Genomic DNA, 57,671 nt, shown 5'->3' with positions numbered 1-57,671 from the left:
ATGTGCAATTTTTGCTCCTTGGATTGCTACCCATGATTTTGTTAGCAATGATCTTGCTCATCGATTGCAGCCACCATCTATGTTACATTATTTTGGGACAGATGAATTGGGGCGTGACATTTTTAGTCGCCTCGTTTTTGGTGCGCGCATTACTCTTTATATTGTTTTTCTCACCACAATTATTGTGGGGCCTATAGGGTTGGTCATTGGGACTGTCTCTGGCTATATAGGGGGGTGGGTTGATACCGTTCTCATGCGCGTTGTTGATGTTTTTCTTGCTTTTCCAAGTTTGATTTTAGCACTTGCTTTTGCAGCAGCTTTAGGACCAGGTATTGAAAATGCATCCATTGCAATCTCAATTGCAGCATGGCCGCCGATAGCACGTTTAGCGCGTGCTGAAACTTTGACTATACGTTCATCTGATTATGTCTCAGCAGTTCGTTTGCAAGGTGCATCTACTTGGCGGATTATTTTGTTTCATGTTGCACCGATGTGTATTCCTTCAGTGGTTGTACGGTTAACATTGGCTATGTCTGGAATCATTTTAACGGCTGCTGGTCTTGGTTTTTTGGGGTTAGGGGCTCAACTCCCAAGCCCTGAATGGGGAGCGATGCTTTCAACAGGTCGTGAATTTATGATGACAAGTTGGTGGTTAGCGGCAATACCGGGTTGTGCAATACTTTTTACCAGTCTTGGCTTCAATCTTTTGGGTGATGGGCTTCGTGATATATTGGATCCACGCAATGGCTAAAAAATTATTAGAGATAGAAGATTTACGTATTTCTTTTCCTACAATGCGTGGTATTTCAGAAGTTGTGCGTGGCGTTAACTTATCTGTTGGAACAGAAAAGATTGGAATTGTTGGCGAATCTGGATCTGGAAAATCAATGACTGGGCGTGCGATACTAAAATTGAGTCCAAGAGCAGCAACTGTCAAAGCTAAAAAAATGTGCTTTGATGGGATCGATTTATTGGCTGCGAATGAATCTCAGATGCGAAATATTCGGGGTAAGCGAATTTCAATGATTTTACAGGATCCAAAATATTCACTTAATCCATTAATACGGATTGGTGAACAGATTATAGAGGCTTACCGTATTCATTACCGTGTTTCAAAAGCCGATGCACGCGAAAGGACAATTTCGATGTTGGAATCTGTTCATATTCGTAATCCTGAACATGTGATGCGATTATTTCCTCATGAAGTATCAGGTGGCATGGGACAGCGTGTGATGATTGCGATGATGCTCATTCCTAAACCTGATTTAATTATTGCCGATGAGCCAACTTCTGCACTCGATATTACAGTAAGGCGCCAAGTCTTATCAGTATTGGATGAACTTGTAACAAAAGCTGGAACAGGGCTTATTTTCATTAGTCATGATTTGAATATGATTGCTGATTTTTGTGATCGTGTTTTGGTTATGTATGCAGGTCGTGTACTAGAAGAGTTGCCTGCGTCTAATTTGTCTTGTGCTTGTCATCCCTATACTAAGGCTCTGCTAGCCAGTTTGCCACGGCTTGATCATCCTGTTGATGTTTTGGCTGTTCCTGAACGTGATCCTGATTGGCTGCATAATCCTACGATTGTTAATGGTGTTGAAGGAGTTTCCCCATGATCAATTGTGAGAATATTATTGATGTTTCTAATTTATCTGTAACCTTTGGGCATAGGCACAAGGCAGTAACGGTTGTTAAAAATGTCAACTTTCATATTAAACGTGGTGAAGCCTATGGTTTGATTGGTGAATCAGGATGTGGAAAATCAACCATTCTAAATACATTGATTGGGCTTATTTCAGACCATAGTGGATGTTTCGTTTTTGATGGAGAAGAAGTAGGAGAAAAAAGAAATAAGGATTTCTTACGTCGGATTCAAATAGTTTTTCAAGATCCTTACGCTTCGCTTCATCCAAGAAAAATGGTCTACACTGTTCTTTCTGAATCTCTCAAAATCCATGGTATGGATAATTCAAAAGAGCGGGTGTATGATGTTTTAAATTTCGTTGGTTTAGATTCTTCATTTCTTTACCGTTATCCGCATGAATTATCTGGAGGACAACGCCAGCGTATTGCTCTTGCACGGGCTTTAATTGTTGAACCTGAAGTTTTATTGCTTGATGAGCCGACATCTGCATTGGATGTTTCAGTACAGGCTGAAATTTTAAACTTGTTGAAATCGTTGCGAGAAGAAAAGAAGCTTACTTATTTGATGGTATCCCACGATCTTGCCGTTGTTGCGCACATCTGTGAACGTGTTGGAATTATGCATAAAGGGATTATTCTTGAGGAGCTCAGCAATGATGATTTACGCAATTTACGTGCACAACATAATTATACAAAGATGTTTTTTGAAGCAAGTATTGAACCTATTGTGCATAGAGAAAAAAGAGTATGAGAGATTTTACAGAAAAGAAATGGTTTCTTTTGCTGCAATGTAGAGTTCTTTCATTTTTTATTTTTATCTTAATATTAAAGATTTTTTGATTATATTATACGCATTAATGTGTAATATTGTAAATATAATTCATATATTATTTTACTTTTAATAATATTAATTATAAAATTATTTATAATTCTATTTATAGATGTGAATAAATATTTTGCAGTAATAATATAACTCAAAAAAATTGAATTTTCTATGGAATATGTTTTATTTTTACTGTGTTTGGTTTTTTGCTATTTTATGTTTTCTGATCTTATTTCTCTAAAAATGCTGTGCTCTGTTTCTTGAAAGAAGCGGAGAGTAAGGATTTTTACAGTCGTAAATAACAGTTATTGAAATTTTTTAGTTATTTTCTGTTATAAAGAGAGGACTTTTTAGAAAAAGACATTTGGATTTATAAATTGAAAAGGCAACCTATTCAGCCTATTGTGCTGCCTTTTCGTTAAGCTAAACAGATTTATTAAAGCGTACAAAATAGCAATACGCTTGTTTTTACAGCTTTTTCTTAAAATTGATAGCGTATTCTACCTGAAAACTTGCTCCTGATAGACCAGTTTTTTGAAGCTTTTGTTGATCTAACATCACCACGAAGCAAGACGCTTTGAGACAACTGTGCAGTGATACCAATCCACCTTCAAGCAAAGATCCCATAGGATCAAGGTTAAAGCTTCTGCCAATCTGGATGCTGCCATCATTACCAAAAGTTTTGATCAAGTTTACTTTTCCATAGAAAGACATGGGATGGTTATTTTCAGTGAAAACTGTTTTTTGTCAAACGTCCCCCAACACGGATCAACCATTGGGAAGGATTATTCATATCAATGGTAAAATTATCAGCATCTGTAAGGAGGATCAAACATCAAATATTGATAAGCAAGTTGTGCTTGAGGCTCAAAGGTTAAACCTTCCTTTTCGGTTGCAAATTGTTTGTCAATGGTGGTGGAAATGCTCAACATCTTAGCATTTTTCAATTTTGTGATTATTTCCAATGATAGCATTGGTGATATTGTCTTTTAGTATTCCATAAGACAAAAATGTATTAACGTATAGAGCATCGTTATGTTGTATAGTTCCGTAAGCTGTCAGTAACCATTATCCACTGTACTCTTCCTGGCATCTACTCTATCTTTCGGGATGAAAGACAGTTTTCTATAGGTGCCTAAAAGACCAAAACCTGTGATTGCGCTTTGTCCCTCACTTGCCACTAATGTCACACCGCCTTGTAGAGCGGCATAACAAATATCCGCGCCATAGCCATATTCGAGAGGACTACGCTTAGAGGATAAAGTTCCTATGCTTCCGTAAGTGTAGAGGAAGAAACTGGTTTGTTTTTCTTCTTCCTTTCCTAAGACTGATGTTCTCATATTGGCTAAAAGCACGTTTTGTTTAGCTATATCAGTTAATCCCGTGTAGAAGAGAGCATTTGGCATAACCAAATAGCTTGCCGTTTGTGGTACAGGGGTATGCACATTTGACTCCGGACCAGTATGAAAACCAGGAGTGGAACCAAGAAACTCGGGTTACAAACGGAAATCCCAGAAATTTTCCTTCTTTTCGTCAACCAAGTTTTGCTCAATATTAGCTTTTCCATGGCTTGACTCAGGTCCATAGGCACGCATTGTATACTTGTAGGGTAAATCATCTCTTGTGGTATGGCCATTTATCAGTTTGAAAGAATCTTCCTTTGCTTTCCCAGAAACGTGAATGAGTGAAAGACCATGCATATTAGAAGGAATGGAGTTATTTACTTTAACACATTGTTCTCTTCTAAGCGTCCAGTAACATAAACTGCTGTGGTTCCTGATACATCACCGTCAATGAGAAGCCTATCAGTTTTTTGATCAGCTATGGCAGTGCCATCACTCCATTCGGTGTTGAAATAAATTTTTGCATCTCCTGTTGCATTGTAGACTGCTGGGGTATCTGGTTTTCCAGATCCGATATGCAATGTATGAGAATGATCGTCTATTGGTCCATTAAAAACAATGGAGCTGTTGTTGAGATTTAGCACAGAAATATCAGAACGTGCTCTTTGAGCGATATCAAGCAGTTTGCCATCATCACCTTTTTCGTTTGTGCTGATCTTCAATGTGCATACCGTGTTGTTGCTCAGATCAAAGCGTCCTGTTCTGTCTTTAGCAATGTTTGCTTTGCTCTCTCGAGTGGAATGATCCACATTTAATGCGAAAGTACCATTGGAGATTGCCTTAACATCTTTACCATTCCACAACTTTTTATCTTCTTTTTATCTTCCCACAACTTTTTGTCCCCAAAAATACCATCTCCTAATAACACGTTGGCATGGATCTCTGAATTGTTAAGATTGACTGTGCCGATTGATGGAGTAGCATCATTTTCGATGTTTTTTTCAATAAAAGCTCCAACGAAAATTCCTGTGCCATTTTCAGCATGAAGCTTTGTATTGGTCAAATTGATTTCATTACTTTGGTATTTTTGTGGTTCCTCTAGAACCTCTAGATCAGAATTAGAGAAAGCTAGAAACTGCAAGCCAGCGATCCTTGCTGTTACAGAAACATTTGTGAGATCAATATGTCCCCCATATGTTACGATTAGTGCAACTTTTTTTGCTTCTATTTTATTTTCTACAGTACTTTGTGCTGCTTCAATATCACGATTAATCATCTTAATCGTAAGATTATTTCCTGCAAAGAGACCAACATCAAAATTTTGAATGGTTGTTTTACCCTTTAGTTCAATTAGACTATCAGGTTCCCCAACGTTTACACCAACGGTTTTTTTACTTTCACTACCGATTATTGTTAAATCTCCGCTAATGATTTTGCTTCCACCGTCTACGTAAAGACCTTCATCAACATTTTGAATGGTTGTTTTGCCCGTTAACGTAATTTTGCTACCAGAGTCACTTGTCCATACACCAGTGCGTAGTTCTTTGTTGAGGTCTGGATTGATTGTTTCACTATCGATTACTGGTAAATCTTCGCTTGTGATTTTACCACCATCAGCTGCTCCGAGACCGTTGAAGGTATTGTTAATTTTTGTATCGCCATGTAATTCAATTGTGCTGTTCATGCCAAGTGCATCGGTTCCCTTGTCATCCGTTGTAGTGCAACATTTGTGGCATCAATCCCGTCTACCGTTTTCTGCAAATAATGCCGTTTGTTTTCCGCTTACAGCTCCTCCTGTCCTTAGCAATTTGGGATTTTGGACCATCTGCATGGAGTCCATGACCATCAGATGATGTAAGTGTAGTTTTTTCATCTAAAGCAATAGTGCTGTCTTGCTTAGCGTAGACCCAATCAGTTTTTCCACTAAATGACCCTCCCGTTACCGTTATTACTGAGCTATCATTTGCAAGGATGCCTGTGTTTGCTTGTGTAACGCCCACGTTGTTCAAAGCTACGGTGCTTTTATCGGCATTTAGTCCCTTATCCATAAAGGCGTTATCTTTACCACTTGATATTGTTACGTTCTCCCGCTTATTTTTATCATTCTTGCTAGCGTTGAAAAGAGCACCAATTTGAGAAGCAGTAATGGAACCATCAGTCATCTTGATTGTAGCTCCATTTTGGATATCAAGACCGTTTACAACTTTTTCAATGGTTATTTTTCTATTTAACTCAACTTTACTATTATTGCTAGCCTTGATACCAGTGGTAGTTTTTTCGGATTCACTACCGATTATTGTTAAATTTCCGCTAACGATTTTGCTATCATTGGATGTATAAAAACCAATATCAACATTTTGAATGATTGTTTTTCCATTTAATTCAATCTTTCTATCAGAATCTTGGACTACTACACCAATACCTATACCGATTCCTTTTATCGTTAAATTTTCACTAACGATTTTACCATCTTTTTCTGCATAAAATCCGTTTTTAACTTTTTCAATGGTTGTTGTGCCTGTTAACTTAATTTCGCTACCAGAATCTTTCGATGTTACCCCAGTAAGGAATTTTTCAGCATCAGAAGAGACTATTTTAAAATCTTTGCCGTTGATTTTTCCACCGCCTGTTGCTTCAATTGCATCATAGGAATTTCCAGAGGCAGTTTTTTCTTCTCCATTTTCGACTTTAAGAATTTTGGCATATGTGTTGAAATGGGTGCTAAACAGCATGACAGCTACAGCAGCTGTACAGGATAAAAGAGCTTTTTTAGATATTGATATTTTCCTTAACTTATAAGCTCCATACATTCTTCCCCCTTTTACAAGAAGGGTATTAAATGAATGGTTGTTTTCAGGGTGACATAGATTAGTTTTATGTAAAATATAACAATAATTTTATATTAAAATATAAAATGTGACATTAATATTTATAATTAAATTCATTTTTTATTAATTATAAAATTTTAATATTATAATCTAATTATACATAAAAATATTTTTATTAATAATTTTTTTGTGTAATATTTATTGAAATATTTAAAATTACTTAAAAATTCTATAGTGATATCTTTCATTGTTTGTAAGCATCACTTTGTGCTAATCTTCATTCATTTATGATGAAAGAGAAAAAAAATAGAGAAGATGCTATAAGAAACTAGAAAAGAGAAAATGGGCAAGAGAGTAGCGGTATCTGCACAGCAATACACACGAAAAAGAAAGATTTTAGATGCTCTCGTTTCAGAATTAGAAGGGGAGGTTCTTTTTTGAGGAACTCTTAATAAATAGGGCTAGAAGTCTTAAAACGACCTGTGAGAGTCCTTTAAAAAAACCTTTGGGAAACATAAATTAGTACAAACCCTTGTGACAAATTATACAAAACCCGTCTGATAAGTTACACCGACAAACTACAAGTAAAATCCTTTGGAAAGCATTCTAAAAGAGAAAATGGTAGCGGAGGAGGGACTTGAACCCCCGACACAAGGATTATGATTCCTCTGCTCTAACCTACTGAGCTACTCCGCCAAAATGAACAAATATCATCAAAACTTATCTTCTGCGGATATAAGAGGTAGAATAGTGATATGTCAAGCATCGTTTTTTAGCTTTTCGCTTGTCATTCTACTTCATCCTCGATAAGGAATAAATGGAAATATATTTTTTATATGATGAGCAGGGTAAAACATAAAAATGATGCCACGTGTAGCTGTTTTAGGATGTGGTCATTGGGGTGGAAATCATATACGAACACTTCGAGGACTTGGGGCTTTAGCAGCAGTTTCTGATATAAATATTGAGCGTGCAGCAAGTTTTGCTTGCATGTATGGTGTTGAAGCCATTGCGCCTGAAGATCTTTTTGCTCAGGAAGATATTGATGCGTTAGTGTTAGCATTACCTCCACAATTTCATACAGAAAATGTTCTGCGTGCTGTTAAAAATGGCAAAGATGTTTTGGTTGAAAAACCAATAGCCTTGAATATAGCCGATGCTGAGCATCAAGTTCAGGTTGCTGGTGAATACGGACGAATTTTTATGGTAGGACATATTTTGCGCTTTCACCCCGCTTTTGAAAAAATATCTGAATTGGTTGAAAAGGGAGAACTGGGTGATGTGCGTTATATTTATTCTCACCGATTAGGTTTTGGAAAATTTCATACACAAAGCGATACTTTATGGGATCTTTCTCCTCATGACCTTTCAATGATTTTAGCTTTGACAGGATGTGAACCTTCTAAAGTTCACGGTGAGGGAGCTGCTGTCATTAATCAGCACTCTGATTTTGCCCATATTCATATGACTTTTCCAAATGGTATACGAAGCCATCTTTTCACTTCACGTCTTAGCCCTTATCGTGAAAGGCGTTTAACAATTGTTGGAACAAAGGCTATACTCGTTTTTAATGATATGGAACCATGGAACCGTAAATTGGCATTGCACCGTTTTGCAGTTTGGAAGGAGAATCAGGAGTGGAACTTTAACATTGATGAATTGAATTACATTGATGTTTGTGAAAATCTGCCACTTACTTGTGAATTGCAACATTTCCTTCATTGTATTAAAACGCGTCAACCACCTCGCACGAATGGCGATGATGCTATTGCTGTTTTACGGATTTTAACCGCTGCTAGTGTCAATTATCATAGATAAATGGAGATAATAAGTAGTATTTTTGCATTGTTGTGATTAATGGAGTTAATATGCAATTCATCGACCTTGGGGCGCAGCGTGCGCGCATTGAAGATAAAGTTAATGCTGCGATTGCCTATGTGGTCGCCAGTGGTAAGTATATTTTGGGGCCAAAAGTAACAGAGTTTGAAGAGCGGTTGGCAGATTATCTTGGCGTTAAACATGTGGTTGCATGTGCTAATGGAACTGATGCCTTGAAAATGCCTCTTATGGCTAAAAATATTGGTCCAGGTGATGCTGTTTTTTGTCCTAGTTTCACGTTTTCCGCAACTGCTGAAGTGGTTGCGTTGGTGGGGGCTGAACCTGTTTTTGTTGATGTTTCTCCTGATACATTCAATATTGATGTTGAAAAACTGTGTGAAGCAATAGAAATGGTAAAAAAAGAGGGACGTCTTAAACCAAAAGCAATTATTGCTGTTGATTTGTTTGGCCTTCCTGCTGATTATGTACAAATTTCTAAAATAGCGATAAAGGAAAATCTTTTTGTTATTGAAGATGCTGCTCAATCGATGGGAGGCAGAAGGGGTAATATTATGTGCGGAGCTTTTGGTGATGTGGCCGCGACAAGTTTTTATCCTGCAAAACCATTAGGGTGTTATGGCGATGGAGGTGCTATGATGACCAATGATGACAATTTAGCAGCACTTTTACGTTCTATTTTGTTTCATGGTAAAGGTGAAACGCAATATGATAATGTGCGTATCGGCATAAATTCGCGTCTAGACACAATTCAAGCTGCAATTTTGCTAGAAAAATTTGTCATCTTTGAAGATGAGATGGAAAAGCGTGTAGAGATTGCGCAATATTATTCCAATAGTTTAAGAGATATTGTTGCCGTTCCACAAGTGGAAGAGCGAGAGCGTTGTGCTTATGCACAATATACTATTAAGGTGAAAGAGCGGGATAAACTCAAAGAATATTTGCAGAAAAATTCTATTCCTACAATGGTTTATTATAAAACTCCATTGCACCAACAACTAGCTTATAAACATTTTCCTTATGTAAAAAATTCTCTTTCCGTTTCGGAATCTTTAAGTGATTGTGTTTTAAGTTTACCTATGCACCCTTATTTGACAAAAACTGATCAGGATATGATTATCCAGCGAATAAGAGATTTTTATCGCTTTTGAGAGAATGTTTCTGTTTTTAAAGCACTTGGTGGGCTTTATTTTGATTATATTTTGTGGGAGGTATTCTTTTGATTTTTTATTAAAAAATCAAAGTTAGCATGTATTCTGTTAAAAGAGAAGCTTACATGTAAAGAGCATGTTTTATGTTGTTTTCTCTCAATATGATAACGAATTGTTTGCGTTGGAGAAGATACAGGTAACGTTTATCAACCCAAATACTTACTTAAGTCATTTTAAAAAGATAACTTATGTAAAGGGTGTTTTTTTGCTGCAGGTTATTTTTTTGTGGATACGCGATGCCAGGTCATCTTTGCTTTTAGAATTTTGAAGCAATGTGTTGATAGGTGAAGATTTGCCTTCTTGAAGTGCTATTTGGGCAGCTAATGTTGCTGCTAGTTCCTTTGTTTCTTCACGCAGTTCATCTAGGAGTTGATGGCTTGTCGTGGGGTCAAGTTCATCGATTTCGATTTGTTTTAAACGTTGCTGATAATGTGCAATTTTTTCACGCATGGTTTTAATTTCCATTATAAAAGTGTTTGTGGTAACAGCACCTTGTTTGATCGCAATAAATTCTTTTGGGGAGGAAGAAGTGTCTTGTGTGGGAAGATATAATCGGTAAAGTTGTTCTGTTACTTGGCTAAGTTGTATTTTCTGTTGGGCATATTTTTTTTGCAAAGAGTCGTATTTTTGTTCGTTGTGCGCTAATTCTACAGCATGTTGAGCACAGAGAAAATCGTAGTTTGCTTGTATTTCAGTGTGTGATAACGGGATTTGTGTAGAAACAAATTTATGCGCAAAATAAATAGCTTTGCACCAAATGAGGGGGGCAAAAAGTATGAGTAATAAGGAAGTGGAGGCGACTCCAAGAATAAAAAACAGAAGAGATTGAATAAGCATAATTCCCCTTTTCAATAAGATTCCGTTCAAAATGGATTCCATGTCGGTGTAGGTGTTAGTTTTAAATATCCCACATTAATGCCAAGACGTGCACCAACTCCTGTACGTACTGGAATTAATAAGACATTGTTCCGTTTAAGAACGTGAAAACCAACACCAGCAATTAAATAGGCCGAACCTGAAATACCACCATAGCGCCCCCATAAATTATTTATATTATTAAGATCGTAAACTAAGATCATTAAACGAGAACCTTGTCCGCCAAAATCCCAGCCAACAGAGGGGCCTTGCCAAAAAACCTTATGCTGACCATAGATTTTGGTAAAAATTCGTCCTTCTCCATAGGTTAACCCAGCAAAAAAAGCACCAGAAGCTTCTTCCCCTAAAATATAGGCATTTGGATAACCATATTGTAAAAAGATATTTTGAACGGCTACTGCTATACCACCAGCAGTTTTTCCAAAAAAAGTATGACCAGAATCGATAATTTCTTGCAGCGAATAGTGAGGTTCGTTTTCTTTTAGTGTTCGCAGATGGGCATTGGCAGCGTTTATGATTACGAATAAAAGAAAGATTAAAGATACAATGGTTTTGTTCCAGCGTTTTAGAAGAGAGAGAGCCATAGAGTTTTTTCCTTTTATTAGTTACAAACAGAGAAATAATATTAGAATTTTTTTTCTATTCAAATAAAAAATAATTTGTAGAGTTATTTAAATTATTGAATTTATTTCTAAAAAAGACTCTAATGTAATTGTTAAAGTTTCTTATCTTTATGCATTGGATGTTAAGAATTTTGCTTTAAAATGAAGCTTATTTTAAATCTAGGAGTTTTCAAATAATTATGACGTTAGCTGTTTCTTTGAAGCCTATGGATCTTGCTGCTTTGCTTTGTAGTCGTATTTGCCATGACTTGATTTCACCTGTTGGCGCTATTCAAAATGCGATGGAGCTCTATGATGAAGGGGGAGCTGAAGAGGATGCTTTGCAATTGTTGCGTTGGTCTATTGCTAGTGCTTCAGCACGTCTACAATTTGCGCGATTGGCTTTTGGTTTTTCCGGAGCAGGTGGGGAAGAAATAGATACACGTTTTGCTGAACAGGTTGCTCAACAATATATGAAGGAAGAAAAAGCAACTTTAAAATGGCAAGTTCCTTCTCTGCTTTTGCCGAAAAATGAAGTTAAACTTTTGCTTAATTTATTATTGATTGCAAATGCAACAGCTTCTCGTGGGGGTGAAATTGTTGTTATGATTTTACAGAATGAAAATAAACGTTTTTTTCGATTCGAGATTTGCGGTAAAGTTTTACGTATACCTTCTCATTTTATTGCGTTATATAATGGCAATGTTCAAGAAGAACTTATCGATGCTCATGTTATTCAATTCTATTACACAGTTTTACTTGCTGAGATGACAGATATGAAGATAAACATCGCTGAAACTGATAGTTGTCTTACTTTGGAAGGTGTAAAAAATCTTTGAATAAGAAAGAAGTACTTAAGCTGTGTTGGAAGAAGATGGCTTAGACTGTCTCCATGAGTGACAAGATAATATCTGCAAACGAGGCTTTTAGATTTCTAAAATCTTAAGCACTCTCTATAGATAAGAGACTTTGCGTGTGGCGAGCCTCGGTATTACGAAAGAAAAAAGATCTCGGCCCGCTACACTCCGAGATTTTATAATGTGCATTTTCACTGCTTAAGCGGTTTTACGGACGTTTTCTTCAACTGGATCACGTAACACATAACCACGTCCCCAAACTGTATCAATATAGTTTACACGAGAAGAGACTGCTTCCAATTTCTTCCGTAGCTTACAGATAAAGACATCGATAATTTTAAGTTCTGGTTCATCCATTCCACCGTAGAGATGATTGAGAAACATTTCCTTGGTGAGTGTGGTACCTTTGCGCAGAGAGAGAAGCTCTAGCATTTGATACTCTTTACCAGTTAAATGAACAGGATGTCCAGCAACTTCGACTGTTTTTGCATCAAGGTTAACTGTAAGATCACCGGTAACAATGACGGATTGCGCATGTCCTTTTGAGCGACGAACAACCGCATGAATACGTGCAATCAACTCATCTTTATGGAACGGCTTCGTCATATAATCATCTGCACCAAAGCCAAAACCGCGTACCTTGTCTTCAATTGCATTCATTCCAGAAAGGATGAGGACAGGGGTTTTTATTTTTGCCAATCGCAGGGTCCGCAAGACGTCATAGCCTGACATATCAGGCAGATTCAAATCAAGCAAGATGATATCATAATCATAAAGTTTCCCTAAATCGACTCCTTCTTCACCTAGATCAGTGATATAGACATTAAAGTTTGCTGATTTTAGCATTAACTCAATGCTTTGAGTCATTGCTTTATCATCTTCAATTAATAATACGCGCATTTTAGATCCCTCACTTTGCCCCTTACGAATCAGAAGGAGCACTTTTATCTTATAACAGTCGGTAAAACCACTGTTGATAAAAAAATCATTAAATCAAACACTTATATACAAGTGCTTATGAATATTTCAGTAGTACGCGTAACAATCACCACCGAATCCCCCACTATCGATGATAGTGGTTAACAAAATATTTTTATTTTTGAAAGAGGTTCACAAAATTATTTCAGAAAAATCCAATATTTTTGAATTTGATAAAAAAATGCAGTGTTTTTCTACTAACTTTAATATTTAAAAAAACCTTTTAATAAATTTTTTTAAACTACTTTTTTACAATTTTAGTGTTTATTTGCTGAGCTTTAAACCTCCTTGCTCTACAGTGGGGACAAAGATAAAGAAATGATTATTTTTTCTTTAATGCAAATTCTATTCACTAATGATTTAGGGAAAGCCAAAATTATAACTTTAAGTTGAAAAATGGATTTTTCTTTGGAAAGAGTCTAACTGGAAGTTTATGTTAAAAGGTGAATGAGAATTTTGAGTTGGCGTAATCAAGGAGTAGTAAGTATGAAGTCACGGGCAAGTATGGTGAGATTGAAGATATTTCAAGTGCGTGGGAGGCGTCGTGAAATTGCACAGCTTGAGATGATGATCGCAGAATTTGAGCGAATGGTTCTAGAACTGGAAGCGCAAATTATTCATGAAGAACGTAAATCTGGAAACAATGATGTGCATCATTTTGCTTATTCTGCTTTTGCTCGTGCAGCACGGCAAAGACGGGATAATCTTGTAAACTCGATTCGTGATTTGCAACTTCAAAAAACAAATGCTGAAATTGCTCTCCATGAAGCCAATACGGAGTTGCAACGTGCCCAGCTCCTTGAAGCGCGGGAAAAGAAAGCAACAGCAGATGATGAGGGTATTTTAATTCAATCTAAATCAATGACTGGATAATAAAAGCTTAGCGTTTGAAGGGTAATTCTTTGAGATGCTTATGTGATGAAACATGAAAAAACAACCAAACTTTTATCAAGTTTGGTTGTTTTTAAGCCGTTATCGAATCATTATCAAAGGCGACTAATGCCTGTAATGTTGGATTCGGGTTGTTCGCAATCCAGCTAAACCGTGTTCATCGATCAAACTTTGCCATGAAAGAAACTCTTCTACGGTTAAAGTATAGCGTTGACACGCCTCATCAAGACTTAACAATCCACCTCTCACAGCTGCAACAACTTCAGCTTTACGACGGATCACCCAGCGCCTTGTTGTTTTTGGCGGTAGATCGGCGATTGTCAGTGGACTTCCATCTGGTCCAATAACGTATTTCATTTGTGTTTTTATCAAATTGGTCATTATATCCTCTACCTTTAGTCAAGGACTCGACTCGTTTGTAAAACAGGAAATTTAAAAAAGAGCTAAACACGTTGAAAGAAAAAATTAATAAAGTAAGCCAGCACGTGAAAATATGACACAAAGTGCGGTGCGTAGAACAGCCTCTTGCGATGTCTTGGTCAAAGTTTTAAAACAAAGAGTAAAAGTAATTCTCATTGTGCCTTATTTCTATCACTCTTTTTTGTTTGCAGCAGGTTTTAAGAAAGTAATGCATTGGTTGTAGAAAAGATAAAAAAGCAATATAAATATAAAAGAACAATGAATAGCGCACATAAGAACCTTAACGAATGGATGTCCATTAAATAGAGAATGAATACATGGTTTTGAACAGTCTTGATTTACCAGGACAACCTGAGAACTCCCGTATTGTTGTAGCGATGTCTGGGGGGGTTGATTCATCGGTTGTTGCAGGCCTTTTGAAAAAGGAAGGATATAATGTCATTGGGATTACGTTGCAGCTTTATGATCATGGGGCTGCGACACATCGGGTAGGGGCGTGTTGTGCTGGACAAGATATTGAAGATGCGCGCCGCGTGGCAGAGACATTGGGTATATCTCATTATGTTCTTGATTATGAAAAGCGATTTCGTGAAGCTGTGATTGATCCTTTTGCAGAAAGTTATGCACACGGGGAGACTCCTGTGCCATGTGTGGCGTGTAATCAGACTGTTAAGTTTGCTGATTTATTAGCAACTGCACGTGAATTAGGTGCAGATGCTTTAGCAACAGGCCATTATATTCGTTCGCGCCCTCATGGTGCGCATCGGGCACTCTTTCGTCCTCTCGATGCTGATCGCGATCAGAGTTATTTTCTGTTCGCAACGACACAAGAGCAGATTGATTATTTGCGTTTTCCACTTGGTGATCTTCCAAAAGCACGTGTTCGGGAAATAGCAGCGGAAATGGGCCTTGTTGTTGCCAATAAGCATGACAGTCAAGATATTTGTTTTGTTCCGCAAGGAAGATATTCTGATGTTATCACAAAATTGCGTCCAGAATCTGCTAATCCTGGAGTTATTATGCATATCGATGGGCAGGTTTTAGGAAAACATTCAGGAATTGTTAATTATACTGTTGGTCAACGTCGTGGGATTGGCGTGGCAACGGGTGAAGCGCTTTATGTGGTTTATCTCGATGTGGAAAATGCGCGCGTTATTGTTGGTCCACGTGAAATGTTGGAAACACATAAGCTCTTTTTGCGTGATATGAATTGGCTTGGTGATGAGAAATTAGATAATTTTCCTCTCGAGGGAATTGAGGTGGCTGTAAAAGTTCGTTCAACACGTCCTCCTCATCTTGCTCGTTTGCATTATCAAGAGGGTGTTTTTTCCGTTGACTTGTTGGAACGTGAAAATGCTGTGGCACCAGGGCAAGCTTGTGTTCTTTATGATAGAAATGACAATGAAGCACGTGTTCTTGGAGGAGGATTTGTAACCCATTCACAACGTGCAGCTGATACGGAAGACATGCTAAAACGTGTTTTGTGCAAGCTCGAAACAACACCTTCTGTGGCTTCTGAATTTAAAACAACCGCTTCTTATAAATAGAAGCGACACACATTATGGGATTGTTTTACAATTTAAAGTGTTATCATTTTTAGTAAAGCTTATAAAAATCGGTAAAATGAGTGAGTGCAATGCCTGATGCCTGTGGCAACATTGAGGCTATCGAAGCCGGGAGTCATGGGAATACGTAAGGTTTTTGATTTCTGTAGCACATGGGTTGGTAAGCTATCACCTTCTGTTCCCAAAATAATCGTTGTCCTTTTGGGTGTTTTTGTTTGCTTGAGAGTATTTGGAGCGGAGGGAGAAAGTGCATAAGGATGAAAATCCGTATCGTTTAAAGCTTCTAGAATGTGACGAATATCAGCGCCTTGCGTATAGAGTACTTTTAGAACTGCGCCAGCAGAAATTCTGATTGATTTGAGATAAAGTGGATCACATGAGGTTTTGTCAATGATAATACCATTGCTGGCAAAGACAGCTGCATTACGAAAAATGGGTCCCATATTATCGTGATTATAAATACCACATAAAATCAGAATCAAAGCTTTTTCTGGAAGATCTTGTAAAAATTTTTGCAACGATGGTAGTATTCTATGTTTGCCTATACCGAGTATACCACGGTGAATATGGAAGCCTACAATGTCATCCATGATTTTTTGCTGGACACAATAAATGGGACATGTTGGCTGTGTTTTTTCTAAAAGGGGCATAAGTCCAGGAGGGCGTTCTTTTACCATGAGCAGTGAGAGAGCAGAAAATTCTTTTGAATGCAGCAATGCTGATAATATTACTTTACCTTCAGCAATAAATTGTTGTTGTCTTCCAACAAGATCTTTTTCACGAATATTATTATAGTTTCTCAGACGTGGATCATCAGTTTTGTGGCTTGTTGTGCTATTCAAATGCATACGGGGCTTTTAGCGCTGTTTTTTCCAAATTGTTAGATGTTGAATATTTGCTTTATTTTTGGATGGAGACATTATTTTAAACTAAATAGTAGAATTTGTGTTGACAATATACAACCATAGGTATAGTATGAAAATACCGAGTACGGTACAATGTATTTTGTTCTCGTATCGGGTACAGAGCCTTAGGTCCCCGCTATTTCCTAAGGTCTGTATCCCCTTAATTCCTAAGGGAAAAGAATCTGGGTCCCCAATGCCCAGATTCTTTTTTAGGGAAGAGCTTTCTTTTTTTGTTCCTGAAAATGATTTTTAAGTTATTTTAGAAATACTGTTTCTTTGATACAGGCGAGGGTAGAGTGGTCGCAGTAGTTTGCTGAACGGCCTTTTTATGCTGTTTGCAATGATGTTACTATGTTGATTGATTTGATATCATAAAAAATTTGATAAATGGTGCGTAAGTGTGATGTAGTTGCGCAAGAATAACAGGTAATTTTGATCATCAGGCAGATGGGGTATAAGCAGCTTAAAAACTTTTAAAAAGTTGATAATGGGGATGGTGTGTTTGATTTCTCTTAACGGTGATTTGTTTCTTATTTGCATAATATCTGCATTATTATATCCTTTTTGTTATGTTGTATAATAGAGCCAGTTGCTGGAAATGATAATAGTGGGTTGTGAAGGTCCGCTTTAGTGTATTCTGTTGTACTATGGACGACATGACGAAAATAGCATTTATGGCTGAAGATGTTCTTGCTTGAAGATGTTCTTTCTTATTGAGTGAAGAAGAGGGTGTGGTTATGGAGGGAAAAATCAATTTACAAAGTTTAACTTTATACTCTATTTTTGTTTCTTGTATCGTTTTTGCTTTGAAATATTGGGCATATTATATCACTGGTTCGATTGCACTTTATTCTGATGCATTGGAATCAATCGTCAATATATTTGCTACATTGGCAGCATGGTGGGCTGTTAAAGTCAGTATGAAGCCGGCGGATCATAATCATCCTTTTGGACATCATAAGGCGGAATATTTTTCTGCGATTCTTGAAGGAATCTTGATTATTATTGCTGCAGTGATAATTTTAAAAGAAGCATGGATGGCTCTTTCAACCATTAAATTATTGCAGAAACCTGGAATATGGCTTGTTATTCATCTTGTTGCAAGTGTCATAAATTACCTGTGGGGTTGGCTTTTAATTCAGCAGGGGAGAATCCACCGCTCCCCGGCTCTTAAAGCTGATGGGATGCATTTCATAACAGATGTTTTTACTTCGCTTGCTATTTTAATTGGTTTGGTTGCTGGTTTTTTCGGTGGATGGAGTATTTTGGATCCGATTTTAGCGATAATTGTTGCCGTTAATATTCTTTTGCAGGGCTGGAAGCTCATTAACAGTGCTGTTCAAGGGTTAATGGATGTTGGCGTTGAATTGAATGAAACTATGCGGATTCGTGAACTTATTTCTGCAAATGCCCATGGTGCACTTGAAGTACATGACTTGCTTACGCGTGTTGCTGGGAGAATTACTTTTATAGAATTTCATTTGGTTGTGCCAGCAGCAATGTCAGTAGGGGAAGCACATAAAATTTGCGATAAAATTGAAGGTGTTCTGCAAAAAGAATTTGATAATGTGCGTACTTCCATTCATGTTGAGCCTGAAGATGAGGCGAAGTTGCCTCCAGGTACGACAATGATTCCTTTTATTTAAAATAACTTTCCCAATTATCTGTGAGTGCGTAAAATGTTGTGCTTCAGGATGACGATATAAGGCATCTTTATACATATTAAAAATACAATGTTTGTTTGTGTCTGATTTTGTTTTTTACATCAACCAAGCAAAGAATAAAGTTAAACTGAGTATTAAGGGAAAGACTTGCTCGGTGAGATTGGGAAGTGAAATACATAAGGGGTCAGCAGATGAAACTCACTCAAAAGAAATCGCTTTGCCATCAGACTGGTGGTTAAGAAACTGCTTCTTTTTTGTGTAAGGAGGAGACTGAATTGTTATTTTAAGAGATAGGAAGCAAAGATATTTTTAGTGTTTTGTTGTTTTTGTAACTTTGCTGCTGTCTTTACAAAATGTTTAAAGATTAATTATTTCGGTACACGCTATTTCATTTTTTTTATTGATAAGACTATAACGTTGCAGTTGGCAGCGCCATTTAGGACTTTCACCGTCAATGGCAAATAAATTGAAGCTTGCGGGTGGAGTATTGTAGCCAAAAGCTTGCGATGCAGAAGAAACACCAATAATAGGGATTTTTCCCCTTGTGCCTTTAATAGTATTTAATGTAGGCAGGTGGGTATGTCCATGAAGAACAAGTTCGCATCCATGGTTTTTGATAACGTTTAAAAAACGTTCAATACCCCATAATTTTTTATGCCAAGAGGTTGCATGATGAAAGGGAGGATGATGTATCATGACCACACGAAAAAGATGGCGCGCCCCAGCTTCGTTTAAAAGTTGCGATAAAATGTGCGCTTGCATTTTACCAAAATAGCCGGAAGCTTGAAAAGGTGGTGTAGCAATAGCTGAGGAAGCACCTATAATAGCAATATTTTTGCGAATGCGCATATAAGGAAAAGGAAGGAAAGGCTTTGGAGGGAAATCCCCTGTGATCCAAGGTTGAAAGAGAGTATAGGCTTTTTGAAATGCTCCACGGACATAAGCGTCATGATTGCCAAATATTAGAGAAATATTTTGCGGCTGTCCTTGGTTAAGTAACCAATTACGGGCTTGCTCAAATTCTTTATCGAGAGCGAGATTGACAAGATCACCAGAGATTACAAGATGGTCAGGATTTGTCTTTTTTAAGGACTCCATTAAAGTTTCTAGGACATTTTTTGCTATTTGGTCCTTACGTTTTTTTTGCCAATTAAGATAGCCGGTAAGGCGCTTCCCACAAAGTTCATAAAGGGAAGGTTGTGGTAGAGGTGAAAGATGCACATCTGATATATGGGCAAGATAAAACATAGATGTTAGCATAGCGTTGAAAACGATTTAGGCAATAAAAAAGAGTATAAGATAAACTGGTGCATTTTTGAGGTAGGTGAGGATTGTGAAATGAAACAATAATTTGTCGAAAATCCTAAGAAAAGCGTTTGAGAAAGTTGTACGTCATTGGTTCTTAAATGACAAACAGGTAGTGTAATACACCTTGCGATTATATGTATATCGTTTTGTAGGATATGCTGCATTTTAAAATTGTAGCGTAGATTCTTAAGACTTTTTAACGGCTTTCACGATACCACATGCTATTCAACAATAAAAAACAAGCAAGGAGTGCAAAGAAACCAGAAAAGATCGAAAAATAAAAGCTATTAATTAAACGGGTTTCTGTCGCTTCTTTTAGAACAATTGAACGAGCAAGGGGAGATGTTGCGTTTGTTTGTGATTGAATCAGCTTGAATGGAGGAAGCCTAATGCTTTCTTCTCCTTTGTCGTGTAACCGTGTGACATGCCCACCAGTGTGTTTACTGATGAGAGCTAGTTTTTCTTCCGTTGAAATTAAGTCCAACAATTCGAGATTATCAACCACCCCCACAGAAGAAAATGTTGTTAAATCGCCGTTTTTGATGGTAAAAATTCCTATTTCATCAGTATTAAGAGCTGCTGTAAAAACACCTTCTTTCTCTTGGGTAAGGGTAATATTTTCTTTTTTTCCAGAGGGAAAAGTTATTTCGGCTGGCTCTAGATGATCTTTGAGCGTTTGGCGACGAATTGTTAAACGCTGGTGGTCGCTGATAGCACTTAACTTTTCCTCTTCAAGTTCTGGTTCTTTCATCAGCCAATGGGCAATTCGGCGATAAAGAGCTGCATAAGGACCTCCACCTTCGAAACCTCGTGCCCAAAGCCAACTTTCATCGGAAAGCAACATGCCTATACGTCCTTTATCAACATGGGAAAGAAGTAAAAGGGGTTGTTCATCAGCTCCTTTCATGAGAGCTATACCGTTATTGATATTTTGAATTGCAACTTGCCGTAACCATTGCCCCCATTGAGAAGCCGGATAAGCGGGTGTTGCGAGGTCTCTTGTAACAGGATGACGTTTGCCTTCTTTGGTTAACTGAGGACGAAAAGGTTTTTGAATAATAACACCGTTGGGTAATGCAGGTAGAATGCTGATTAAAGGTGTTTTTGCAAGCGAGTTTTGTTGGGTAAATTCAGGTCCTGTTACCATCAGTAACGCACCACCCTTTTGTACGTACTGGGCGATATAATCATAATAGATTAATGGGAGAACAGCAGAATGTTGGTAGCCATCAAGGATAATAAGATCAAAATTATCAATCTCTTCAACAAAGAGCTTTTTTGTAGGAAATACCACAAGTGATAATTGGCTTAATGGTGTATTATCTGCTTTGTTGGGAGGACGTAAAATAGTAAAATGAACAAGATCAATATTGGAGTCACCTTTCAAAAGATCACGCCATGTTCGTTCACCATTATAAGGCGCACCTGAGATAAGAAGGACACGCAAATTTTCCCTGATTCCTTCGATAATAGCTATGGCACGATTGTTTTCAAAGCTTAATTCATCTTTGTGCGTGTCAGTGGTAACTTGGATAATATTTTTTTCAGCGTGGGGAAGGGTGATTTCAGTTTGAAAAGTGATACCAGGGGTTACAGAATAATGGCCAACTTCTTGTCCATTGACACTTACAGTAATATTTGCTTGCGTTGGTAGAGGTTTTTGGGGGTGGCCTTTATCTTCAACCAAGATGGAGAGCATTTGTGGTTTATTGATAAGGGCAAAGCGAGGGGGAGAAATAATTTTGATTTGGCGGTCAAATTCATCTGTTCTCCCTGTTATAAGAGCATTGATCGGCGCCTTATAGTGAAGGTCTGAAATATAAGGAATGTCATGCACTTGTCCATCGGTGATAAAAATTGTACCTGCATAACGAGATGGTGGGACGTCAGATAGAGCTTGTGTTAAAGCATGAAACAAATTCGTTGAGGGTGCATATTGGTTATCCGCAAGTTTTCCAGCATCAATAAAGCGTGATTCAAATTGTGGATAATGTGCCAATGCATTGGTTAATTGGGTGCGTGCTTCATCACTGTCGTTTATGCGTGTACCGAATGTTTGGCTTTTACTGTGATCAATGACAATGCCGACTATGCTTTTAAGCGGTTCGCGCTGTTCTTTTATGATCATTGGATTAAGCAAAGCAAGGATGAGAGAGCCCAATGCCAGGAGACGTAATAAAGATCCTTGACGTCGTATAACGAGGCCAATAATCACAAAAAGAGAAGCTACCCCTCCTAATAAGAGAATCCAAGAGAGAGGTAAAAAAGGCTGAAAAGTGAAGAATGATATCATTGTCTTCTTTCTCTTTTAAAGCGTTCTAAAAGTGCAGGGACATGAACTTGGTCAGCTTTATAGTTTCCTGTAAGTACGTAGATAACTATATTTAATCCTGCACGAAATGCCCATAGGCGTTGCATCGGATCATTGGGAATCAAAGGGTATTTCCATCTGCCTTTTTCGTCTAGTGCCCAAGCACCAGCAAAGTTATTCCCGGTAATCAGGAGAGAACTTACATTATCACCGGTAGAAAGAGAATTTTCGTTTTTTATATTGGTTGATGATGATTCAACCCATAAAGGTGAACCACGGTAGAGCCCTGGAAAATCTGGCATAATATAAAAAGAACGCGCAATCACATGATCCGTTGATGCTGGTTCAATGGCTGGAATGTTTAATCCCTTTAAGATAGTTCGTAATCTTTGTGTGGCTTGGGTGGCAGTGCCTTCAAGATTAAGGTTGCTATTTATCTGATCACGCGTATCAAATAAAATTGTGCCTCCATTTTTCATAAAACTATTTATTTTTTCAAGGCTCTTTTGTGTAGGGACAGGACTGTTTGCATCGATGGGCCAATAAATGAGAGGGTAGAAGGAGAGTTCATCTTTATCGAGATCAAGTGCCATCACAGAGCCGGGTGAAAGCATTGTACGCTCTGCTATAAATTGACTTAAGGATTCTAGACCACTCTTACTCGTTGCATCAATTTCATAGTTATGTGTTACAACATAAGCAAGATGCGTAGCACCCGCTGCTTTTACCATGCTTTCATTATGATCTTCTATGTTTTGGGCATAAACTGCTGGATCGTGTGAAAACAGAGCGATGAGACCTATTATAAGGGGGAGGAAAAGAAGCATATTGCTCCGGCGCTTGAGAAAAAAAGCGCCTCCCATCCATAAAATAAGAAAATTATCAAAAGCGAATAATAAGAGAGCTAACCCTAAAAGTGGACCAATAAAATGTTTCTCTTTTGTGTCATAAGATAAAGGGTTCTTGTTTAAGGAAGACAACGGTGATTGTTTCATCAAGTGTGATGAATGATTTAAGAGATTGAGTGCGTAAAAATTATTTTTTACGCCATAGAGTCCAGGTGGAGTACGATAGGAGGGAAGGGGTGGATCTTGGGAATTAAGGACTACTGGAACCACATAAGAAGGAGGCGTTTGTAATTGCCCATTTGCAGTTATTGTTTGCCAAGGATTTTGTATCGTTTCTTCTTTTTTGATGTGTATTGGATGTGTACTTTCATAGGCACTGAGTGTGATGAGTTTTTGCAACATTTGTGCAAAAAAGCCAGAAAGGGGGAGATTGGACCATGTGGGATCGGGGGAAATGTGAATAAGAATGAGAGTTCCTTTTCCACGTCTAGCCGCTGTAATAAGGGGCGTTCCATCAGAAAGACTGAGCCATGTTTTTTCAAAAAGATCTGTACTTGGTTCTGCTAGGACTTGGCGTGAGATAGTGACATCTTCTGGAAAAGGGAGATCAAAGAATAAGCTATTTTTGGCAAATGGCGCAAGTTTTTGTGGTTTCGTCCAGGACATAATACTTCCAAGTGAACGTTTGCCAGGACGAAGGGGCACTGGAAGGAGGCTATCATAGTGGTCTGTCGTACTCAGATTTTCTCCTGCAAAGCGGATCAGTGTTCCCCCTTTATTGACGAAGTCAGACAGTTCTTTTTCCGCTTCTTTTGACATGTTCACAATGTCACCCATAATGAAAACAGAAGGATTTTGTTTGAGTAAGTGATCAATATCCGTTGAAAGTTCTCTTCCGCCAGCTGTTATAAGCTGTGTGTGGTTTTGTAATGCTTTGATAATATAATAAAATGGAGAGAGTAAAGGTTGCACCATTTCATTTGTATTGGGTGAGAGAAGAGCAACACGGCTTACTCTGTTATGGCTGTCTACTAAGAAGGTTGCAGCAGCATGCGCTTGGTTGTTAATTTTTATCCAGGCAATATCATTGCGGAGTTCAAGGGGGACATTAAAAGGAACATGCGCCGTTGTTTTTCCCTCAAGGAAGTTTGTCGCAAATTGGTCGAGCAGTTGATTGTTTGAATCATAAAGGCTCAGTGTGGCTGGAGTCTCGCCATGTGTCGTTGAGCGGATGACGCGCGCTACCATGTTTCCATTGTTATTTTCTATGGCCGTTATGCCGATTAAATCAGAAATATCAGATAAATACCATAAGAATGTTTTCGGTTTTAGCTGTTCAATAAGAGCGAAAGCCTGATCATCTTCATTGGTTTGTAATCCATCACTTAAGTAAGCAATATCGAGAGGTATTCCTTTGGTTTTTTCAATCAGTTTTTTTAATGCGTGCACACGGTTGACAGGCCAAGGGTGGGGCTGCAACTGCAGTAAATGCTGTTTTATAGTTTTTGCAGGGAAGGGTCCTATATTAGAAGCGTCATTTTCAGCTGTCGCAATAAAGTAAATATCTTTTTGGTGTTTTTCTGCTTGTGCAAGAAGGGTTTCGACAACAGAAATACGTTTTTTCCATTCTCTCATAGATGCCCATCCATTATCGACAATAAGTGCAAGGGGTTGAGATCCAGAAAGTATAATGGGCTTTTGATTCCAAGTGGGGCGTGCCAAAGCGATAATAATGAGTGCTGCTATGGTTAACCGTAACAACAGTAACCACCAAGGTGTATGGCTGGTAGTTTCTTGCTGATTGGTTGGTTTTGGTAGAAAGCGCAAAGGAGGAAAGAGCTCTTTACGTGGAGATGGAGGGGTTGTCCGTAACAACCACCAAATGATTGGGAGGGATAAAAGCCCCAATAACAGCAAGGGAGCAGAAAAACTCAAAGCGACCTCCTACTATGAGGTAGAGAGACATCCATTTTGTTTGCAAGATGCAAAATGGTTTCTGTTAACGGCTGATCTGTTGTGCTTACGTGATAGATCCACCCTTGGCGTGAACAAAAGTTTGCTAATTTTTGTCGCCTTGCTTGATACAGTTCGCAATAGTGTTTACGAAGCTTTTCTGCTTTTCCAAAAATGTGCCTTTCTTTTGTCTCAGGATCAAAAAACTCTGTACGGCCTCTGTAGGGAAAGTTTTCTTCTGCGGGATCAGCTATTTCAATTAAATGAGCAGTGACCTGTTTTGTCGATAAAATGGTTAAATGTTGGATGATTTTTTCAGGATGATCAAGAAAGTCACTTATTATGATGGTTTGTGAGAAACGTGTAATAGTTGAAAAATTTGGAAGTGGATTTTCGCTTTGATGATTTGTCAAAGCCAGCGCCATGCGTTCTATGACGTTGGATGTAATCGTGGGGGGCATTACATTGGGGATAGCAATATATTCGCCACTGCGTGCCAGAATTGTTGCCAATGCGAGGGCAAGAATGATGGCATAATCTCCCTTAGAAATTTTGGAAAAGCGTGAACAGTAATGCATAGAGGCACTTTGATCAGGCCAAAGCCAAACTGTCTGCGCCCTTTGCCATTCGTGTTCGCGTAGGTAAGTCTGTTCATCACGTGCTGAGCGACGCCAGTCAATACGTGTGATTGATTCTCCTTCAACATAAGGGTGAAATTGCCAAAAATTTTCCCCGTTTCCCCTTTTACGTTGTCCATGCCACCCAGTTATCAGTGTATTGGCAATCCGATGTGCTTGGAGAAAAAAATGCTGCATTTTTGCAGCATCTTCATGCAACTTTCTAGCAAGTGACATTGGATTTTTTTTTGAAATTTTTTTGCCAATCGCCATTTCTAAAGAGCGTCTTTCACGAGATTGTTGATAATATCTTTTACGGTTATATCTTCAGCACGTGCAGAGAAATTGAGTGCCATGCGGTGTTGTAATACGGGGTAGGCCAGTGCTTCAACATCATCAAGGGAAGGAGCTAAACGCCCATAATAAAGCGCGCGGGCGCGGACACAAAGTGAAAGTGCTTGTGATGCTCGTGGGCCAGGACCCCAAGAAACATAATCATTCGCAAGAGTGTTTTCTTTATGAGGGCGGGCTGAACGGACAATCTTTAAAATAGCTTCTATGACATTTTCCGAAATTGGCATTTTACGAACGATATTTTGAATTTTTTGCAGTTTTTCCGTAGACAAAATCGGTTTTGCATTTTGCTGTTTCTCTCTCGTTGTGTCTAGAATGATCCGTCGTTCCGTAGTGAGATCAGGATAGTCAATATCAATTTGCATCAAAAAGCGATCCAGTTGTGCTTCAGGAAGTGGATAGGTTCCCTCCTGCTCAAGAGGGTTTTGGGTTGCAAGTACATGAAAAGGTTTTGGCAAATCATAACGGGTACCAGCAACGGTGACATGATATTCTTGCATGGCTTGCAAAAGAGCTGATTGCGTGCGAGGAGAAGCACGATTAATTTCATCGGCCATGAGAAGTTGGGTAAAAATAGGACCTTGAACGTAGCGGAAAGAACGCTTACCGTTTTTATCTGAATCCATAATTTCAGAACCTATAATATCCGATGGCATTAAGTCAGGGGTAAATTGGATACGTTTTTCATCCAGTCCCAATACTGTTCCTAAAGCTTCAACAAGACGGGTTTTAGCAAGTCCTGGAGCACCGACAAGAAGGGCATGTCCACCAGCAAAAATGGCTATTAAAGCGTATTCAATCACATGATTTTGCCCAAAAATAACTTTGTCAATTTCTTTTTGTAAAATACCCAAATCTTTATGTGTTGTATCAATATCATCAATGATTATTTGAGCTTCACTGTTGATAGTGGCCTTTTTAAGAGAATTGGATGACGGATCATGTTGACTCATATTTCTTCCTTAAGGCGTTTGTCGCAAAATCGATAATTTTCTCTGCATGATAATGAATATTTTATAATTTGTAACAGAAAATGAGAAGAAAAGAAGTATAATATATTGTTTTTTTTAGTATTAGTACACAGAGAAAGCAATCCATTTCGAACAAACAGGCGTGCTGTGTAAGGAATGTATAAGACATATTGTTTTCATGAGGATATCTGTTTCAAGGAAAAGCAGACGATTTTTTGAAAGGTTAAAGAGTGAGCATAACACAAAGTTTCAAACAGGTTGAGTGGTTGCAACAGAATGATCTCCAAACACTTCTTCGCGTTCTATCTTTGGATGGTGAAGAGGCACGTGTTGTGGGCGGTGCAGTGCGTAATCAGTTGTTAGGGCAGCCTATTTGTGATATTGATATTGCTACAACCTGTTTGCCACAACAGGTTATCGTGCGTGCAGAAGAAGCAGGATTTAAAACTGTTCCTACAGGTGTTGCATTTGGTACAGTGACGGTGGTTTCTCGATCCTGTTCTTATGAGGTGACAACGCTTCGCTCTGATATTGAAACGGATGGTCGTCATGCAAAAGTGGTATTCGGTCGTGATTGGCAAAAAGATGCTGAACGGCGTGATTTTACCATGAATGCACTTTATTGTGATGCTGCTGGTCGCCTTTATGATGATGTAGGGGGCTTGAATGATATTGCCAGCCAAACAGTACGCTTTATTGGGATTGCAGAGAATCGTATTCGAGAAGATTATTTACGTATTTTGCGGTTTTTTCGCTTTTTTGCTTGGTATGGAGCAGGACGACCCGATACGCAAGGATTGAAAGCATGTGTTGGTTTAAGAGATGGTCTGCAAAAACTTTCATCTGAGCGTATTTGGGGAGAGATGAAAAAACTTCTCGCTGCTTTGGACCCAACACGTGCTCTTTTATGGATGTGCCAAAGTGGAATTTTGGTACGCATTTTTCCTGAAACAGAAAAATGGGGTATTGATGCGATACACTCATTGGTAAAAACAGAACAGGCTTTTGGTTGGAAAGCCGATCCGTTGTTACGGCTAGAAAGTCTTCTGCCTCCTGATCCTGTACGTCTTCATGAAATGGCGCAGCGCTTGCGTTTATCTCATAAGGAAACAGTACGGTTAAAGGAATGGGCAAAGTTGGAAATGATTAGCCAAAACTGTTCAGATCATTTTGTGCAAAAACTGATTTATTTTTATGGACGACAACCAGTCTTAGATCAATTATCTTTGTCCGTGGCTGCATCACATGTTGATGCACTGGAGCGAAGCGGGACTTCACAAAAAGCAGAACATTACGTTAGGCTTTATCAGCTTGCCCAACAATGGCAGATTCCTACTTTTCCTGTTAATGGCAAGGATTTGATGAAGAAAGGTTTGACGAAAGGCGTGCTTTTAGGAGAAAAGCTCAAAGAGCTGGAAAAGATATGGATTGAAAGCGGATTTCTGATAGATCGTAATGGATTATTAGGAAAAATTAATTTATAATGCCAATTTCGTAAATACACTTTTTTACTCTTTAATAGAGTTTATTGTTTGTTTTTAGCAATGTCATTTTATAATCGTTTAAGCCTTAGTAGTGGAAATGATGCGATGACGTATTATACGGTCCACGAGCTTTGGAGCTTATTCTAAAAGGATATTTAAATTGGTATTATAAGCTGTGAAAAACGTGGTGATTGCATTCTTTTGAGAACCGTTGATCTTGTACAGTGCATTTAGCGTTTCTATTAATTAGTTTGAATGAGTTCTTTACCTATGGTGCTTTTACTTGTCCAATTGCTTTTCTGAATATTGAATACCTTAGTGAACTTTTTATTTTTTCATAAAGTTTTTCTTTTTCCATTAGAACCAATTTGGCGAAGTGCCTCTCCTATCGTTATAGCCACACTCATGGCGAGGTTTAGAGAGCGTGCGTGTGGCTGCATGGGAATTTTCAATGTCTCATCAACGGCTTCATGGACGTAATCTGGAACCCCTGCCGATTCACGACCAAAAAGTAAAACATCATTTTGCTGATAGCACATCTGCGTATAGCATGTTTCTGCTTTTGTGCTTAAAAGCAAAAGACGACGGTTAAAATATTTCATGGTGTGCATAAAATGTTGCCAATCAATGTGTCGTTCTAGTGAGGCATATTCGAGATAATCCATACCAGCTCGTTTGAGGTTGCGATCTGATAAGTTAAAGCCTGCTGGTTCAATAATGTGCACGTGTAAACCAAAACAAGCGCTAAGACGCAAAATTGTTCCAGTATTACCAGCAATATCGGGTTGAAAAAGAGCAATGTGAAGTGTCATAAGCCTCAACTCTCATTTAGCTCTATGGAGTATGGTTTTTCCTTGATGATTTGTAAAGGCGCTCTGTAGCTTATTTGAAAAATATAATTAAGGAACATGTGGTTTTTCCGTTTAGCTGTTATTCATTTTCGATGTCAGGGAAAAAGTTATGCATTCAGGCTTGTTATGAGGTGAGAAGAACATGAGCAGTAAAAATAGGAGCATGGCTAATTCATTCTCAATACTGATTTGAATGATTACAGGAATATGCCCTCTTTAGAGAATGTGTAGGACTTTCCTTTCTCACGAAGTTTAGCCGTATGTGCTTGAGGCTTAGAAGCGTGAGAACTTGATTGTCGATAAGGGTGGCTGGTGAGGTTATCTGATTATAAAATTGATTTTATCGTTTTTTTCCCATTATCAACCACTGCATAATCATTATGGATGAGGAACTAAAGCAGAATGAATGTGGAATTTCCACATTCCCAGCAGAGGTAATATCTGTGTTAATCGTTTCCTATACACAAAGACTCTGGTCTTGCGTAAATTGATCAGATTTGAAAATGTCGGAATATTGCTTGAGCCAAAAGGATTTCTGGTTTTCACTATGAGTTACGTAGCAATAGCAGATAATATATTTGATTGTATTCCTTATTAAGGCTTGAGTGTGTTGAAGGCAGAAAGCATGGGGAAGGTTACACTATTGTTTATTGAAATTGCGTTTAGTGGGGGGAGAAAGAAGAGAATAAACCGCGCAAATAGCAGAAAGTCTTTTTTTGGGGATATTTTTCATGGTTTAGGAAGCTGAATGATTAGGAATTGTGTGATAATTAAGGGTATGGTAAAAAAATATTTTAGAGAATAAGTTTTTTAGTTAAAGCAATGGGTGAGCAAACGAGGCGGGATTTCCTGTTTTTGGTAACAGGTGTTACAGGGGCAGCTGGGATTAGTGGGGTGGTGTGGCCTTTTATCCGTCAGCTGCGTCCTGATGAATCGGTTTTGGCATCTTCTTCTGTTGAGGTTGATCTTTCTTCGATTGAAGAAGGTATGTCGGTAACAGTCAAATGGCGTGGACAGCCTGTTGTTATTCGCAACCGTACTGCAAAAGAAATTTTTGAAGCTCGTGCTACAGAGTTACATCTTCTTAGAGATCGTCAGGCGCGTAACCCTAATCTTGAAGAGGAAGAAGAAGCGACAGATTTTGCGCGCTCAGCAGGCGAGGGGCATGAAAATTGGCTTATTATCATTAATCTTTGTACGCATCTAGGCTGTGTAACACTTGGCCAATCAGGTAAATTTGGGGGGTGGTTGTGCCCATGTCATGGGTCTGTTTATGATACAGCCGGAAGAGTACGTTCAGGACCAGCCAACTACAATTTAGCTATTCCTCCTTATCGATTTCTTTCTGATACTTTGCTGAAAATAGGCTAGAATAGGATAAAGCGATGACAAAATTCCCCCCTTATTCTCCCAAAAGTGCTTTTGCACGTTGGTTTGATAAACGTTTGCCTCTGCCTCGTTTTTTTTACAATATGTTTGTTGTTTTTCCTGTTCCACGTAATCTTAATTATTTTTATACATTTGGCGGTATTTTGACCGTTATGCTTTTATCACAGCTTTTGACTGGTATTGTCTTGGCATTGCATTACGTGCCAGATGTTCATTTGGCTTTTGAAACGAGTGAACGGTTTAGGCGTGAGGGGCAATTTGGTTGGCTCTTTCGTCCATGGCATTCTGTAGGATCTTCGTTCTTTTTTATTGCTGCTTATATCCATTTAGCGCGCGGCCTTTATTATGGTTCTTATAAAAATATGCGTGAAATGGTTTGGGTTACGGGAATTTTCATCTATATCATCATGATGGCAATAGCATTTTTTGGTTATGTGCTGGTTTGGGGGATGATGTCTGTTTCTGCGGCTTCAGTGGTTGCTGGACTTTTAAAAGCTATTCCTTTGGTGGGGAGGTGGTTGCATGCGACACTTCTTGGTGGTTATAGTGTAGGACAACCGACGTTGAACCGTTTTTATGTTTTCCATTATTTTTTGTCATTTGTTTTGCTTTTTCTTGTGGTTCTTCATATTTGGGCACTCCACCAAGTTGGACAGGGGAATCCAACCGGTCTTGCAATACAATCAGATAAAGAAACTGTTCCTTTTGTGCCCTATGCGCTTATCAAAGATATTTTTGCCATTATCGTTTTTCTAATCTTCTTTTCTTGGTTTTTGTTTTATATGCCTGATTATATGGGGCAGGCTGAAAATTATAACGTTGCTGATCCTTTAAAAGCGCCTCTTCGTGTGGTCCCGGAATGGTATTTTTTACCTTTTTATGCAATGCTGCGTGCTATAATTTTTGATATTGGTGCTCTTTCATCAACTTTTATGGGTGTTGTTATCTTAGCTGGTTCGGTTTTCGTGTTGATTTTCGTTCCATGGTTAGACCACTCTAAAATATGTTCCGCAAGATACCGACCTGTTTATAAAATTTTCTTTTGGGTATTCATTGCCGATGTTGTTTTTCTTGGTTGGCTGGGTTCAAGAGAAATCAGTGACAGCATTCTTTCATGGACACAATGGGCTACGGCTTATTATTTTATATTCTTTCTGATTATTTTGCCGATCCTATCTACTTTTGAAAAGGGGTGTTCTCTTCCTTCTTCAATTACTGAAGAGATGAAACAGAAAAAAAATAAACTATGGTAAATACTTTTATTGGATTAATTGTTATAGCAGTGATAGGCTTTCCTTTTCAGAGTGTTGCCAGCAATGTCTCTGATAGAGAGGGAAAGTTCGTTTCTTTTCCCTTACATGTTCCTAAAAAACAGAAATGGAGCTTTTCAGGGCCATTTGGGGGGTATGATAAGGCACAGTTGCGGCGTGGATTAAAGGTTTATAAACAGGTTTGTTCCAATTGCCATGGGTTAAAATATGTCGCTTTTCGCAATTTAAATGCTCTTGGTTATGATCAGGAACAGATTAAGGCTTTTGCTGGGCAATATGAAGTGAGCGATGGTCCTAATCGAGAAGGGAAATTTTTTAAACGCGCTGGTGTTGCAACAGACACTTTTCCTTCTCCTTTTGCTAATGAAGAAGAAGCACGGTTTATTCATAATGGTGCTTATCCTCCAGATTTATCATTGATAGCCCGTGCGCGCACTGTAACTTTGCCGTTTCCTGCTCTTATTTCTGATATCTTGACTCATTATGACACTGCTGGTCCAGATTATATTACAGCTCTTTTAACAGGATATCAGAAAGCGCCGGAAGGCTCAAAGATTGCTGAGGGCTATTGGTACAATCCTTATTTTATTGCCACTGATACTTTAGCTATGCCTCCTCCTTTGCGTGATGGTGTTATTTCCTATGAGGATGGAATTCCAGAAACAGTTGAACAGTATGCGCGCGATGTCTCTGCTTTTTTGATGTGGGCTGCTGATCCTCACATGGAAATTCGTAAAAAAACCGGTTTTCGTGTTATTTTATTTCTCATTATTTTGGGAGGGCTGGTTTATATTTTAAAATCCCGTATCTGGCAAGGTTTAGAGGAGAAATTTGAGAAGAAAACTAAAAACTGAAAAAGAGAAAAGACCAAGGGGATTGGTCTTGAGAGAGTATAAGGAACAAATCCGATGGTGATGCATTGAGACTTTGTCAAGTAAAAGCAAAGTAAAAACGGAGATGTTAAAATGAAAAAAATTATATGTACTACTCTTATGTCAGTTTTAATGGCGTCTAGTACTTATGCTCAGTCTTTTGCAGTACCTTCTGAACCTGAAATGATTTCTTCTACTGGTATTGTACAGGTGCGTTCAGATATGTCTGTGCGTTATGTTACGCCTTTAGAAACGGATTTTGTTGCGTCAAGCCTTATTGGTGCAAATGTCTACAATATAGAAAATGAAAATATTGGTGAAGTGAAAGATATTCTGCTGCGAGAAAAGAGTATTGCCGGCATTGTTGTTGCTATTGGTGGGATTCTTGGTATAGGGGAGAGTTATGTGGTTGTTTCTCCAGAAACAATTCAGATGACAAATGATTATGGTAAGTGGAAGCTTATTACAAATGCGACAAAGGATTCTTTAAAGGAAGCTCCAACATTTAAATATGAAGGACGTTGGACACGTTAATTTCATATTTCCATTTTCTACGGATAGAACAGTTGCCGTCATAATATAATATTATGGTGGCGCTGTTTTTTTGTGTAAGGCATTGTTTGAGGTTTTTTGCAACAGTTTTATGTAAGAAACAGTTTCAGTTTTTAAAGATATCAAAGGTGAGTTTAGGGTCAGTCTTAATGATTTTGATGAGATAGGAAAATTCTTTAAAGATTGTGATTTTTTTAGAAGTGAAAACATTTTGGATGTCGAGTGTAGCTAAAACAATACTTCACAGAGAAGACTTGATCTTTAGTATAGTATAGGGGATGAAAATAATATCTCTTATATTTATCTAAAGATCTCTCAGCTTTAAAAAGATTAATAAATAAAGAGATTATTTCAAAAGGGATAAGATGTGGAAATGAATTGGATATTAGGTATTATGCTTAAACAACATGATATCACCATCTTGTACAATGTATTCTTTCCCTTCATCACGGGCTTTTCCCGCTTCTTTTGCACTACTTTCTCCACCTAGAGCAATATAATCGTCATAGCTGATGGTTTGAGCACGGATAAAGCCACGTTCAAAATCTGAGTGGATAATACCGGCTGCTTGAGGAGCTTTCGTGCCACGTGTAATTGTCCATGCGCGTGTTTCTTTAGGGCCACAGGTGAAATAGGTAATGAGATCAAGCAAAGAGTAGCCAGCGCGAATGAGACGATTAAGACTCGGTTCAAAGAGTTCTAAGGCATGAAGATATTCTGAGGCTTCTGCATCATTAAGCTGGATGATTTCAGCTTCAATGGAAGCAGAAATGATAATGCTTTGAGTGTTTTGCTCTGTTGCCATTTTTTCAACTGTTTGGGTAAAGCTATTTCCATGAGCAGCATCATTTTCGTTTACATTGCAGACGTAAAGTACGGGTTTGGAAGTTAAAAGATTCAAACTCTCAAGGACGCAGCGTTCATCAGAAGAGATATCTTTGAGTAATAACCGGACGGGACTTCCTTTCTGTAATAAATTTAATGCGGCTTCCATAATGGGAAGAGTTTCTAGAGCTTCTTTATCTTTTCCGGTTGCACGTTTACGAGTTTGTACGATTCGTCGCTCAAGACTTTCAAGATCTGCAAGCATAAGCTCCGTTTCAACAGTTGTGGCATCAGAGACAGGATCAATGCGTCCTTCTACATGGGTGATATCTTCATCTTGAAAACAGCGTAAAACGTGAATAATGGCATCGACTTCACGGATGTTAGCTAAAAACTTATTGCCTAAACCTTCGCCTTTTGAAGCACCACGTACAAGTCCGGCAATATCAACAAAACTGATGCGTGTAGGAATGATTTCTTTTGAACCAGCGATAGATGCAATTTTTTCCATTCGCAAATCTGGAACAGCGACTTCGCCGGTATTGGGTTCAATTGTACAAAAAGGATAATTGGCAGCTTGTGCTGTAGCTGTTTTTGTTAATGCATTAAAAAGGGTTGATTTACCGACATTAGGGAGACCAACGATACCACATTTAAAACCCATGAGTGTCTTCTTTTCTATTGATTTATAGTCGAGATAAAGCTTCTTTAGCGTTTTTATAGCATATTTTGCGGAGAGTTATAGTCTCCTGTTGCTCTCAGTAAGAAAAAAGTCTATGTTTTTGGAAATGGTTTCCTTTTTTTAGTTATATTTAAAAATCTTCATCGTAATGGTAAGGGAATTTTAAATTAGCGTTAACAGTGCGCTAAGTTTTTCATAGTATGCAAGCTTACATAAAGAATTAATCGGAGAAAATATAAGAGTGTTATCTCGTCGTGCTTTTTTAATTGCAGCACCTTTAGCTTTGGTTGGATGTGCTACGCGTCAGTCGGGCATGTCGTTTGGTCCTTCTCAACAAGCCCGGTACGTTCCCTCAGAAATACAGGCCTTATATGGTCCTGTAATGAATGAGCCTTATTTCTTGCCTGCTGTTGATCTTACAACAATTGAGCCAAAATTTTGGCGTCAAAAGGTAATTTATTATACATCTTATCCACCTGGAACATTGGTGATAGATACGCAGGAATGTTTTCTTTACCTTATTGGTGAAAATGGACAAGCTTTGCGTTACGGTATTGGAGTTGGTAAGGAAGGGTTAGCATTTGAAGGTGAGGGGGTTGTACAACGCAAGCGCCGATGGCCAAGTTGGGTTCCCACGGCAGCAATGATGGCACGGGAACCAGAACGTTATGGACATTTGGGAAAAGGAATGCCTCCAGGGCCTGATAATCCATTGGGAGCACGAGCACTTTATCTTTTTAAAAATGGACAGGACACACTTTTCCGGATTCATGGTTCACATGAATCGTGGTCGATTGGCTATGCTATTTCAAGCGGATGTATTCGTTTGCTCAATCAAGATATCATTGATCTTTATGATCGTGTTCCCATTGGTTCGCGTGTGGTTGTCTTGCAAAATGATAAGAGTGCAACACCTAGAGTTTTCAATCAACAAGAAAATATTTATGATCCGCTCCAGTCAACGATTAATCCAAATGAACCTTTCTAATTCAAAGGAGGATGAGTGTGGCTAACTTCATTTAATATTGGGAAGCTTTCTGCTTAAAATTCTTCTCTCAAAAGAGAGTATTATGTACAAGAATTACAGCATGTCGTGTTGATTTTTTGTGTGTTCTAGAGAAATGCGTTTTTATCATAGAGCTTTGTTTTTTGTTGCCTGTGAGACTTTATTCATAAAGAGACATTTGTCATTTTTTATGAGGAGAGCAATGTTTTTTGCAATTGCGTCTAAGAGAGCAGGTAACCACTCTTGGTCGGATTTTGTAAAGTTTCCTAAAACATGCTGATGAACAAATTCTTTAGATCCAGGATGTCCGATTCCTAGACGTATACGGCAGTATTCTGTGCCGCAATGGGCATCAATAGATTTTACACCATTATGTCCATTATGTCCTCCACCAATTTTTACACGTACTTTGCCCGGTGGTAAGTCTAACTCATCATAAATAATAATCAAATTTCTCAAATCTAATTTATAAAATCGTAAGGTTTCACCAATGGCTTGGCCGGAAAGATTCATGAAAGTTTGCGGTTTTATAAGAAGAGTTTTTTCACCATTTATAAGACCATTGGAGATTTCGGCTTGAAATTTTTTCGACCATGGAGAAAAAGAGAAGGACTGATAAATAGCGTCAACAGCCATAAATCCAATATTATGGCGATTATTCTGGTATTGTGAACCAGGATTGCCAAGACCAGCAATAAGCCACATGCGCGCCTTCAGTAAAGTATGAGGGGTTAGTCAATACTTATGTTAAGGCGGGAAACTTTCCCGCCTGCTAAAATTTACTAACCTTTTTCGCTATTTTTGTCATCTTCTTGTTCGGAAGTTTCATCACTAATACCCATGCCAGCAGGAGCTGCAATGGTTGCGATGGTAAAGTCCCGATCTTGAATGACTGGAGTAACATCTTTTGGCAGTTGTACGGCTGAAATATGAATAGAATCACCAATAGAGTAGCTGGAGAGATCAATTTCAATTGCTTCAGGGATAGCATTTGCTGGAGCGGTACATTCAATTTCGTGGCGAACAATATTGAGAACACCTCCCTTTTTAAGTCCAGGAGCTGAATCTTCATTCAGGAAGTGTACGGGGATATTTACTTCTACAACGGATTTTGCTGAAATACGCAGAAAATCTATATGTAAGGGAAAGTCACGCACGGGATCTAATTGGTAATCTTTTGGCAAAACCATAATTTTTTGTTTGCCAATTGCAATTGTTGCAATGGTCGTACGGAAGCCACCAGCGTGAATTTTATAGAAAATGTCTTTATAGGGAACTGTAATTGCCAAAGGTGGTTGTTTTTCACCATAAATGACAGCAGGAATAAGACCGTTGCGACGAAGTTCACGGGAGGACCCCTTACCAACCCGTTCGCGTATTTCGGCCTTAAGAGTATAGCTTTTGCTCATAATTTAAGTCCTTTTACATGATTGGAGATCCATCAAAAACCCATAACAGTTTTTGTATGAATATGAAGATATACACTATCAAGTAGTGATTGCTCCATTCTGCGTTGCCTCCAAGGGTGTCTACACAGAAGCCTTTTCTATAATTCAAACCATTCTCAGATGCAAGAGTTGTGGGAAAAATCCATGATTTCTATCGTTGGGAAAGAGGAAATGTTACAAGAATGGTTCAGGTGGCGAAAAAGTCTGATAATTCAAAATCAAATATTGGAGATGTTATGAAGGTTGAGATCGCCTTGGGTGAGATGGCAGAATGTAGAGCTTTGTATGAGTCGACGCCAGCATTCGTTGATCTTGAAGAATTATTGGCGACACGTCTTCTTGTGCAAGGAAATTCTGGTTCAGGAAAATCACATCTTCTTCGCCGTCTTCTTGAACAAAGTTCTTCATGGGTGCAACATTGTGTGATTGATCCGGAGGGTGATTTTGTAACTTTGGCCGATAAATTCGGTCATGTTGTTGTTGAGGCTCAACGCAGCGAACTAGAATTAACGCGTATTGCTCATCGCATTCGTCAACATCGGGTTTCGGTGGTATTTAACCTTGAGGGGTTGGATACTGAACAACAGATGCGCGCTGTGGGTGCTTTTCTTGGTGCATTGTTTGATGTAGAACGTGATTATTGGTATCCCATGCTTGTTGTTGTTGATGAAGCGCAATTGTTTGCTCCAGCTGCAGCAGGGGAAGTTTCTGATGAAGCACGTAAAATTTCACTGAGTGCGATGACTAATCTTATGTGTCGAGGGCGCAAACGTGGTCTTGCAGGTGTCATTGCTACACAGCGTTTGGCTAAACTTGCCAAAAATGTAGCTGCTGAAGCATCAAATTTTTTAATAGGACGAACTTTCTTAGATATTGATATGGTGCGTGCTGCTGATCTTTTGGGAATGGAGCGTCGCCAAGCGGAAATGTTTAGAGATCTTGAGCGGGGACATTTTATAGCTTTAGGACCTGCTTTATCACGACGCCCTTTACCCATCATCATTGGTGCTGTTGAAACATTGGCACGTTCTTCTAGTCCAAAATTAATGCCACTTCCAACAGAGCGGGCTGATGTAAAAGAACTTGTTTTTACTGCTTCACCGGAGGAAATTTTAATTCCATTTAAGCAATCACGGGAGCCGGTGAGAGAAAAGTCAATTCATGAGATGTTGGAAGAGGCAATGCATAAAAAACAAGGGTTGTTGGAAGAAGAGCCAAGCTTATTTCCTGAACTTTCTGTTGTTGATCGTGATATCCAGGTAGAACGTGTTATTCGTGAAATTCTTGATGATCCTGACGCTTTTTATCGTTCAACAGCAGTGCTTTATCAAGATTTCTTGGTTCGTTGCCGTATCCATGGTCACTCTGGAGATTTTTTAAGTCTTTCACAATTTCGGCGTAAATTGGCTATCGCTCAGGCTTGTGTTGACGAAGAAACCGCTGTGGGTGAAAGTTGGAAACGCATTTTACATATATCCGAAAGTCTGGAAGATGATGTCCAAGGTGTTTTTTTGAATGTGGCACAGGCTGCTTTGAATGGAAAACCATGTCCGTCAGACGCATTTTTAGCACGTCTTTATGGAACCTATTCTTTAAGTCGTGCACGCCGACTTTTGACTTACTTTGAAGAACGTGGCCTTATCCTTATTCATACACATTTTAGTGGTCAACGCATTATAGCTTTCCCTGATCTTGGGATAGAAACAGCACCAGGAGATCCCAAGGAACCAGTTTAGCCAAATAAGCTTGAGACAGATTGCTCCGCCGCTGTTCTTGCAATTGCCTCTCCAATGAGGTCGGCAACTGGTAAAACGCGAATATTATGTGCTTTTTTAATTGCTTCCGTTGGCATAATTGAATCCGTAATAACCAATTCTTTCATTTCTGAATTGGTAATGCGTTCGATAGCATTTCCAGAAAGAACACCATGTGTAATGTAAGCTGTGACACTATTAGCACCGTGTTTTAGTAGAGCCCTTGCTGCATTGCATAATGTTCCACCTGAATCAACAATATCATCGAGCAAAAGACAATCTTTTCCAGCGACATCTCCAATGATATTCATAACTTCTGATTCACCGGGACGTTCGCGACGTTTATCAACTATAGCTAGCAAACTGTTCAAGCGCTTGGCAAGTGAGCGTGCGCGTACCACACCACCAACATCGGGTGAAACAACAATAACATTTTCAAGGGAGTAGTGCATTTTGACATCCCAAGAAATAACTGGAACAGCATAAAGATTATCCGTTGGAATATCGAAGAAACCTTGAATTTGTCCTGCATGAAGATCCAATGTTAAAACGCGATGTGCTCCTGCTTCAGTAATCAGGTTGGCAACAAGTTTTGCGGAAATGGGGGTACGTGGTCCGGGTTTACGGTCTTGGCGTGCGTAACCAAAATAGGGTATAACAGCTGTGATACGACGCGCTGAAGAGCGGCGAAGAGCATCAATCATGATGAGCAATTCCATCAAGTGATCGTTTGCGGGATAGGATGTAGATTGCAAAACAAACACATCTTGCCCGCGTACATTTTCATGTAATTCTACGAAAATTTCTTGATCAGCAAAGCGTTTTACAGTTGCTTTGCCTAAGGGAATACTTAAATAATTTGTAACATCTTCAGCAAGGCGTGGATTAGAATTGCCACAAAAAAGCTTCATAATAGGACCTCTGAGTAGTTACCGTAGAATATAGTACCGTTTTTAACTGCTTGTTAGCAGATTGCAAGGAAACAATTACAAAAGCATTACAATTTTATCTATCATTGTTAAAGAGGTATCTGTTTTGTTTTTTCTTTTTCCAAAATTTTATTATTTTTAGAGTAGATTTTCTTGACCATGAGGCAAAGAAATACATGCTGCTTAAGCTTTTTTCTTTTAAACTTTATAAAAGAACGGTTTCAGTATGCGTAATATTTTACGTATAAAATGAAAGGAAGCTATGTTAAAGCAATTTGTCGTGTTAGCCGTCAAAACTAAATATTAGAAATAATACGTGCTAAATTCTTTATACGTTGTGTGTTAAAACGTTTTTTGGTAAAAAGTACAATATTAAAAGGGGTTACCGTGTCATTGAGATAAAAATTTTTTGTTTTGCAGTTTTGATATTATTCTAAATGACAAAAGGGGCTCATCTTTTATTTTTCAGCATAATGGCAGAAATCTGTCGTCCGTAATCAGGTTCGTTGCGGTGTATTGCACGGCGATAGGAGAAAAAGCGCTGTTCATTTTGGTAAGTACAAAGCTCAACACAGGAAGCATTAACTCCCGCTTCTTTGAGTTGATCCGTAATGAATGTCCAGAGGTTAAAGCGAAAATGGTTTAATTTATCTGTTTTTAAAAAATATTTTTGAAATTTTTTATCGCAATCGATAAATTGATTGTAAAATTCATCAGTTACTTGGTAGTGGCAAGGGCCAATACAAGGTCCAAGAACCGCTGTTATTGATTGTCTTTTTGCCCCCTGCTTTTCCATGACAGAAATTGTTTTTTCTACTATTCCATTTAAGCTCCCTCGCCAACCAGCATGTGCTGCGGCGATGACACCTGCTTGTGGATCAGCAAATAAAATAGGTCCACAATCTGCTGTAAGAATGCCGATTATAAGCCCTTGTGTGGTGGTAACCAGAGCATCAGCTTTGGGAGGCTCATCAATAAAAGCTTTGTTAACTAAGACAACTTCACAAGAATGTACTTGAGTGACAGTGACTAAATTTTGCACTTTAGCACCAAAATGATCGGCGATCAAAATGCGATTTTGTATAATATGTTCAGACTGATCATTTGAACTTTGTCCTACCTTAAGGCTTTGGTAAAGGCTTTTTGAAACACCTCCGTGACGTGTAAAAAAACCATGTTGTATCCTATGCGTGTGTAAAGCAGAAAGATCTTTCGCAAGGATGGGATCAGGGATAGTCTTCATAAAACCTCCTTATATGATAGTTGTTTAAATAAAAATGGGGTAAGTGAGATTACAAGTATTTGTTAATGGAACATTATTGTTTGTCATTAGAATCTAGGAGGGAGTGATATATTTTTATCGCTCATATGCAAGACTTTAAACAATTTTCCCATTTGATCTGGACCGGCTAATCTTTCAATATCTTGACGAATATTGTTTTGCAGGGTGGCGCTTTTACCCGCTCCAAGCTGTTTTGCGCGTTCCAGAAGACCCATTTTTAAAAGAAAATCTCCTTGTTCTAGAATTTGAGTAAAACAGCCTTGCTCTAGAGCTATTTTTTTTAAAAAGAAAAAGCCAACATGTGATGTTAAATCATGTTCACCTGGAGCATCAAAAATATCGCGGAATTTATGTTTTGAAAGTGCTTGCAGTGTATCGCCAAAAGCAAGATCAGAAGCACCATAATCAATAAGCAAAGCAGAACCTTTTACTTGTACTAAGTGGTTGCTGATTTGTCGCATGAATTGATGCCGTAAGGGTGCATGTTCAAAAATTGTTCCATCAGGGATTTCAGAATTGTGAAATTGTAAGAAAGAAGAAGGAAGCTTAGACGGATCAGCAATAAAGATGAAGTTTCCATTTTGATCGATTGTAATGCGGCGTTCTCTCCATTCTCCCTTGATTTTAATATACTGGTTGATAGGGAGTGTATCGAAGAACTCATTGGCTATTAAGAGAAGAGGTTTTGGTGGGATTTGATCAAAACTTTCAATGCTATGGATTTTTTTTTCATAAGAGGAAAGACGTTTTTTTTGTTCTTCTGCGAGGTTTTTACTTATTTCAATGAGAAAAACTTCAGCAGCATTAAATGCTGTTGTGGATAATTTTTGAATGGTACGCAAAGTATCATCCATGAGAGTTCCGCGTCCGGGACCTATTTCAGCGAGAATGAAAGAATGAGGACAACTATGGGCTTTCCAATTTGCAAGGATCCAAATTCCAATCATCTCTCCAAATAATTGGCTTATTTCAGGGGCGGTAATGAAATCACCAGTACGCCCAAAAGGTGTTTGTGTTTGATAATAACCAAATTGGGGATCTGTGAGTGCCAATGTCATATATTGGCTTACCGTGATTGGGCCATTGCGGGCAATAATTTCTTTAATTTTTTCTTTGAGGGAAGCCATTTTCTATAGATTTGTGTTTGAAAGCTTGGAGAAGGAGATAAAAACCCAAAAGAAACATAGGGAGGGATAGAGCCATGCCATAGGTAAATCCAGTAGAATGAAAAAGGATAGAAAACCATTCTGGATCTTCTTGAGGAGCACGGTAAACTTCTGAAATGCTCCGTGCTATTGCATAGCCTATAATAAATGTTCCTGCTACAGCGCCAGGGCGTTTTAATGCTTTGAAAGCAAAAATAATGACGGACAAGATGATAAAGAGGAGAAACCCTTCCATGAAGGCTTCGTAAAGTTGACTTGGATGGCGTGGTAGATAATGGGGATCTAGGGGAAAACAAACAGCCCAAGGGTGTGTTGTAATATTGCCCCATAATTCTTGGTTAATAAAGTTGCAGATTCGTACAATGCCGATGCCAATAGGAGCACCTGCAGCAATTATATCAAACATTGCCCGTATGTTGATGTTGGTTTTACGGGCAAACCAAATCATTGCAATGGTAATGCCAATGAGACCACCATGAAAGGACATCCCTCCATCCCATACCGCGATGATAGCACCGGGGTGGCTAAAATAATAAATGGGATCCCATACAAGCACTTGCCCTAAGCGACCACCAGCAACGATGCTGATGGCAGACCAAACAACAAAGTCCCCTATCTTTTTCTTATCCATAGGAGGATGATTCGCATACCATAGAGACCGTTTGTCTAGTAATTTTTGTGCATACCACCAGGCAAAAAGAATGCCCACTACGTAACCAAGTCCGTACCAATGGAGAGATAGGGGGCCTAAACGGACAATTATGGGATCAAGAAAAGATGGAAAAGCAATGGTTGGGCAGGAAAGATTGTTCATGAGTTAAGCTTTTACATTATGGTTATATGATGGGCAGGAATGGCAGATGAATGCACAATGGTCAAGTCAGGAGATTGATAGGTTTTCACTGAACTCTCATTCTAAAACTTTATGATGGCAAAAAGAGTGTAAAAAGACTTAAAATAAAATATCTTTAGGGTAACATAAAATCTATAGGATAAAAGGAACAAATACAGTATCTAAATGTTATGAAAATGCGCTATAATGCGTGTGTCAATAATTAAAACTTAAGGAAAAACATCATGCGTAATGGATCAAATCGTATTCTTGATGAATTGGCAAAATTAGCAACAGATGCTGCCGATGTTGCACAAGGTATACGACGTGAAGCCGGAACAGCTTTTCGTTTGCAGGCTGAAAAAATCGCTAATAAACTTGATCTTGTTTCACGTGAAGAATTTGAAACGTTTAAAGATATGATATTAAAAGCACATGCCGATAATGCTGATTTGAAAATGCGCCTCGATAATTTGGAAAAAACGCAGACACAAAAAAAGTGAAATAATTTCTATAAAGAAAGAAAATTTAAAAAAATATCCCCAATTTTTCAAGATGATGCTTGAAACTAAAAAATGCTTAATCCTGAGTCTGTTAGAGCAGATTGTCCATTTATTTTTGATTTGTTTTTTATAAAAAGACACTTTTTTTGAATCAGGGGGCTAGTACTATGAAATTGTATCAATACACTGAAAAAGCTTGATGATTCGTTTTATTGTTATCAAGCTGCTGGAGGAGGTATTATTGGGTTTCGGGTACTGAGTACTGTCTGTGTTTTTAATGTGTATTTGTTTGGTGTAAATGCTTTGATTGTAGCAAAATGTTGTTACAGTTTAGGCAGTTTATTTTCTGTTGACAATTTTTAATATGATTGAGGATTATGATGAGGCTTGCATTTTGCGCCACAGAAAGAGAAGAGCATCCTGTTGACTTTATCGAACAGATTGCTTGTAAATATGATTGGTCGTTTGAGCGGGATGCACAAGATGAAATTAGTGTTTGTGTAAAGGGAAAACGGGCGGATTATCGCCTTGCTTTTTCATGGATGGAAGAGCAGGAGGCCCTTCATTTAGCTTGTGCATTTGATCTTTCTATTGAAAATGCTCGAACGCCAGAAATGCATCGCTTATTGCTGGCAATTAATGAAAAATTATTGCTGGGACATTTTGATTACTGGCAAGGGAATCATTCGGTTATTTACCGACAGGGGCTGCTTCTGGCAGGTGGGGTGCATCCATCTCATATACAAGTTGAAACATTGTTAATACACGCGCTTAAAGTCTGTGAAAGCCATTATGTTGCATTTCAGATGGTTGCTTGGTGTGGGGAAAGCGCTTGCAAGGCTCTACAATATACTTTGTTTGAAACCGTGGGGAATGCCTAAAACATCAAGTTTATTGAGTGATTTTTTTCTTATAAATGATTTGTGAAATATTGCTCATAGGGGGATATCAATAATAGCACGCTCCTGTAGAGGGCTATCGTCTAATTGAATATTGCCTCTATGGCTATGCGCTATGTCTTGGGCAATAGAGAGGCTAAGTCCTGTTCTACTTGCATCTTGATTTCGTGCTTTATCAAGTCTAAAGAACGGTTTAAAGACTTCTGTACGCATATTTTTATGAATACCGGGTCCATCATCGTCAATAGTCATTATCAGAGATTTTTGTTGATATGTGGCTGTGAGTTTAACAGTATTAGCGTAACAAAATGCGTTTGATACAAAATTGCTGAGCAGACGAGTAAAGGCATGTGAGCATGCCTGTATTTCTTTAAGATCTTCAATGGTATAAGAAAATTGATGTTTGTGAAGATGAGCATCGGCAGAGAATTTTTGCATAAGGGTATTTAAATCAAAGATTTTAACATTTTCATTTTCTTTGCCACGGGCAAAAGTCAGATAGCCTTCTAACATATTTTGCGTGTCGCTCCCATTTTGCTCAAGGGGTTTCATATCAAAGTCAGTATTTGCTAATGATAGCTGTAGTTTAAAGCGGGTAAAAATGGTTCTTAAATCATGGCTTACGTCTGAGAGCATCATGGTACGTTGTTCGATTTAGCGTTCCATATGTTCACGCATGCGTAAAAAACGATGCCAGCACGACGGACTTCATCAGCTCCTTATGGTTGAAATCCTGTTGGTAACAGACGACCGCGTCCAAAACTTTCTGCTGCTTTAGCCAATTGTTGAATTGGTTTGATTTGGTTACACAAGAAGTAAATCGCTATCAGCAATAAGACAAGAGCTGTTCCTACCATCCGGCTTAAAAAAATACTGGTATTGGAAGCATAGGCTTGACTGCGCAGTGTAAAGACGCGCAAGATATTGTGACCAAGGTGGATGCGGATTTCGACAAGATCGGAATTCTCTACTGTATCAATCTAGAAGGGACGGTTAATTTGGCGGGTGATTTCTTCCTTTAGAAAATAATCAAGCATTGCAAAAAATGGTTTAGTCTTTTGAGGAGGAAGAGAGGCAGGAGGCAGAAGAGTAATGTTTAATCACATACGTTGTTGTGCAATACGCTTGATATCTTCATAGTTATCTTATTGCGGATATGTTTCAATAATATCAATAATGGCTGAAATAATGGCTGAAATATCATGGACAAAAGCGGTTGAAAGAAAGACATTTGGTCACCATTTGTCAGTGGCGTTCCATAAAAACGTAAGCAATCACTCTTTGTAGGATGACTATAGGAGCAGAATAATGATCAAAGAGCAGGCATAAAACCGTTTAGGCATTTTCTTTGTCGGTCATCGGATAAATTTTTTAGGAATTTGAGCATGGTATGTTTATTCAATGGAGAATTTATAACCTATTCTTTGCACGGTTTGGAGCCATGTAGGGAATGCTGGATTTTTTCGATCTTACGGCGAAGGTGATTGATCTGTACATCAATAGTACGTTCACCGATATTTTGATCATCTATTGCAAATTTATAAACGTATAATGATATTATCTGCATTTCCGGCAAAAATAACCATCATTTTTTGCTCTTTATCTTTCAATTTAATAATCTCTCTCCCTTTTTTGATTTCACGCCGGGCAATAGAAAAGATATAGGGGACAAAAACGATTTGCTCTATTTAGGTTGGTTGAGTGGAAAATCACGTTGTAAAATGGCGTTGATGCGAAGGAGAAGCTCGCGAGGGGTCAAATGGTTTAGCAAGATAGGCATCAGCGCCTGTTTTTAAACCACCGATGCAATTGTCTGTTTCTTATAGAGCTGTGAGCATGAGAATGGAGACGTCCTTTATTTGACGAAGTGAGGTGGTGAGATCAATGTTATTTTCTCCAGGCACCATGATATCAATTAGAAGACGATCAAAATTTAAGCTTATGAGCTGCCGCCGTGCTTCACCAGCATTCGCTGAAACTGAAACACGAAATCTATTTTAATGAGGAATTGAAATAAAAGGTTGCGAATACGGGTATCATAATCGATCATAAGAGGATGAGGTGCATCGTTACACAAAACTTGAATATGATCGATCATTCTTCAAAATCATGCCAAAAATTTAGTTTTTATAAAATCAAGTGCACATAAGTTGCATAAAGCTGTCGAGCAGGCTATTTTATTCTATAAAGAAAAAGGAAATTGTCTTTAATAAGCGTAAAAATTTTACTTTTGAAAAGGATATAATGAGCCATTTTAATACACATATTATTCCAGTTACACCTTTTCAACAAAATTGCACTTTGCTTTTTGATAATGAACAAAAAGTGGGCGTTTTAGTTGATCCGGGCGGTGATTGGCTTCGTGTTCAAGAAGAAATCAAAAAGATGGGTGTTATCGTTGAAGCTATTTGGATAACACATGGTCATTTTGATCATGTGGGAGCAGCGATGCAAGCTAAAGAAGCTCTTGGTGTTAAAATTATTGGTTCACATTGCAATGATAAGCCTGTCATGGATACTGTGTGCCAAAGTGCAAAAAGCTATGGCATACTTGATGCACATGTTTGTGTTCCTGATCAATGGCTAGAAGATGGCGATAGCGTCCATTTTGCTGGGCATGTGTTTAATGTTTTTCATACACCAGGACATTCTCCTGGCCATGTCATTTATTTTAACGAAAAACAACGTTTTGCTTTATTGGGTGATGTACTCTTTCGTGGTTCTATTGGACGCACAGATCTTCCCTTTTGTTCTCATGAGGAATTAATGAAATCACTTCGAGAAAAAATTTTGCCTTTAGGCGATGACGTTCGTTTTATCTGTGGTCATGGTCCAGGAAGTCATTTAGGCTATGAGCGCCAGTGGAATCCTTTTCTTCAAGAATTCAATGCATAGCCGAAAAAACACTTAAAAGTGTTTTTTCGGTTGTTTAAAACTTCTTTAGCGAGTGTAAGAGAAGTTAATTTAATGGAGCATAACAAAAGTGGGCTAAGCCGTCATAACCTTGAAAGGTGCCTGTTTTGGGATTGAATGAACGGTATTTTTTCTTGCAATATTGAAGCCAATTACGAGTCCATGCTTGTTGGAGTGGTTGAGATGTCGTCGTTGACGGAACTTCATAAATTACCTGATTTTGTGGAACTTGTTGATAGACTACTCGGTTTTGTGGTACAGCCCAATAGATTGTTTGTGGCTGTTCTGGTTGCTTTAAAACATTGCCAAGAACTGCACCTGCAGCAAGGCCAATGATGCCCGCTGCTAAAGTATCTCCTGAGTTATTGTGATTCACATGGTGTTCATGTATATGACGGTGTGTTGTTGTTTTGCGTTCGACATGGCGATATATCTTGCGTTCAACATGATAATGATTCTGTTCCTGTCTCTTATGGTCGACATGGCGGGAGCGGTGATTATTAGAAGAATAATAAGGGTGATGTTTATTAAGAATAGAGCGTGAGCTATAGTCATCAGAACGGAGGCTAAAATTTTGAGAAGGGAAACTGGCTTTCGTTTTTTTCATCATATTATCCATTTCCTTTTTCATATTCTCCATTGTTTTGGTAATATCTTCACCATAATTAGATTTTGTATCTGCAAGCGTTGTACCTAGTGGCACCAGAACAGTTGCCATTGATGCTACTGATAAGACCGCTACCTTGATTGCCTTTTTCATAGTGATGCTCCTTATGTAAATTCGTATTTATGTAAATTCGTATTTTTTCACATTCTATACATGCAAAACTGAATATAACCTGAATGATTTTGGACTTTATTTTGATAAAACGAATTAAAAGCCATTTTGTTAATTATAAGTCATAAAAATTATAAAATAAACCTGCAATAAAAATTGTTCCAAATAATATATTCTCTTTTTATATTAATTAATAATCTCGTATTGATAGTTACTGATCTTTGCTATGATAATAAAATTCGATGTAAGATCAAATGTTTTTATTAATCATTTATTTTATAAGAATTGGAATATAAAATATAGGATGGTAAATACAAGATACAACTCTTATTATCGTAAAGTTATATTGTCATGAGAAAGCCTTAATTTTATTTGCATGACTCATAATTTTTTGTATTGTTTTATTGCTCTTTAAGAAGCTGAGTATAAAGATTAAGCTTATATTCTGTATCACTAGATGTGGGTAGTTTTTGATATATGGAAAATATATGCTTTATTCGGTTTTTACTTGTTTCGAGGTTAGAAATGCTTTTAGTCATTTTATAATCTTCTGGTTTTTGATAAATATACAAACAAGGTGAGATTTTTGAAAAGAAAAGTATGAGAAGTATTCTCTTAATATTATGAGAAGTATTCTCTTAATATAATGTCTTTCTTATGTTGCTTTTTCACTAAGTTAGAGCATCATGGAAGTGTAAGATATTCATTTTGGGGGTCGATTTTTTTACAGATCATCTTATCAAGACTTTAGAGAGGTTAAAATTGATTTTGAATGTTTTTATTAGCGTTAAGCAATTTATTTATCATTTTATTTATTTTCTTGTTGTCTTATTAAGAGTATTTGTGTAAAATCCCCTTTTGATCTTTTTATTCTTTAAAACGTTGGTATTTATGATTTTATCTTCCTGATCAAGATCTTGTTTCATAGTCCCATGGATGGACGGTGTACTATGAGGTTTGAAAGGATCGTTTGCAATTTCTAGTTCTATTTTCTGGAGCCGTTTGATTTCATCACGAAGTCGTGCTGCTTCTTCAAAATTAAGATCGGTTGCTGCTTCACGCATTGATTTTTCAAGATATTGGATATGGATTGCTAAATTTTTGCCCACGCTACTATTTTGTGTGATACAATCAGGGATATTTGTAGCAGTGTAGTGATTTTCTTTCCCTGAATTGAGAATATCATCAATATTTTTTTTGATACTCATCGGTGTGATACGGTGTTCTTCATTGTAGGTTATCTGTTTTTGTCGACGTCTTTGGGTTTCTTGTAAGGCACGTTCTATAGAGCCAGTCATTGTATCGGCATAAAGAATAACGCGACCATCTACATTTCGTGCAGCACGTCCGATTGTTTGGATAAGTGAGGTTTCGGAGCGTAAAAAACCTTCTTTGTCTGCATCTAGAATGGCAACAAAACCACATTCTGGAATATCCAAACCTTCTCGGAGCAGATTGATGCCGATGAGGACATCAAAAGTACCAAGCCGTAGATCGCGAAGAATTTCAATACGTTCTAATGTATCAATGTCAGAATGCATATAGCGTACCCGAATAGCTTGTTCATGGAGATATTCTGTCAAATCTTCTGCCATACGTTTGGTCAGGACAGTTACTAAGGTACGGTAGCCTTTTTGAATTGTTTTACGAATTTCATTTACTACATCATCGACTTGACTGGAGGCTGGACGCACTTCTGTTTGTGGATCAACAAGCCCTGTTGGGCGAATAATTTGTTCAGCAAAAATACCATGAGATTGTTCTATTTCCCAGCGTCCAGGTGTTGCGGAGACAGCAATAGTTTGGGGGCGCATAGCATCCCATTCTTCAAAACGTAAGGGACGATTATCCATACAGGAAGGTAAACGAAATCCATATTCTGCTAAGGTCGCTTTTCTTCGAAAGTCACCGCGGTACATGCTACCAATTTGAGGAATGGTGACATGGCTTTCATCGATAAAAACAAGAGCATTGTTTGGAATATATTCAAACAATGTTGGAGGTGGTTCACCGGGTTTTCGTCCTGTTAAGTAACGTGAATAATTTTCGATGCCAGCGCATGAGCCAGTTGTTTCCAACATTTCCAAATCAAAAACTGTACGCTGTTCTAAACGTTGTGCTTCTAAAAGTCGTCCGGCTGCGTTCAATTCATCGAGACGTTGAACCAGTTCCATTTTGATAGCTTTCATTGCTTGATTTAAAGTTGGTCGTGGTATGACGTAGTGTGAATTGGCATAAATTTTAATAGATTGAAGGTCGCCTGTTTTTTTTCCTGTGAGAGGATCAAATTCAGTTATTGTTTCCACTTCATTACCAAAGAGTGAAATACGCCAGGCACGGTCTTCAAGATGGGCAGGGAAAATTTCGATTGTGTCTCCTCGGACACGAAAAGAACCGCGAACGAAATTAATGTCTTGTCGGTAATAGTGTTGAGAAACTAAATCCGCTAAGAACTGTCGTTGATTGAGTTTATCACCTTTTTTTATTTGCAAGGTCATTGCAGTATAGGTTTCTACCGAGCCAATCCCGTAGATACAGGACACGGATGCAACAATAATAACGTCATCACGTTCAAGGACAGCGCGTGTTGCAGCATGGCGCATACGATCAATTTGTTCATTAATAGAGGATTCTTTTTCAATATAAGTATCAGAGCGGGGAACATAGGCTTCTGGTTGATAATAGTCATAATAAGAAACAAAATATTCGACGGCATTGTGGGGGAAAAAACTTTTAAATTCTCCGTAAAGTTGTGCAGCTAACGTTTTATTCGGTGCTAAAATGAGGGCTGGACGTTGTGTTTTTTCAATGATTTTGGCCATTGTATAGGTTTTGCCTGATCCGGTAACCCCCAAAAGCACTTGCGTACGCTCATCCTTTTCAATTCCTTCAACCAAAATTTTAATTGCTTGAGGTTGATCTCCTGCAGCTTCAAAGGAAGTTTCGAGCTGAAATGGAATACCACCTTCAGATTTTTCAGGGCGTACAGGGCGGTGAGGTGTCCATAATGCACCATTTTTAAAAAGAGGATTACCTGAGGCAATCAATGCAGAAAGAGCTTCCACTGTTGCTGTGACACCATTTTTCATTGTTGTATCCTTTGATAGAAAAATGCTCGTAGTTTTGAACGAAATCCAAGTTTTACAACTTAATTGCGATAACAGTAAAAGGTCACTTAGAAGTTTCGTTTTTGGTTGATTGAATATTCCATAGAACATTTTATATGTTTTGGATATAAAACGAGCTTTTGAGGCATTTCTTTAGATGTGTTGTATGCGATAATATTGGTGGTTGTCCATGCACACCGGTTTATTTGCACTATGTTGATACTCTATAATAGGGCATTGGTTCTAATATTCATCATAGCAGCTATGGTGCTCTTATGGAGAATGACCATAGGTACTATGATTTGTTACTGAAAACATTGTGAGTGTGTATGTATGATAAAGATCATTCCCATCTTTAAATGAGAGATAACGAGATGATACCCAACCTGTTTGGGTGTTATATCGGATGCGACACCAGTTCCCTTTACAGGTTTGGACAAATATCAACTCTCCTGCGGGGATTAAGCCATGAAGTACGTATTGCGTGCTTGGTCCTGTCCTAACGTTAAGATTCCTTGTAACAAATGCTTCTGCAGCTTCGGATACAGTTGTGGTTAAAAAGAGAGGACAAAACACAAAAAAAGCTATTAATTTTTTCATTTTTCTGCAGAGGATCTCCTTAGAGGTTTTCCTCCCTTCTCTCTATTATATCAAGATTTCTATCTCATCTCTAAGTTATGATAAAATAAAAAAAAATACAATTACTCCTTCTTAAGGGTTCTCAGGGTGAGAGTAAAGTTTGACACTTTTAAATGTTAAAACTAAGAGATAGTTTAAACATAATTGGTGAATAGTTTGTCCCCTTTTTTATTTTTATATGGAAAACAGGGATACTGTACTATATAATAAAAGAGATTGTGATTTTCGGATTCCAAAAATAATTTTGGAAGCCTTTTTTTGCGTTTTTATTAAACCTTCCGTGTAACAGAAAGGGACGGATTATGAAAAAAGTTCCGATGACTACAGCTGGTTTTGAAAGTCTTAAAGAAGAGTTACGTTGGCGTCAACAACAGGAGCGTCCGCGGATTATCGAAGCAATTTCTGAGGCGCGTGCGCATGGTGATCTGTCAGAAAATGCTGAATATCATGCTGCTAAAGAGGCGCAAAGTCATAATGAGGGGCGTATCAATGAGCTTGAAGACTATATTGCTCGGGCAGAAGTTATTAATGTTTCGCGTCTTTCAGGCGACAAAATCAAATTTGGAGCAACTATCAAACTTTTAGATGAGGATACTGAAGAGAAAAAGGTTTATCAGATCGTTGGTGATCAAGAAGCCGATGTAAAGATTGGTAAAATTTCTATTTCCTCACCTATTGCACGGGCACTCATTGGTAAACAAGAAGGTGATGTCATTGAAGTTAATGCACCGGGGGGAGCGCATAATTATGAAATTATAGAGGTTCAGTACATTTAAATTATTATGCGTGTGTCTTTGGAAGAAACAGAGATTATTGCTCCTCACTTTAAAAAACGCTTATCGGGAGTAACATCTACGATTGTTCAGCTTATTCCATTACAGCGAGAACAGGGTGTACGTATATCCACTTTTGGGTTTGGGTTGCCAAAAAAATTGCCATTTATTACTTTTAACAACCTGTTCGGGCTGTGGAAAAGCCCGATGGGTAAACCGTTTCGTATTTGGCATGCACGGCGCAATATTGAGATGCTATGCGGGGTCTTTTTGCGCGATGTGTTGCGAATGAAGCTTAAACTCATCTTTACATCAGCATCCCGACGTCATCATAAGTCTTTGACCAAGTGGTTGATTCGCCGTATGGATAAGGTTATTGCTACCAGTGTACGTACAGGCTCTTATTTAGAGGTTCCTCATCAGGTTATTATGCATGGGGTGGATGTTCGGCGTTTTTCGCCGCCGAAAACTGTTGATGATTTCTTTCCAGTAGCTGGGCTTCCTGGAAAATATGCGGTAGGGTGTTTTGGACGTGTGCGTTACTCAAAGGGCACTGATTTGTTTGTGGATGCAATGATAACATTATTGCCCCGCTATCCTGAGTGGACAGCGCTTATTGCTGGTCGCACTACAGCACAACATTATAATTTTGAAAAAAAATTGCGTCAAAAGATTGCTGAAGCAGGTTTGAAAGAGCGTATTATTTTTCTTGGTGAGTTGTTGAATACGCCTCTGTGGTATCGTCGTCTGTCGCTTTATATAGCCCCTTCTCGTACAGAAGGTTTCGGTTTAACGCCATTGGAGGCAATGGCATCACAGACAGCTGTTGTGGCAAGTAATGCAGGAGTTTATACAGAATTGGTGGTGGAGGGAACAGGAACAGTTGTCAAAGCAGGAGATGGTCCGGCTTTAACGGCAGCAATTGAACCTTATTTTGCTGATTTAGAAAAAACAATAGCGGCAGGAGAAAAAGCTTTAGCTCATGTTCGTACGCACTTTCCTCTGGAAAAGGAGGCGGCAGCAATTAGAAGCGTTTATGAAGAAATGTTTGCGGTAAAAACACTTTAAATTCATCAGAAGTCTTTCTGAGAAGTGAATTAGGGGATAGATGCTTTCTTTTTAAAGGTCCACCATAATAATCAAGTAAGCAGATCAATAATACAAATGTTATTTCATAAAATTAAGCATATGTTTGATATGAAAAATGATGAGTTCTCAAATTTTTTCATAAAAAACTGCTAGTTTATACTTTTTAGAGTCATATGAGGATTATGATAAAGTTTGGAGCATAAGGTGGTTATTTTTTAGTTCAGTTATCAATGAGGAGACCCAAAATAATGCTTTGACTTTTTCAATTCCAAGGATTTCAGATGAAACTTGGTTTTCTGGGGGGGGGGTGTTGTTACTTTATGATACCAGTCATATAGAAAAAAATAAAAGACTTTCTTTGTTTAAAGAGTTATAGCGTGGTGTTCTGTTTCTGAGACTGGGTTGGTGAAGTTGTTCATGTTTTTCTAGTGGTGGAAGTAGTTGTGAATTTTTCAATTTTGGTTAGGAAGGCTCATAAATTAGAGTGTAATAAGATCTTGTCTGATCTCTAAAGTTTCTTTGAATGATATTTGATAGTTTTCTTGATGTTTTGCATCTATTTCAGGCGCTCTGTGCACAAAAAAGCTTATGAAGGTTAGGGAGCTTTTCCTTTTAAGGACAGCTTTAATCTTCTGATGTAGTCATTTAATCTTCTGATGTAGTCACTTGTTTGAAACTTTTTAAAAACTTTTCCATAAATTGAATGAAAGCTAGATTTTTAATGTATATCGTGTATCTCGTAAATTTTTCTCATTATATAAAATTAAATGCTGTGCATTAAAACTTTTCACGCCAAAAAGCGGGGATAAAAAGTACGAATATGGTTATAATTTCAAGACGCCCAGCCAGCATAAGAAAACTCAAAATCCATAAAGCATTATCATTAATTGTAGAGAAATTTCCAGCGGGACCAATAATATTTCCAAAACCTGGACCAATATTGGAAAGAGCGGTTAAGACGCCGGTGAAGGCAGAAGTGAAGTCAAGACCGGTTGTTAGCAAAAACGCAGTGCCAATGAGAAGACAGAACATATAAAGACAGACAAAAAATAAAACTGCTTTAGCAGTATCGCTCGAGATGTTCAAATGGTCGTAGCGTGCTTTTACAACGACATTAGGGAAAAGAAGTTTTTCTATATTTGTTTGTGTAATACGCCAAAGGATAATTAAGCGATTGATTTTCATTCCACCAGAGGTAGAACCAGCACATCCGCCTGTAAAAGAAATAATGAAAAAAATGCCAAGTGCAAAAGGTCCCCACAATTGATAATCTTCTGCACTATAACCAGTTGTACTGATGATAGAAGTAAGGTGAAAAATAGCATCAAGAAAAATCAAGTGAAAAGCACGATGATCATGAAATCTTAGCCACGTTGCTAAAGCAAAGCTCAAAAGGAACACAATATAGAAAAAAACAATTACTTGTGGGTCAATGAAGCGTTTGGAGCGACCAGGAAGCACTAATTTAACATAAAGTACGAAGGGGAGTGCCGAGAGTAACATAAAGATTGTTGAAATGATTAAGACGGCTGGTTTATCAGAAAAATAGCCAAAAGAGGAGTCATGCGTTGAGAAACCAGCTGTTGCTACCGTACTCATTGCGTGGTTGATGGCATCAAATAAGTTCATCCCTGAAGCAAAATAGGAAAGCATACAAGCCAGTGTTAGTCCAACATACGCTATGATAATTCCGTTGGCAATTTGGTTGATACGGGGTAATACTTTTTCAGATTTATCTGATGATTCCATATGAAAAAGTTGCACTCCACCAACACGTAGTGAAGGTAAAAGCAAAAGGGCTAAACCAATAAAACCAATCCCTCCAATCCAGCATATGATGGAACGCCATAACAAAATGCTGCGTGATAAGTTATCAAGACCAGTAAGTACTGTAGAGCCTGTCGTTGTAATACCTGAGACGGATTCGAAGATTGCTCCTGCTAGAGAAATTGGAAGAGGGGAAAGATAAAGAGGTAAGGCACCTACTATGCTTCCTGTTAGCCAAAGACAGACAGTGAGCATAAAGCCAAGCCGTGCTGAAAAACGACAGCTAGCACCCTTGGTAGCTAAAAGAAGCAGCGTTGCTAACATGGTGGTGATGACATAAGAGTAGAGAAAGCTTATCCAATTATGGTTGCTGTCGTGCAAATCAACAAAAATCGGTAGAAGCATTGCTCCTCCCATAATTAACGTGAAACGCGCACAAACATTGATAATAAACTGAAAAATGACCGTTCCCTATCGTTATATTTACTTTTTTATAGTTTTGCGTCCATAATAAAGTTACGTTTTTCTCTTTCTAATATAGAGATTAATTTTTATATATTAACTAGGCCTTGATGAAGTGACAATAGGACCATTTCACCAAATTTGAAAAGAGATACATATACACCATAATTTAGGCTGTTGAAAAATGTTTTTTAAAGCTGTATTCAGTGATATTTTATAGAATAATTAAGTAAGAGAAAATGAAGGGGACTTTATGGTGCAATCGCATATTCGCTTGCTTATTATTGGCTCGGGCCCAGCTGGTTATACAGCAGCGATTTATGCGGCAAGAGCAATGCTTAAGCCGGTTTTGGTTACTGGTGTGCAGCAGGGCGGGCAATTGATGATTACAACTGATGTTGAAAATTATCCAGGTTTTGCGGATCCAATTCAAGGGCCATGGTTGATGCAACAAATGGCGAAACAAGCCGAAAATATGGGTACAAAAATTGTCTATGATAATATTACAAAGGCTGATTTATTGAAGTATCCTTTTGTCTTATATGGAGATTCTGGAGCGCAATATTGTTGTGATGCTCTGATTATTGCAACGGGAGCGCAGGCGCGCTGGCTTGGTTTGGAAAGTGAAAAGACTTTTATGGGAGGGGGGGTTTCTGCTTGCGCTACATGCGATGGCTTTTTTTATCGTGATAAGGATGTCATTGTTGTGGGAGGTGGAAATACAGCTGTTGAAGAAGCGCTTTATTTATCGCATTTGGCTAAGAGTGTAAACGTGGTTCATCGACGCGATTATTTTCGGGCGGAGAAAATTTTGCAAGATAGGTTACTTGCTTGCGATAATGTACGGGTTCTTTGGGATCATGTGGTAGAAGAAATTGTTGGTTTGCCAGCGCAGGATTCTAGGGGAGCTGTGGTAACAGGTGCATGTCTTAAAAATGTTAAAACCGGCCAAGCAGTTAAGGTGAATGCGGAGGGAATATTTATTGCCATTGGGCACGACCCCGCTGTTTCTTTGTTTGAAGGACAATTAAAACAAAAACAAGGTGGTTATTTATGGACAGTGCCAGATTCAACGGCAACAAGCATTGCTGGTGTTTTTGCTGCAGGCGATGTAACAGATGAAAAATTCCGCCAAGCTATAACAGCAGCAGGAAATGGATGTATGGCGGCCTTAGAAGCAGAACGTTTTTTAGCTCTACAAGCAAAAATTTATTGAAAAAGTAGAAAAATTAAAGGTAAAATTGTGACGTCACCGTTAGATTGGGATAAGTTAAGGGTTTTTCATGCTGTGGCAGAAGCAGGTTCTTTTACACATGCAGCTCAAAAGCTTCATTTATCTCAGTCAGCTGTTTCACGACAGGTTTCAGTTTTAGAGCAGGATGTTGGTGTGTCCTTGTTTCAGCGTCATGCTCGTGGATTAATTTTAACGGAGCAGGGTGAAATTCTTTATCGTACAACCCATGATGTTTTGATGAAACTTGAGAGTGCACGTTCGCAATTAAGTGAAAGCTGTGAAAAGCCAACAGGAAATTTGCGGGTTACATCGACTTTTGGAGTAGGAGCAGGATGGCTTGTGGAGCGTATGCCCGA

General features: G+C 38.3%; 44 protein-coding genes, 1 tRNA gene and 4 pseudogenes (2 of these 49 only partly in view). 23 read left to right on the top strand and 26 right to left on the bottom strand.

Annotation, left to right across the window (positions count from 1 at the left end):
* The 3 genes in view from HNQ69_RS01750 to HNQ69_RS01740 are tightly spaced (each overlapping or abutting the next) and all read left to right on the top strand, a layout consistent with a single transcriptional unit that may run on beyond the window.
* Positions 1-751: the 3' portion of an ABC transporter permease gene (locus HNQ69_RS01750; RefSeq protein ID WP_183228376.1), read on the top strand. It extends 179 nt beyond the left edge of the window; the window shows 751 of its 930 coding nt (coding positions 180-930); its start codon lies off the left edge, out of view; it ends in the stop codon at positions 749-751.
* Positions 744-1,619, top strand: a complete 876-nt coding sequence (locus HNQ69_RS01745; RefSeq protein ID WP_183228375.1) for an ABC transporter ATP-binding protein — start codon at positions 744-746, stop codon at positions 1,617-1,619. Before HNQ69_RS01750 ends, HNQ69_RS01745 begins: the two co-directional genes overlap by 8 nt.
* Positions 1,616-2,398 carry an ABC transporter ATP-binding protein gene (locus HNQ69_RS01740; RefSeq protein ID WP_183228374.1) on the top strand — a complete coding sequence of 261 codons (783 nt, stop codon included), beginning with the start codon at positions 1,616-1,618 and terminating at the stop codon, positions 2,396-2,398. The genes HNQ69_RS01745 and HNQ69_RS01740 overlap by 4 nt, the downstream gene beginning before the upstream one ends.
* Positions 2,399-2,951: 553 nt before the next feature.
* On the opposite strand, the pseudogene HNQ69_RS08295 reads toward HNQ69_RS01740, so the two are convergent.
* A pseudogene (locus HNQ69_RS08295) lies at positions 2,952-6,623 on the bottom strand (autotransporter domain-containing protein).
* 637 nt (positions 6,624-7,260) lie between these two features.
* Positions 7,261-7,337 (bottom strand) — tRNA-Met (locus tag HNQ69_RS01710).
* 165 nt (positions 7,338-7,502) lie between these two features.
* Between HNQ69_RS01710 and HNQ69_RS01705 the strand changes: the two genes are divergently transcribed.
* Positions 7,503-8,459, top strand: coding sequence for a Gfo/Idh/MocA family protein (locus HNQ69_RS01705; protein WP_183228368.1), 957 nt, complete (start codon positions 7,503-7,505; stop codon positions 8,457-8,459).
* Between the two features lie 50 nt (positions 8,460-8,509).
* Positions 8,510-9,628: a DegT/DnrJ/EryC1/StrS family aminotransferase gene (locus tag HNQ69_RS01700; RefSeq protein ID WP_183228367.1), complete on the top strand. Its 1,119-nt coding sequence runs from the start codon at positions 8,510-8,512 to the stop codon at positions 9,626-9,628.
* Positions 9,629-9,874: 246 nt separating this feature from the next.
* Here HNQ69_RS01700 and HNQ69_RS01695 read toward each other — a convergent pair whose 3' ends face one another.
* The gene (locus tag HNQ69_RS01695) at positions 9,875-10,525 is read right to left on the bottom strand and encodes a hypothetical protein (protein ID WP_183228366.1); all 651 of its coding nucleotides are present in this window, start codon (positions 10,523-10,525) and stop codon (positions 9,875-9,877) included.
* A 26-nt stretch (positions 10,526-10,551) separates the two neighbouring features.
* Positions 10,552-11,148, bottom strand: a complete 597-nt coding sequence (locus HNQ69_RS01690) for a DUF1134 domain-containing protein (protein WP_183228365.1) — start codon at positions 11,146-11,148, stop codon at positions 10,552-10,554.
* A gap of 218 nt (positions 11,149-11,366) precedes the next feature.
* Between HNQ69_RS01690 and chpT the strand changes: the two genes are divergently transcribed.
* Positions 11,367-12,005, top strand: coding sequence for a histidine phosphotransferase ChpT (gene chpT / locus HNQ69_RS01685; RefSeq protein ID WP_183228364.1), 639 nt, complete (start codon positions 11,367-11,369; stop codon positions 12,003-12,005).
* 216 nt (positions 12,006-12,221) lie between these two features.
* On the opposite strand, the gene ctrA is transcribed toward chpT, so the two are convergent.
* Positions 12,222-12,923 (bottom strand): response regulator transcription factor CtrA, encoded by a 702-nt coding sequence (gene ctrA / locus HNQ69_RS01680; protein WP_183228363.1) that lies wholly within the window; start codon positions 12,921-12,923, stop codon positions 12,222-12,224.
* Positions 12,924-13,487: 564 nt separating this feature from the next.
* Between ctrA and HNQ69_RS01675 the strand changes: the two genes are divergently transcribed.
* Positions 13,488-13,874, top strand: a complete 387-nt coding sequence (locus HNQ69_RS01675) for a flagellar export protein FliJ (protein ID WP_183228362.1) — start codon at positions 13,488-13,490, stop codon at positions 13,872-13,874.
* A 123-nt stretch (positions 13,875-13,997) separates the two neighbouring features.
* Here the strand turns inward: HNQ69_RS01675 and sciP are convergent, their stop codons facing one another.
* Positions 13,998-14,273, bottom strand: coding sequence for a CtrA inhibitor SciP (sciP, locus tag HNQ69_RS01670; protein ID WP_004863244.1), 276 nt, complete (start codon positions 14,271-14,273; stop codon positions 13,998-14,000).
* Positions 14,274-14,629: 356 nt separating this feature from the next.
* On the opposite strand from sciP, the gene mnmA reads away from it, so the two are divergent.
* Entirely contained in the window at positions 14,630-15,859 is a 1,230-nt protein-coding gene (mnmA, locus tag HNQ69_RS01665; RefSeq protein WP_183228361.1) for a tRNA 2-thiouridine(34) synthase MnmA, read from the top strand.
* Positions 15,860-15,908: 49 nt separating this feature from the next.
* Here the strand turns inward: mnmA and HNQ69_RS01660 are convergent.
* A pseudogene (locus tag HNQ69_RS01660) lies at positions 15,909-16,725 on the bottom strand (TrmH family RNA methyltransferase).
* 794 nt (positions 16,726-17,519) lie between these two features.
* Between HNQ69_RS01660 and HNQ69_RS01655 the strand changes: the two are divergent.
* Positions 17,520-18,428, top strand: a complete 909-nt coding sequence (locus HNQ69_RS01655) for a cation diffusion facilitator family transporter (RefSeq protein WP_183228360.1) — start codon at positions 17,520-17,522, stop codon at positions 18,426-18,428.
* Between the two features lie 375 nt (positions 18,429-18,803).
* On the opposite strand, the gene HNQ69_RS01650 is transcribed toward HNQ69_RS01655, so the two are convergent.
* From HNQ69_RS01650 to HNQ69_RS01630, 5 genes are all read right to left on the bottom strand, one after another.
* Positions 18,804-19,706 (bottom strand): metallophosphoesterase family protein, encoded by a 903-nt coding sequence (locus HNQ69_RS01650; protein ID WP_183228359.1) that lies wholly within the window; start codon positions 19,704-19,706, stop codon positions 18,804-18,806.
* Between the two features lie 244 nt (positions 19,707-19,950).
* Positions 19,951-22,047: a hypothetical protein gene (locus HNQ69_RS01645; RefSeq protein ID WP_183228358.1), complete on the bottom strand. Its 2,097-nt coding sequence runs from the start codon at positions 22,045-22,047 to the stop codon at positions 19,951-19,953.
* Positions 22,044-24,848, bottom strand: coding sequence for a DUF4159 domain-containing protein (locus HNQ69_RS01640; protein ID WP_183228357.1), 2,805 nt, complete (start codon positions 24,846-24,848; stop codon positions 22,044-22,046). The genes HNQ69_RS01645 and HNQ69_RS01640 overlap by 4 nt, the downstream gene beginning before the upstream one ends.
* On the bottom strand, positions 24,845-25,756 hold the full coding sequence (locus HNQ69_RS01635) for a DUF58 domain-containing protein (RefSeq protein ID WP_183228356.1): 912 nt from the start codon (positions 25,754-25,756) through the stop codon (positions 24,845-24,847). Before HNQ69_RS01635 ends, HNQ69_RS01640 begins: the two co-directional genes overlap by 4 nt.
* Before the next feature lie 2 nt (positions 25,757-25,758).
* Positions 25,759-26,790 (bottom strand): AAA family ATPase, encoded by a 1,032-nt coding sequence (locus HNQ69_RS01630; protein WP_183228355.1) that lies wholly within the window; start codon positions 26,788-26,790, stop codon positions 25,759-25,761.
* A 248-nt stretch (positions 26,791-27,038) separates the two neighbouring features.
* Here HNQ69_RS01630 and HNQ69_RS01625 point away from each other — a divergent pair, with 248 nt between their 5' ends.
* Entirely contained in the window at positions 27,039-28,292 is a 1,254-nt protein-coding gene (locus HNQ69_RS01625) for a tRNA nucleotidyltransferase/poly(A) polymerase-related protein (protein WP_183228354.1), read from the top strand.
* Between the two features lie 335 nt (positions 28,293-28,627).
* Here the strand turns inward: HNQ69_RS01625 and HNQ69_RS01620 are convergent, their stop codons facing one another.
* Complete coding sequence (locus HNQ69_RS01620; RefSeq protein ID WP_183228353.1) at positions 28,628-29,104, bottom strand: tRNA (cytidine(34)-2'-O)-methyltransferase; 477 nt, start codon at positions 29,102-29,104, stop codon at positions 28,628-28,630.
* Between the two features lie 861 nt (positions 29,105-29,965).
* On the opposite strand from HNQ69_RS01620, the gene petA reads away from it, so the two are divergent.
* The 4 genes from petA (at position 29,966) to HNQ69_RS01600 (ending at position 33,209) form a co-directional block, all read left to right on the top strand.
* Entirely contained in the window at positions 29,966-30,514 is a 549-nt protein-coding gene (petA, locus tag HNQ69_RS01615; protein WP_183228352.1) for a ubiquinol-cytochrome c reductase iron-sulfur subunit, read from the top strand.
* Between the two features lie 14 nt (positions 30,515-30,528).
* Positions 30,529-31,785, top strand: coding sequence for a cytochrome b (locus tag HNQ69_RS01610; protein ID WP_183228351.1), 1,257 nt, complete (start codon positions 30,529-30,531; stop codon positions 31,783-31,785).
* The gene (locus HNQ69_RS01605) at positions 31,779-32,657 is read left to right on the top strand and encodes a cytochrome c1 (protein ID WP_183228350.1); all 879 of its coding nucleotides are present in this window, start codon (positions 31,779-31,781) and stop codon (positions 32,655-32,657) included. The genes HNQ69_RS01610 and HNQ69_RS01605 overlap by 7 nt, the downstream gene beginning before the upstream one ends.
* A gap of 111 nt (positions 32,658-32,768) precedes the next feature.
* Positions 32,769-33,209 carry a PRC-barrel domain-containing protein gene (locus tag HNQ69_RS01600; protein ID WP_183228349.1) on the top strand — a complete coding sequence of 147 codons (441 nt, stop codon included), beginning with the start codon at positions 32,769-32,771 and terminating at the stop codon, positions 33,207-33,209.
* A 403-nt stretch (positions 33,210-33,612) separates the two neighbouring features.
* Here the strand turns inward: HNQ69_RS01600 and ychF are convergent, their stop codons facing one another.
* The gene (ychF, locus tag HNQ69_RS01595; RefSeq protein ID WP_183228348.1) at positions 33,613-34,716 is read right to left on the bottom strand and encodes a redox-regulated ATPase YchF; all 1,104 of its coding nucleotides are present in this window, start codon (positions 34,714-34,716) and stop codon (positions 33,613-33,615) included.
* Positions 34,717-34,975: 259 nt separating this feature from the next.
* On the opposite strand from ychF, the gene HNQ69_RS01590 reads away from it, so the two are divergent.
* A complete protein-coding gene (locus tag HNQ69_RS01590) occupies positions 34,976-35,722 on the top strand; it encodes a L,D-transpeptidase family protein (RefSeq protein ID WP_183228347.1) in 747 nt (248 codons plus the stop codon).
* Between the two features lie 144 nt (positions 35,723-35,866).
* Here HNQ69_RS01590 and pth read toward each other — a convergent pair whose 3' ends face one another.
* Complete coding sequence (pth, locus tag HNQ69_RS01585; RefSeq protein WP_183228346.1) at positions 35,867-36,445, bottom strand: aminoacyl-tRNA hydrolase; 579 nt, start codon at positions 36,443-36,445, stop codon at positions 35,867-35,869.
* Positions 36,446-36,522: 77 nt separating this feature from the next.
* On the bottom strand, positions 36,523-37,149 hold the full coding sequence (locus tag HNQ69_RS01580; protein ID WP_183228345.1) for a 50S ribosomal protein L25/general stress protein Ctc: 627 nt from the start codon (positions 37,147-37,149) through the stop codon (positions 36,523-36,525).
* Between the two features lie 275 nt (positions 37,150-37,424).
* Here HNQ69_RS01580 and HNQ69_RS01575 point away from each other — a divergent pair, with 275 nt between their 5' ends.
* Positions 37,425-38,924, top strand: coding sequence for a helicase HerA domain-containing protein (locus HNQ69_RS01575; protein ID WP_183228418.1), 1,500 nt, complete (start codon positions 37,425-37,427; stop codon positions 38,922-38,924).
* Here HNQ69_RS01575 and HNQ69_RS01570 read toward each other — a convergent pair.
* The 4 genes from HNQ69_RS01570 to lgt form a co-directional block, all read right to left on the bottom strand.
* Entirely contained in the window at positions 38,921-39,853 is a 933-nt protein-coding gene (locus tag HNQ69_RS01570) for a ribose-phosphate pyrophosphokinase (RefSeq protein WP_183228344.1), read from the bottom strand. The two genes, HNQ69_RS01575 and HNQ69_RS01570, sit on opposite strands and share 4 nt — an antisense overlap.
* Before the next feature lie 469 nt (positions 39,854-40,322).
* Positions 40,323-41,114, bottom strand: coding sequence for a peptidoglycan editing factor PgeF (gene pgeF / locus HNQ69_RS01565; protein ID WP_183228343.1), 792 nt, complete (start codon positions 41,112-41,114; stop codon positions 40,323-40,325).
* 86 nt (positions 41,115-41,200) lie between these two features.
* Positions 41,201-42,280 carry a class I SAM-dependent methyltransferase gene (locus tag HNQ69_RS01560; protein WP_183228342.1) on the bottom strand — a complete coding sequence of 360 codons (1,080 nt, stop codon included), beginning with the start codon at positions 42,278-42,280 and terminating at the stop codon, positions 41,201-41,203.
* Complete coding sequence (lgt, locus tag HNQ69_RS01555) at positions 42,255-43,133, bottom strand: prolipoprotein diacylglyceryl transferase (RefSeq protein ID WP_183228341.1); 879 nt, start codon at positions 43,131-43,133, stop codon at positions 42,255-42,257. The genes HNQ69_RS01560 and lgt overlap by 26 nt, the downstream gene beginning before the upstream one ends.
* 263 nt (positions 43,134-43,396) lie before the next feature.
* Between lgt and HNQ69_RS01550 the strand changes: the two genes are divergently transcribed.
* Both HNQ69_RS01550 and HNQ69_RS01545 read left to right on the top strand, forming a co-directional pair.
* Entirely contained in the window at positions 43,397-43,654 is a 258-nt protein-coding gene (locus tag HNQ69_RS01550) for an accessory factor UbiK family protein (protein ID WP_183228340.1), read from the top strand.
* A 380-nt stretch (positions 43,655-44,034) separates the two neighbouring features.
* Positions 44,035-44,535 carry a type III secretion system chaperone family protein gene (locus tag HNQ69_RS01545; protein ID WP_183228339.1) on the top strand — a complete coding sequence of 167 codons (501 nt, stop codon included), beginning with the start codon at positions 44,035-44,037 and terminating at the stop codon, positions 44,533-44,535.
* A gap of 54 nt (positions 44,536-44,589) precedes the next feature.
* On the opposite strand, the pseudogene HNQ69_RS01540 reads toward HNQ69_RS01545, so the two are convergent.
* Positions 44,590-45,896, bottom strand: a pseudogene (locus tag HNQ69_RS01540) (sensor histidine kinase).
* A gap of 51 nt (positions 45,897-45,947) precedes the next feature.
* A pseudogene (locus HNQ69_RS01535) lies at positions 45,948-46,651 on the bottom strand (response regulator).
* Positions 46,652-46,797: 146 nt separating this feature from the next.
* Here HNQ69_RS01535 and HNQ69_RS01530 point away from each other — a divergent pair.
* Positions 46,798-47,448: an MBL fold metallo-hydrolase gene (locus tag HNQ69_RS01530; RefSeq protein WP_183228338.1), complete on the top strand. Its 651-nt coding sequence runs from the start codon at positions 46,798-46,800 to the stop codon at positions 47,446-47,448.
* A 64-nt stretch (positions 47,449-47,512) separates the two neighbouring features.
* On the opposite strand, the gene HNQ69_RS01525 is transcribed toward HNQ69_RS01530, so the two are convergent.
* From HNQ69_RS01525 to HNQ69_RS01515, 3 genes are all read right to left on the bottom strand, one after another.
* Positions 47,513-48,226, bottom strand: a complete 714-nt coding sequence (locus tag HNQ69_RS01525) for a BA14K family protein (protein ID WP_183228337.1) — start codon at positions 48,224-48,226, stop codon at positions 47,513-47,515.
* A gap of 830 nt (positions 48,227-49,056) precedes the next feature.
* The gene (gene uvrB / locus HNQ69_RS01520; protein WP_183228336.1) at positions 49,057-51,333 is read right to left on the bottom strand and encodes an excinuclease ABC subunit UvrB; all 2,277 of its coding nucleotides are present in this window, start codon (positions 51,331-51,333) and stop codon (positions 49,057-49,059) included.
* A gap of 291 nt (positions 51,334-51,624) precedes the next feature.
* On the bottom strand, positions 51,625-51,951 hold the full coding sequence (locus HNQ69_RS01515) for an SH3 domain-containing protein (RefSeq protein WP_183228335.1): 327 nt from the start codon (positions 51,949-51,951) through the stop codon (positions 51,625-51,627).
* 341 nt (positions 51,952-52,292) lie between these two features.
* Between HNQ69_RS01515 and greA the strand changes: the two genes are divergently transcribed.
* Both greA and HNQ69_RS01505 read left to right on the top strand, forming a co-directional pair.
* Positions 52,293-52,766 carry a transcription elongation factor GreA gene (gene greA, locus HNQ69_RS01510; RefSeq protein WP_183228334.1) on the top strand — a complete coding sequence of 158 codons (474 nt, stop codon included), beginning with the start codon at positions 52,293-52,295 and terminating at the stop codon, positions 52,764-52,766.
* Positions 52,767-52,772: 6 nt separating this feature from the next.
* Positions 52,773-53,831 (top strand): glycosyltransferase family 4 protein, encoded by a 1,059-nt coding sequence (locus HNQ69_RS01505; RefSeq protein WP_183228333.1) that lies wholly within the window; start codon positions 52,773-52,775, stop codon positions 53,829-53,831.
* Between the two features lie 798 nt (positions 53,832-54,629).
* Here HNQ69_RS01505 and HNQ69_RS01500 read toward each other — a convergent pair.
* Positions 54,630-56,024: a TrkH family potassium uptake protein gene (locus HNQ69_RS01500; protein ID WP_183228332.1), complete on the bottom strand. Its 1,395-nt coding sequence runs from the start codon at positions 56,022-56,024 to the stop codon at positions 54,630-54,632.
* A gap of 310 nt (positions 56,025-56,334) precedes the next feature.
* Here HNQ69_RS01500 and trxB point away from each other — a divergent pair, with 310 nt between their 5' ends.
* Both trxB and HNQ69_RS01490 read left to right on the top strand, forming a co-directional pair.
* Entirely contained in the window at positions 56,335-57,297 is a 963-nt protein-coding gene (trxB, locus tag HNQ69_RS01495) for a thioredoxin-disulfide reductase (RefSeq protein WP_183228331.1), read from the top strand.
* 27 nt (positions 57,298-57,324) lie between these two features.
* Positions 57,325-57,671: the beginning of a LysR substrate-binding domain-containing protein gene (locus HNQ69_RS01490; RefSeq protein WP_183228330.1), read on the top strand. It continues 559 nt past the right edge of the window; the window shows 347 of its 906 coding nt (coding positions 1-347); its start codon is at positions 57,325-57,327; its stop codon lies beyond the right edge, outside the window.

This window comes from Bartonella callosciuri (assembly GCF_014203215.1).
GTDB classification, from domain to species: domain Bacteria; phylum Pseudomonadota; class Alphaproteobacteria; order Rhizobiales; family Rhizobiaceae; genus Bartonella; species Bartonella callosciuri.
The sequence above is the reverse complement of the archived record's forward strand: the minus strand, read 5'-3'. Positions and strand labels throughout refer to the sequence as shown.

Excerpts from the sequence above, each read along its gene's own strand:
- HNQ69_RS01745 (WP_183228375.1), top strand. The coding sequence starts at position 744 with ATGGCTAAAAAATTATTAGAGATAGAAGATTTACGTATTTCTTTTCCT.
- HNQ69_RS01740 (WP_183228374.1), top strand. The coding sequence starts at position 1,616 with ATGATCAATTGTGAGAATATTATTGATGTTTCTAATTTATCTGTAACC.
- HNQ69_RS01705 (WP_183228368.1), top strand. The coding sequence starts at position 7,503 with ATGATGCCACGTGTAGCTGTTTTAGGATGTGGTCATTGGGGTGGAAAT.
- HNQ69_RS01700 (WP_183228367.1), top strand. The coding sequence starts at position 8,510 with ATGCAATTCATCGACCTTGGGGCGCAGCGTGCGCGCATTGAAGATAAA.
- HNQ69_RS01695 (WP_183228366.1), bottom strand. The coding sequence starts at position 10,525 with ATGCTTATTCAATCTCTTCTGTTTTTTATTCTTGGAGTCGCCTCCACT.
- HNQ69_RS01690 (WP_183228365.1), bottom strand. The coding sequence starts at position 11,148 with ATGGCTCTCTCTCTTCTAAAACGCTGGAACAAAACCATTGTATCTTTA.
- chpT (WP_183228364.1), top strand. The coding sequence starts at position 11,367 with ATGACGTTAGCTGTTTCTTTGAAGCCTATGGATCTTGCTGCTTTGCTT.
- ctrA (WP_183228363.1), bottom strand. The coding sequence starts at position 12,923 with ATGCGCGTATTATTAATTGAAGATGATAAAGCAATGACTCAAAGCATT.
- HNQ69_RS01675 (WP_183228362.1), top strand. The coding sequence starts at position 13,488 with ATGAAGTCACGGGCAAGTATGGTGAGATTGAAGATATTTCAAGTGCGT.
- sciP (WP_004863244.1), bottom strand. The coding sequence starts at position 14,273 with ATGACCAATTTGATAAAAACACAAATGAAATACGTTATTGGACCAGAT.
- mnmA (WP_183228361.1), top strand. The coding sequence starts at position 14,630 with ATGGTTTTGAACAGTCTTGATTTACCAGGACAACCTGAGAACTCCCGT.
- HNQ69_RS01655 (WP_183228360.1), top strand. The coding sequence starts at position 17,520 with ATGGAGGGAAAAATCAATTTACAAAGTTTAACTTTATACTCTATTTTT.
- HNQ69_RS01650 (WP_183228359.1), bottom strand. The coding sequence starts at position 19,706 with ATGCTAACATCTATGTTTTATCTTGCCCATATATCAGATGTGCATCTT.
- HNQ69_RS01645 (WP_183228358.1), bottom strand. The coding sequence starts at position 22,047 with ATGATATCATTCTTCACTTTTCAGCCTTTTTTACCTCTCTCTTGGATT.
- HNQ69_RS01635 (WP_183228356.1), bottom strand. The coding sequence starts at position 25,756 with ATGGCGATTGGCAAAAAAATTTCAAAAAAAAATCCAATGTCACTTGCT.
- HNQ69_RS01630 (WP_183228355.1), bottom strand. The coding sequence starts at position 26,790 with ATGAGTCAACATGATCCGTCATCCAATTCTCTTAAAAAGGCCACTATC.
- HNQ69_RS01620 (WP_183228353.1), bottom strand. The coding sequence starts at position 29,104 with ATGACACTTCACATTGCTCTTTTTCAACCCGATATTGCTGGTAATACT.
- petA (WP_183228352.1), top strand. The coding sequence starts at position 29,966 with ATGGGTGAGCAAACGAGGCGGGATTTCCTGTTTTTGGTAACAGGTGTT.
- HNQ69_RS01610 (WP_183228351.1), top strand. The coding sequence starts at position 30,529 with ATGACAAAATTCCCCCCTTATTCTCCCAAAAGTGCTTTTGCACGTTGG.
- HNQ69_RS01605 (WP_183228350.1), top strand. The coding sequence starts at position 31,779 with ATGGTAAATACTTTTATTGGATTAATTGTTATAGCAGTGATAGGCTTT.
- HNQ69_RS01600 (WP_183228349.1), top strand. The coding sequence starts at position 32,769 with ATGAAAAAAATTATATGTACTACTCTTATGTCAGTTTTAATGGCGTCT.
- ychF (WP_183228348.1), bottom strand. The coding sequence starts at position 34,716 with ATGGGTTTTAAATGTGGTATCGTTGGTCTCCCTAATGTCGGTAAATCA.
- pth (WP_183228346.1), bottom strand. The coding sequence starts at position 36,445 with ATGTGGCTTATTGCTGGTCTTGGCAATCCTGGTTCACAATACCAGAAT.
- HNQ69_RS01580 (WP_183228345.1), bottom strand. The coding sequence starts at position 37,149 with ATGAGCAAAAGCTATACTCTTAAGGCCGAAATACGCGAACGGGTTGGT.
- HNQ69_RS01575 (WP_183228418.1), top strand. The coding sequence starts at position 37,425 with ATGAAGGTTGAGATCGCCTTGGGTGAGATGGCAGAATGTAGAGCTTTG.
- HNQ69_RS01570 (WP_183228344.1), bottom strand. The coding sequence starts at position 39,853 with ATGAAGCTTTTTTGTGGCAATTCTAATCCACGCCTTGCTGAAGATGTT.
- pgeF (WP_183228343.1), bottom strand. The coding sequence starts at position 41,114 with ATGAAGACTATCCCTGATCCCATCCTTGCGAAAGATCTTTCTGCTTTA.
- HNQ69_RS01560 (WP_183228342.1), bottom strand. The coding sequence starts at position 42,280 with ATGGCTTCCCTCAAAGAAAAAATTAAAGAAATTATTGCCCGCAATGGC.
- lgt (WP_183228341.1), bottom strand. The coding sequence starts at position 43,133 with ATGAACAATCTTTCCTGCCCAACCATTGCTTTTCCATCTTTTCTTGAT.
- HNQ69_RS01550 (WP_183228340.1), top strand. The coding sequence starts at position 43,397 with ATGCGTAATGGATCAAATCGTATTCTTGATGAATTGGCAAAATTAGCA.
- HNQ69_RS01545 (WP_183228339.1), top strand. The coding sequence starts at position 44,035 with ATGAGGCTTGCATTTTGCGCCACAGAAAGAGAAGAGCATCCTGTTGAC.
- HNQ69_RS01530 (WP_183228338.1), top strand. The coding sequence starts at position 46,798 with ATGAGCCATTTTAATACACATATTATTCCAGTTACACCTTTTCAACAA.
- HNQ69_RS01525 (WP_183228337.1), bottom strand. The coding sequence starts at position 48,226 with ATGAAAAAGGCAATCAAGGTAGCGGTCTTATCAGTAGCATCAATGGCA.
- uvrB (WP_183228336.1), bottom strand. The coding sequence starts at position 51,333 with ATGAAAAATGGTGTCACAGCAACAGTGGAAGCTCTTTCTGCATTGATT.
- HNQ69_RS01515 (WP_183228335.1), bottom strand. The coding sequence starts at position 51,951 with ATGAAAAAATTAATAGCTTTTTTTGTGTTTTGTCCTCTCTTTTTAACC.
- greA (WP_183228334.1), top strand. The coding sequence starts at position 52,293 with ATGAAAAAAGTTCCGATGACTACAGCTGGTTTTGAAAGTCTTAAAGAA.
- HNQ69_RS01505 (WP_183228333.1), top strand. The coding sequence starts at position 52,773 with ATGCGTGTGTCTTTGGAAGAAACAGAGATTATTGCTCCTCACTTTAAA.
- HNQ69_RS01500 (WP_183228332.1), bottom strand. The coding sequence starts at position 56,024 with ATGCTTCTACCGATTTTTGTTGATTTGCACGACAGCAACCATAATTGG.
- trxB (WP_183228331.1), top strand. The coding sequence starts at position 56,335 with ATGGTGCAATCGCATATTCGCTTGCTTATTATTGGCTCGGGCCCAGCT.